The sequence below is a fragment of the Brevibacillus brevis genome, assembly GCF_022026395.1.
Classification (GTDB): Bacteria; Bacillota; Bacilli; order Brevibacillales; family Brevibacillaceae; genus Brevibacillus.
Map to the genome: position 1 here is coordinate 5,961,369 of NZ_CP041767.1, position 57,671 is coordinate 6,019,039.

Genomic DNA, 57,671 nt, shown 5'->3' on the forward strand with positions numbered 1-57,671 from the left:
CACGCATGACTGCCGGCAAAAACGTCGATGAGGAGAGCGATCACGCCCTTCTTCCTCCTGTCGACACGGGAGAAGCCATGGGCCTGCGCCCAATGAAATTGACGATCACATTTGGGCTTGGCGCTTCTTTCTTCGATGAGCGCTTTGGTCTTGCATCCAAACGCCCAGCTCCATTGGTCGATTTACCTCGCTTCAACAGCGATGAAATGCGAAAGGAATGGTCGGGTGGCGATATTGTCGTGCAGGTCTGTGCCAACGATCCACAGGTCGCCTTCCATGCCCTCCGGAACTTGGCTCGGATCGCTCGAGGAAAAGCTGTCCTCCACTGGCTGCAGGAAGGCTTCCAGCGTACCAGTGCATCCGACCCGACTGGCTCCACGCCACGGAATCTGATGGGCTTCAAGGATGGCACGAACAATCCGCAGGTGAACGATCACGCTATTGCAAATGAAGTCGTCTGGGCTAACACTGCTGAAAGTCCCGCGTGGATGGCAGGCGGAAGCTACATGGTCATGCGTCGAATCCGCATGCGGATCGAGGTCTGGGATCGCTCCTCCCTCACCGATCAGGAGAATACATTTGGTCGTCACCGTTTAACCGGGGCTCCTCTTGGCAAAGCAAATGAGTTTGACGAGCTGGAGCTGGATCGAAAGGATGCCAAGGGCAAACCCGTTATTCCTGTCGATTCCCATGTCGCCCTGGCCCATATGGACGGCAAGGTGAAAATATTGCGTCGCGGTTACTCTTATTCGAGTGGAATGGATCTCAAGACTGGTCAGCTCGATGCTGGGCTGTTGTTCATTTGCTTCAATCGTGATCCACGCAAGCAATTCATACCGATGCAACAAAAGCTCGCATCTGTCGACCTGCTCAATGAATATATCACCCATGTTGGCAGTGGTTTGTACGCCTGTCTACCTGGTGCAAGTGAGGGCGGATACATCGGGGACACGCTATTTTAACCAACTACCTGGGATGGAGTGAACACCTTGAAACGCTATCTGTTTATCCTTTGTACATGCATGCTGCTATGGACATCTGCTCTGTCTGCCGCTGTAGCCGCGCCGTTGGTGCCAGAGCAGCTCCAGCAAATGATCGCCCTCTCCAGCGATGCCTTGATTAGCAGCGGAGATAACAACTGGGAAGAAGCAGCTAAAGCACTCAGCAGCATGAAGAGCATCTGGGAGGGCAATTCGGAAGAAACCTCTGCAGATGCCCAAGCGCTGACGCAAGCAATCGCGGAAGCAGAGCAAGCCCTTGCCCAAGCGAAGGCGAATCCTGACACCGCAAAAGCAGCTATCTCCAGTCTGGCAAAAGCGACGGATCGTTACGTCTCGTCCAAAGAAGAAGGCGGTCAGCCAAAAGAACGGGCACACAAGCAAATTGCGGCATTGCTACCGCTCTTGCAAAACAGCATGACAGCCATCACGGAAGGCGATCTGCCGAAAGCCAAGCAGTCGTACAACAGCTTCGTCACCGGCTGGTATAAGGCAGAGGGTCTTGTTCGAGCGGAAAATGCCGCAGTCTACGGGGATATGGAAATCAAAATCAGCGGTGCGCGCATTGCCCTGAACACAGAACCACCCGATCCTAAAAAGAGCGCAGAGAAGGTACAGGCACTCATTACTGCGGTAAACAATTATTTGTCAGGAAAGGTAGTCCAACAGGCCGCTGCGAATCCTTCTTCCGAGCAGCCCACCATCTCGTCTCTACTGGTACTCCTTGCATCGGTAGAAACAGATATCGCCAATCAGGATGCAACTGCTGCTTCGGACAAAATGGAGACCTTTATCATCTCTTGGCCCTCTGTAGAAGGCGTAGTCATGACCAAATCGCCTGCTACCTACAGCAGCATTGAAGCCAAGATGGTCGCCATCCCGACACTCATCCTGTCCAATCCCCCGCAATGGGAAAAGGCGGCGGCTCATCTTGCGGAAATGAAGACAGAGCTTTCGCCTTTTGCGACAGCATCCTCGTACACCGCCTGGGATGCGGGACTCATCTTGTTCCGTGAAGGACTGGAGGCTATCTTGATCATCGTCTCCTTGCTTACTGTCCTGAACAAGTCAGGCAATGCCGACAAGCGCAAATGGATCTGGTCTGGGTCATTTGCCGGGATCGTGGTTTCCGCTATTCTTGCCGTCATCCTCAGTGTCGTTTTCTCCAACCTCTCCACAGGCAACTCGCGAGAAACGATTGAGGGAGTAACCGGACTGATTGCCGTCTTCTTTATGGTGACGATCGGTGCGTGGTTGCATAAGAAGTCCAATTTGCAGGCATGGAATCAGTTTGTCGAGAAATCTATCGGCTCTTCTTTGGCAAAAGGAGCTCTGTGGTCACTCTCATTCACCGCCTTTCTCGCTGTCGCCCGCGAAGGGGCAGAAACGATTATCTTTTATATGGGGATGGCCGCTACGATCTCCATGTCAGACCTGGCGATCGGCATTTTGAGCGCGCTTGTCGTCTTGGCCGTAATTGGCTTTGTCATCATCAAGCTCAGTGCACGCATACCCGTGCGTCCGTTCTTTTTTGTAGCCAGTCTATTGCTCTACTACATGGCATTTAAATTCGTCGGCGTCAGCATCCACGCTTTGCAGGTAACGGGAAGCTTATCTGCACACAGCAGCGATTACTTGTTGTACGCACCGACGCTTGGCATTTACGCGAGCTGGGAAACAACGATCCCGCAATTGATCATACTCGTGATCGTACTCTTCAATTTGTTCCTGTATTCTCGAAAAAAAGCTGCCACTCCGATTCCGCGGGTGAACTAAATAAAGAGATACCCTGAAAAACGCAGCTCCATCACGAGGGCTGCGTTTTCTTGTAACCCCCGATATTATTCTTGGCAATCATTCTTTCTCGCAAGTTCACATTTTTTCTGTTATCGTTAAATTTTTATGGGGGAAGTTGTGTTACCATATTACAGGTGTAACCTTCTTTTTACATTTTCCGTCATTAGAAGGTACGATTCGATAATAGGATAGGAGTTAGATATGGGGGCAACATCAAATTCTGTTAAAGTTGACGTCAAAACAACGCCACGCGTTCGACAAAATATGGTCTACCTATTAGTGAAGCAGCTTCGTCCACATCAATGGACGAAAAACTTGCTCGTCTTTGCTGCCTTGCTATTTTCCTTGCACAAAGTAAGTCCGGATGTCATTGGAAAGTCAGTGCTGGCCTTCCTGCTGTTTTGTTTTGTATCCGGCTGCGTCTACATCCTCAATGATTTTGTCGATATCAAAAATGACCGAAATCACCCGGAAAAACAGTTCCGGCCCATGGCTTCTGGGGCATTGCCGCCAGCGCTCGCATTAGCATTTGGTGTGTTTTTGCTTCTGGGTTCCCTGTTTAGTGCTTATTACTTTGACCGATTATTCGCGCTCGTGCTGCTGGTCTACTTTGTACTCAACGTCGCTTACTCGCTGAAGCTGAAGCATGTGGTCATTCTGGACGTCATGATTATCTCAGCCGGCTTTGTTTTGCGTGCCATCGGCGGAAGTCTGATGATCCAAACGCCGTTCACGCCGTGGTTTTTACTCTGTACGATGCTGCTCGCGCTGTTTTTGGCCATCAGCAAACGTCGCCACGAGCTGATTTTGTTACAGCAGGATAAAGGAACGCATCGCAAAGTGCTCGACAGTTATTCGTCCGAGTTATTGAATCAGTTGAATACGATTGTGACGACCATGACAATCATCAGCTATTCCTTGTTCACTTTTACCTCAGGACGCACGATTCACTTGATGTGGACCATTCCGCTCGTGATCTTTGGTATTTTCCGTTACCTGTATTTGATCACTGTCGCAGGCCAGGGCGGCAGTCCGGAAAAAGTTTTGTTGCAGGACAAGCCGATTCTCATTACGGTGTCCCTGTATGTCGTCATGGTAGCCGGGATTATTTACATGTTTGAATTTAAATAAGGAAGTTACTTGCACAGATAGGTTGTGGATCAGACTATGCCATCAATTGTTCTCATCATCGTTTCCGTGATCCTCAGTGCGTGTGGACAAGTCGCGATGAAGATGGGCGCATCCTCGCTCACCAGCAACAATGACATGCTGCTACTGAAGTTCCTGCACTATTTCACGAACCTGCCGATTATGGTGGGACTTGCGCTTTACGGACTTTCTGCGTTTATCTGGATTGCTGCGCTGGAAAAGGTGCAGCTTTCCTATGCTTATCCCATGGCAGCACTTGGATACGTGTTGGTAGCTGTGCTATCCTTCTTGATCTTCAACGAACCGTTGTCCCTTACACGCATTGCCGGTCTGGCGATTATCGTCGTGGGCGTCGTCGTCATATCTCAGTCGTAATCATCACGTAGAGGAGTTTTCTCATGTTATATGCAGCAGCGCCGTTTATCGGCTGGCTCGTGTCTGGAATAACCAAATTTTTGATCAATTACCTCCGTTTTGGGTCTCGTGCCAAAGAAATGGTCGGGAACGGCGGGTTTCCCAGCACGCACACAACCGTTATGGTGACCACTGTGTTTCTGATTGGTTTGCAGGAGGGCTTTACTCATCCGGCATTCGGGCTGGGCGTGGCTGTGACGTTTATTGTGATCATCGATGCGACTGGATTGCGCAGAGCGGTAGGAAAACATGCAGAGGCACTCAACAAGCTCGCAAAGGAACATCCGGACGTGTTTCCCACCAAGCCTTTGCGCGAAAGCATGGGACATACCAGATGGGAAATTGCCGGGGGTCTGGTACTCGGGGTACTGCTTGCTACCGTATTGCATCTGCTGGCAGCGAACCTCCCTAACCTCATTGGCTAGTAGATTCGTAGACAGGAGATTATGTTCATGAATAACCGTACAGCTACGTACTCGTTCCTGCTCGGGACGGCTTTGCTATTGTTTATGGCTACGATTGTGCTTAGCACATCGGTTTTATTTTTGTTCGGCGTATCCGTGACGGCCGCCAGCTTTTGGATTGGCCTCGTTGCCGCTTTGGCTGCATTGGGAGGAATGGTGTCGGTCTTCGTAAGTTCACGTCGCCGGGCCTGGTTTTTCTCCCTGTTGGCTGGACTGGTGATTGTTTCAGGCATCAGCTACTTCATCAGCGCCAATACGTTTGATCTCTCTTTCGACGGACAAACGTATCATCAAGAAGCAATCGTGAAGATAACCAACGGCTGGAACCCAGTTCATGACCAGCCCATCCTCAAGCCTCCTGGTTCAAAAGAAGTGGAGGAGATGGACAATAAAGAGATTCTCTCGGCCTTTCACCTGTGGATCAATCATTACGCCAAAGGTCCTTGGATGCTTGATGCGGTCATGTATAAACTTACTGGTCAGATTGAGGTTAGCAAAATATTTAACCTGTTGTTGATTGCATCGTCCTTTTTCCTGACCCTCGCTGCCATCCGAACCGCTTTCCCAGAGAGAAAAGGGGCGGCGATTGCCTTCGCGCTGCTCGCAGCGTTCAATCCTACTGTGATTACGCAATCGACTTCCTTCTATATTGACGGACAGCTTGGCTCACTCGTGCTTATCATCTGCGCTCTTGGCTATTTGCTGTATAAGCGATACCATGCCTGGACGCTACTGGCACTATGCGCAGCGCTCATGCTGCTGGCCCAGATCAAATTCACGGCATTGGGGTATGCCGGACTGCTCGGCTTGGCTATTCTCGTGCTCTTCTTTTTCTACGATCGCCGTCAGCACTTCAAAAGCATGCTCGTGTGGCTTTCAATTAGTCTGGTTATCACCGTAGGGGTTGTCGGGTACAATCCGTATGTCACCAACACGCTAACGAAGGGACATCCGTTTTATCCGTTGGCGGGCAAAGGCGCCGTTGATATCATGACCTCGAATAGCCCGCATGGCTTCAAAGACAATTCCAGCATAGAAAATCTGGCTATCTCCTTATTTTCCAAATCGGAGAACATCGCAACACCCCATAGCCCTACATGGAAAGTGCCATTTACAGTCACATGGAAAGAGCTCGCCGTGTTCTACTCTCCTGACGTGCGTGTAGCCGGATTCGGACCGCTTTTCGGAGGAGCTGTGATTGTCACATGCCTGATTCTCGTCGCCTTGCTTTTGGGGACTCATCGTAAAAAGGCGGCACCTTTCTTGTGGATCAGTCTGGTGCTCTTCGTGACCGTGCTGATTAATCCGGAAAGCTGGTGGGCGCGCTATGTTCCGCAACTTTGGCTGATTCCACTCTTGATTGCGCTGGCAGTCTGGGATATTCAGAAGGGCTTTTTCCGCTATGCGGGCAGGGTTCTGGTCGTCATTTTACTCGCCAATATGGTAATGGTAAATGCTTCTCATATCATTGGACAGTCTGGCGCCAATGCATTAGTGAAAAAGCAGCTAGAAGAAATCAAAGCAAGCAACAAAACGCTGGTCGTAGACTTCCACCATTTCAATGCGGTGAAAGTACGTCTGCAAGAAGCTGGCATTCCTTTCGTCGAGCAAAAGCTGGATAAAGGCGAAGATGTCAAAGGCTTTATGACTACGCGTGCGGTTTATCTTTTGAAATAAAAGATAGAAGGGGCGTCTCTCAGTCGGGAAATCGACTTTTGGGACAGCCCCTTTTTATTATTAGCTGTGTGCAGTGAACGAGACACCCGTTTGCATAAATGAAGAATTTTCTCAATGGTTACTGGAAAACTATGGTAGAGTTTACTTGTATTGATTATCCAGAAGGGAGTGTGCATCATGCCTGTTGAAACATTCAAAGCAACTGCACATCTACAAAAGGGAATGGTTGTGAAGGCCAGTTCGAGAAATTTCGAGATAACCATCGATGAACCGAAAAGCTTGGGAGGTACGGATACCGGCATGAACCCGGTTGAACTGGTACTCTCCGCATTAGGAGCCTGCCAATCTATCGTTGCCAGAGTATATGCCAGGAAGTTTAACGTTCAACTCGACGATTTTTGGGTGGAGGTTGAAGGCGATCTCGATACGGATGGCTTCATGAACAAATCTGATGTCCGACGCGGGTATTCCGAGATTCGATACACCTTTCATATCAAAACCGATGCTCCTAGAGAGCAGGTAGAGTCTTTTGTGGAGTTTTTGGAACAAACATGCCCCGTTGGAGATACGATCGCGAATCCTGTTACGCTTAAGTTAAACGGAATTATTATAGAAAAACCGAGTGAGATAAAGGCGAATGATTAAAATAAGGCTCCCAACTGGGAGCCTTTGTCGTCTTTTTAATTTTTACATAAATACAAAGTAAATGACCGCTGCCAGCACCAGACGGTAAATCGCAAAAGGCGTCAGCTTGATGCGGTTGATCAGCTTCAAGAAGAAACGAATCGACAGGAGCGCAAACACAAACGCGCTAATAAAACCGATGACGAAAAACGGAATGCTGTCCATTGTAATCGCATCCCAACGCTTCAACAGCGACAAAAAGCTCGCGCCCGCCATGATCGGCACCGCCATAATAAACGTGAAGTCTGCCGCCGCCCGATGGCTCATGCCCAACAGTACGCCCCCTGAGATCGTAGAACCTGAACGGGAAAAGCCAGGCCACAGGGAGAAGCATTGAATAAGTCCGACCAGAAATGCCTGCTTGTAGGTAATCTGATCAACTGACTCGATCTTTGGACGTCTTGGTCGGAACCAATCCGCAGCAAGCATGAGAAGAGCGCCTAGCACGAGTCCGATTACCACAGTCTTCGTCGAAAACAAATACTCATCGATGTAGTCGTCAAACAGAACACCCAGAATCCCCGCAGGAATCAAACCGACAATGACCGTAGCCAAATTCAGCCGAGGTCCTGCCTGAACCTCACGCTTACCAGCCAGTCTGTTGAGGCCGAGCAAGCTCATGAACCGATCCCACATCAAAACCACGACAGCCAAAATCGAGCCGAGCTGAATGACAATTTTGAAGGTGTTGGCCACTTCAGGTGAAAACAAATCTTTCGTTTGGAACAAAAAGTCATCCACGATGATCATGTGACCCGTAGAGGAAACCGGAGCAAACTCAGTCAAACCTTCTACTAGCCCCAGCACAATCGCAACAAAAGCTTCCCAGAGACCCAAAAATTCCACGCTCCTATGAATGAAGTCCAAAATCAATATGTAGCAGCCGCCCTGTAAAAGAGCAGACTACCGCTTCTAGCATTATAACGTTCATCTCCGGTACAAAGTTACATCGTGATCGAAAAACATTCTAGTAAATTCCGGATGGATGGGATGTCCCCACAGTGATAGCCATCTTGCTTTTCTTGATTTATATCAACTCTGCAAGATGTGAATCAAGAGCTGCGTAGGCCGAAGCGTAGACTGGAAATTCGCTTCTTCCCTCCACCACAGCCCCTCATCGATTCACATATTGCAACGTCCCTTCCCCCATGTCACCGAGTCGCCAAAGCGCGATTCTCTCAATACCCGCTTTCTTTGCGACCGCAACCCATTGAGACAGTGTCTCTTCATCCGCATACCAAACCGTGTGCTTTTGACCGTCCTCACCCATATAGTTGAAGTACAAACTGCCGCTCGCTTCATCTCGCTTGGGTGGCTCGATACTTGACACAGCAAGGTCATCTGCCTGTTTTTCTGTCACTGCCGTCACTTTTCCATCACTAGCCCAGTCAAACCCGCCTACAGATAGGGCCATGACCTTGTCACCCGGCACTTTTTGCATGCGATGGGCAAGCTCCTCGATAAATGCATGATCAGCTTTGGGACCTGGCTCTGTATTCGTACCGTACAAATTATAAGCCATCATGACGTAAGTAGGGCCCTTTGGCAATGCCAACTCTTCAATCGGCGCGCGCGGCTCCAATACGATGCGAAGCGACTTTCCCTCCTTCTCCATATGCTGATACAAGGTATGGATAAAAGTAAGGAAGTTGTCCCAGTCTTTCTCGTCAATTCTCTCATAATCGATTTCTAAACCATGAAAGCCATTCTGGATCACGGCATTCTTGATCTCCATAATATGCTTGGTACGGCTTGCATCTGTCGCCATGAGACGGCTGACAATCGACGGGTCCTTTTGAACCTGCGTACCATCACTGTTAAGGCGATCATTCACAATGGTCAAATCTAGGTCGACATAGCTACCCTGCTTCGATGCTTCCTTGATCTCAGGCATCGCCTTGATCATGCGGTCAGTAAAATGCAGCTTGTCATTTTCATCAAAATACGCCGCGAAAACCTGCAAACTGGACAAGCCATCCGTCATCCTGCGGAAATCCTCCAAACCGGATTCCCACTGCCAGTCTACCACCCAAGCGGACAATTCCGTCGTGTTATTAGCTGCATCTACACTCTCCAAGCTTTCGGTATCGTTCCATTTCATCATGTACCATACGAGGATGACACACACTACTATCAGAAGAGCAGTCAAAATGATCGATCGTTTCTTGATGTTTGACACCTTGCACGGAGCCCCCTTGTTTCGGATTTAAAAGGTGTCGATGACCCAGTCCATTGCGACAGAAATAGCTTTCTTGATCGAACTGACGACTCCTGCAAGTCCTGTCTGCACATTGCTGAACAGCATCTGCTGCTCATCATTTGGTTGCTCTAAGGACGCAATCTGTACGTCCGCAAACACCCCGTCATAAATGTCATCCTTTTTGTTCACTTCACTATAGGCCGCTTCCAATGCAACTCCACCGTTGCTAACGCTTGGGTCGATCTGTTGCTTGTCCAAGAGCATTGTCTTATCCACGGAAACACTGAGACGGTCCCCTTGAACAGTCATTTCAAATGAACGCGTATTTTTAATGTTGATCGGGTATTTTTCCAGCTCGGGAGCACCAGACTCACCTTGTTCTCTCGTATAAACAGAGGCACGGTCGAAGGTCAAATCCTCAGGATTCCAAATCACTTGGCTCAATTCCGTCTTGAAAAGCTCCTGTACCTCGCCTTTTTCCTTCTTCTGCTCGACGCGCAGCTCATTATCATGCAGGACGACCCGTACATAGCTGTCTTTTTCCCGATCATAGCGCAAATAAATAGATTGCTTACCGATTACATTCCCTTCCAGCTTGGCAGAAAGCTTGATATCCTTCTGGCTGTCGCTGTTTTTTAAATATAACATGCCAGAGCCAGCAGCTGGAGAGGTCAAGACGATCTGATCCTCCATAAATTGCGCAGCGCCACCGAGACGATCCCACTCTTTCGCTTGCTCTTCATCACCGCGAACGAAGCGAATCTTTTCGTCAGTGTCTTTTTGGATGCGCATCAACAAATGATTCGTGTACCAATAAGGCTCTGGCTGCACGCGAGTCAGGTTGTACAGATTGCTCTTGTTGTCGTTGTAGGCGGTTCCTTCCCGGTTAAAGTGCATCGTAAAATACTTTTTGATATTCGCGTCGTTCGCATCCGCTACCAAGCGATTCATCCCGCCATACAGGGTGTTCGCATGCATGATCATATAGGCACCCGGGACAAAGCCCAATTGATCCATATATGTATCATTCATCAGCTTGTAGTCTTCGTTGATTCTCGCTTCCATCTTGCTTCTGTCTTCCATCGGGATCATATTGCTGTCACGTATAAAGTCCATCAAGTAATGATTATAGTAGCCTACCTTTGTTTTATTCGATAATTCACTCTCATCCTTCACCCCGATGAAATTGCCCTGATCATCAAATACATTGATATACGTCAGTCGATAACCGTTGGAACCGAGCTCCCAGTAGCCGTTTTCCATCATTTTTTTCATGTCTTCCGGCTGCAGGAATTTGTTCTCGCTGTTTCCCATCTTATTGCCGTAAGACAATGCCGTTGCTTTGAAGTTGTACTTCTCCAAAAGCGGCTGGGCAAACAAGCTCGAATCGTTGCGGCCATCTTCAAAGGCTAGGAACAGGGCCTTGTCAGGAAGTGGCTTCTTTTTTTTGTAAAAATCCAAGATATCTTGTTGCGAGATCGTTTGATAGCCTTGGTCATACAACGCCTGCAGCTGCTCGTCCAATTGCTTCTTGGCTACTAATTTCGGTGTCCCCGTACGACCTACGCCAAAATAGGAGATGGCGATAAAGCCTTTGTCATTCGTCCAGCTCGCTTTATTCGGCTCCTCGTACTTCTTCCAATCAAAGGCGGCATTATATAACATGACACCCAGGACGACCAAGATAGCGACCTGGATCAGCGTTTTGATGAATTTATTGCGATCTTTTTTCCGATAGTCCAAGACATCGCTCGTCGTTTTTCCCATAAATCCTGACACCCTCACTCCCTTTGTCTTTCCCTCTTAAAATGGCAGCCCAAAGCCTTTTTTGTTCTTCTTTCGGGCTTCTTTTTTCAATCTCGCTTCGACGTCCTGCGGTGTTTCTCGCGTACCCCAAGTAGATTTCCAGAATGTCACCCAAGCCACAGGCATCTGCCACAACAGCACCAGCTCATAAAACACACAAAAGACAATCCCGAAAACCCATAGCTTGCTTCTACGGAAAAACAGATGGGCCAAACTCATTAAGAGCGCCATCAACAGCAAGCCCATTAAAAACGTGCCCGGGAAAATGTGATGAACGAGCGGGACGTATACGAGGTTGTACAGGACGATGACAGGAGCAGCGATAGGAACAATCAGACCAATGTAAAAGAAGATCGCCATAAAAGGCTCCTTGCGCCAAATAAAGCCGCTGGCACGCAAAGACTCCCTCAACCACGAACGCTTCCAGCGCATCTGCTGCTTCAAAAATACGTTCATATCTGACGGCACAATCGTCGAGCAAATCGCAGAATCCTGATAGCCCGTCCGATGTGTTCGCAAAATAAAGTTGGTCATGCTTCGGTCATCGCCAAAAGTGGCTGGCTGCCCGAGAAACTTCTGATTCAGCCATGCTTCAGAATGCTGCAAAATCAATTCCTTACGATAGCAAGACAACGGCCCAGACAAGCAAGTGACACTGTCAAACCAGGACTCAGCCGCTTTCATGATGCGAAAGGCAATGTAGTAACGAACGGTTTGCAGCTTGGTGATTGAGTTGGTGAACTTGTTTTCCACATCCGTACGCCCTGCGACACCACCCATTTTCGGGTCTTGGAAAGGCTGTACGAGGTTGCGAATCGCAGTCGGTTCCAAAAAGCTGTCTGAATCAACGAAGACAACCAAATCGTGCTTGGCCATTTCCACACCTTTTACCAAAGCGACCCGTTTCCCGCCGTTTTCCGGAAGAATGTGCATCCTCACGCGCTCGCGGGTCATATAGCGCTCGGCCTCGTTATGAATCATATCGATGACCTTTTGAATCTCTTCTGCGGATCGGTCTGTCGAGCGGTCGTCTACCACGATGACCTCCAGCTTATCAATCGGGTAGTTCTGATTGACACAACTCAAAATCGTCCGGTGAATCCACTGCTCTTCATTAAAACACGGGATAATAATGCTCACGCCCGGTGTATAGTCCGGATTGACGGGAACCCCCCGATAAAGAGCACCGAATAAATACCGTGTCAGCAAAAAGGCAGCGGCAATCAAGCTGTACAAATACAAGTACATGTTGTATTTGAAATAAATCACACTCTCCGCGCGCATGAGCACGATAAACGCCGCAGCGAAAAACAAGAAAGTACTTGCAATATAAATGGCGTATCCCCAGCGTTTTTTGCGTAAATAGTCAGTCAGCGGTTTGGAAAACTCGAAGGCGAGCATGAACTTCTGACGCCCGTCCTCCTCCTGGGTAAACGAGCGAACAACCGTTGCATCCAGCTTCACCGTTGACTCATAGCCTTCTGGCATTGTACCTGGCGGGATTGTGCAATGGATCATAAACACTTGTCCCACCTGGATGTCTACCATCTCCGAATCTAGTTCCACTAATAGACCAGTCGAAGAAATATCGACGGCTCTTGCCTTGATTCCATCCTTGATCCGCTGTTTCTTGGTCAATAGCGTCACCGGGAAATCCGCCATATAGCGCAGACTTAGCATCCGAATGCGATTCAGGTATTCCGGGTCTTCCAGATTTCCTGGCTCATTCGTATCTTTAGCACCGCGGCGATCCACTTGAACACGAATTTTCTCCGGGTCTGGCACATTCGATAATACGCGCCTCTCTGTTTTGGAAACCGTCAGTACTTCTTCGATTTTCTCTTTCTTTTTCGGCTTTATTTTCTCTACCAACCGTTTCATCACTGCCGCTCTCTCCCCTCCACTGCCTACAAGCTCCAGTAATGAAATCCACTGTTTACAAAGTCAGCTTTGGAATAAATCTCTTTTATATCGATCATGATTTTTGCTTCATTCTTACCGTACATTGCGGCAAAATCAGCGACTTCCATCTGGGCAAAGGGAGCATGCGGTACCGCTACAACCACTATGTCCAAGTCGTGGAGAGCCCCCATCTCTGACAGCTCGATGCCGTATTCCTCGTATGCCTCCCGAGGATTCACCATCGGGTCTACGACCAACGGATTTATGCCGTATTCTTTCAATTCCTCAATAATATCCGTCACCTTGGTATTTCTGATATCTGCGCAGTCTTCTTTGTATGACAGACCTAATATACCGATCCTTACATTTTGAAGATCGAGCTTTGAGCGAACAGCCATCTTAATGATTTGTTGGGCGACATATTTCCCCATGCCATCATTGATGTGTCTAGCTGCCAAAATAATGCGGGAGCGATAGCCGCTGTCTTCTGCTTTGTACGTTAAATAGTACGGGTCGATACCGATGCAATGCCCGCCAACCAAGCCCGGTGAAAAAGGGAGGAAGTTCCACTTGGTTCCTGCCGCTTTCAATACTGCTTTCGTCGGAATATCCATCTGGTTGAACAGCATCGCCAGCTCATTCATAAACGCAATATTGACATCCCGCTGAGCATTTTCAATGACTTTTGCCGCTTCCGCTACCTTGATGCTTTCTGCTCGATAAACGCCTGCCTTGATCACGAGCTCGTAGACGCTTGCTACGATTCCCAGTGTTTCTTCATCCATCCCCGATACGATCTTGACGATGTTTTCCAGACGATTTACCTTGTCTCCCGGGTTGATGCGTTCAGGTGAATAGCCGATCTTGAAGTCTATACCACAACGCAAGCCCGATTCCGCCTCCAGAATCGGCAAGCAAACATCTTCGGTTGCCCCAGGATAAACAGTCGATTCAAATACGACGATTGCCCCTTTTCTCAACTGTCTGCCCACCATGCGGGACGCGCTTTCTACAAATTTCAGGTCTGGAACATTGCCGCTTTTGACCGGAGTAGGCACGGCCACGATAAAAAATCGCGCTTCCTGCAATCTATTTTCATCTGAAGTGAATTCAATAGCAGAGTCACTCGTCAGCTCCTGTTCCACGTCCACATCATGAAAGTTTCCCTTTTGATAGGCTGCTACTTTCTCTTTGTTTACATCGAATCCAATCACAGAAGAACGTTTTGACAGTGCCATCGCAATCGGCAAGCCTACGTACCCAAGACCGACGACAGCAATTTTTTCCTTCCTCTCCACAATCCCTTCGTACAAATTCATAAGCTGGTCTCTCTCCCTGTTCTGTTTTGGGCTTTATTGGCCAAACATCTCTGTCATGGGTACAAGCGTGTATCCTTTGCTTCTAAGCTGGTCAATTACGATTGGTAGCGCCTCTACTGTGTGAATATCATCGAGCATGTGCAGCAGGATCACGCTTCCGCTCCGTGTCTGCTCCATAATGGTTTTGACGATATCGTCCGCACTCCGTTTCTTGTCGTAATCGGACGGCGTCACATCATAAATCGTAATATCCTCGTAGCCCGTTGCTGCAATCGCCTTGAGTGTCTGATCGTCGAACGCCCCAGTTGGCGGTCTGAAATACATCGTCGGCTTCTGCTGAATCGCTTCCGTAATGATCTGATGGGCTTTAACAATCTCTTTTTGTAACTCTTCCGGCGCAATTTTGGTATTCACCGGGTGAGAATAAGTGTGATTGGCTACGTCGTGTCCCGCTTCCGCAATTGCTCTCGCCAAGTTTGGATTTCGCTCTACACCATCTGCACGAAGGAAAAACGAAGCCTTTACTCCCTTTTTGTCCAGGATATCGAGAATCTTCGTAACTGTTTGATCCGTACCCCAATCATCGAAAGACAAGGCGACCATCTTCTTGTCCGTTTCTTTTCGATAGATGAGATTTGGCTTGGACTCGTAATACGCCGCATTCATTTTTGCTGCATCAAAACCCGAAATATCTTGCAGCGGCTTTCGCTCCCCTCCTTGTGCAATCAACTCGTGCAAGGGGACGAATCTGTAACCGACATCAGTAGCTGCCTCTGCCAGTAGCCGGATGTTTTCTACGACAGACTTGTTCTCCTCTGTATCCATCGCGATGATGCCGCCGCGATTCATATATTTTCTTAGGTAATGAATTTTTTGCTCCTCCGTCTCTTTTTGCCAATTGTGCAGAAACAGACTGGCGGACACGACGGCTTCTTGTCCATTGTGAGCAGCTACCAATCGGAGATCGTCGTTGTATTCACCCGACTTTGTTCTGATATACCGCGGTGTTTTGTCCGTTTCTCTATGAATGACCTCATTGGTCAACTCGATGTCTTTGTACATTTTCTCGTAAGGTTGGTTCTGCAAATCAGAATTGTTCAACGTATTGTTTTCGATCTCGTGACCTCTGGCGACAATTTCTCGCGCAATGTCAGGCTCTTCAGCTACTCTCATTCCTGGCATGAAAAAAGCTGCCTTGATGTGGTACTTGTCCAACTCATCCAGCAATCTTTTCATCTTGTCTTTATCTGCCATCCCATTAAAAGTAAGAGCAAGCTGTCTTTGCGTCGTGTAGACCATCGACACTGCCTTGCTCTTTTCCCCTTTGTAACGCTCGATTTTTTCAGGTTTGCCTGACGCAGGTCCGTTATCTGCACCGTTTTCATTCCCCTGAAACGGTGAACAGCCTGCCAATAATGCCACGATCCCTACAAGGGAGATCCATTGAAATACTCGGAACCCACTGGCCCCTTTCCAATGACTAATCATGATTGTCCCCTTTTCATGTAAGAAATGCCCTTTTCGCATAAAAAAACGACTATTTCATCTGCGCAACAAGTCAAGTGTAATCAAACACTCTTCCGCAAAAATGAACATAGTCTGCCTCCACACGCTAGACTAACATAACCATCTAAATCAAACAACTTTATGAAGCGGTTTCATATGTGACAATTTATGGAAATGGGTAAAATCGCCATCAAGACGCTATTATCAAAAAAAGACGAGCCTCATCGGGCCCGTCATTCGCTGTTACAGTTTGATCGCGATTAATTTTAGTTCCGTTAATTCCTCGACCGCATACTTGATACCTTCGCGGCCAAAACCACTGTCTTTCACACCGCCATACGGCATGTTGTCCACGCGGAACGTCGGAATGTCGTTGATCATCACGCCTCCGACCTCCAGCTCTTCCGCTGCGCGCATAGCCGCGTGAATGTCACTCGTATAGATGCCTGCTTGCAAGCCGAATCGGGAGTCATTTACCGCTTCAATCGCTTCGTCCATCGTCTCAAACGGTGTAACGACTACGATTGGACCGAATACCTCCTGGCAGGAGACGGCAACATGAGCGCCGACATTGGTCAGAATCGTAGGGGCAAAGAGGTTGTCACTGACAGGCTTCCCGCCAGTAACTACGTGTGCCCCTGCTTCTACTGCTTCCTGTACCCATGCTCCCATGCGTTCATGATCCTTGGCGGAGATCACGGAGGACATGTCTGTCGCTTCGTTCAGCGGATCACCCAGCACGAGCTTTTCTGTGCCAGCCTTAAACTTTTCCAGGAACTCTTCGTACTTGCTCTGGTGAATATAGACGCGTTGCAGCGAGATGCACACTTGACCGCTAAAGGAGAAGGCACCCGTCACGCAACGATCAATCAATGCTTGCGTAATTTCCACGTTGTGGTCAATGATCACTGCGGAGTTGGAGCCAAGCTCCAAGGTCACGCGTTTGAGTCCCGCTTTGTTTTTCATCGCGATTCCAACCGCAGGACTTCCGGTAAACGTGATCGCGGCAATTCGGCTGTCAGTGACCAGCTTTTCGCCTACGACTGCGCCTTTTCCAGGCAAAATATTGAGCGCTCCGGCAGGCAATCCCGCCTCTGCGAAAATATCGGCCAGGATCAGCGAGCTGAGCGGCGTCTGACTCGCTGGCTTCAGCACGACAGTATTTCCTGCGGCAATGGCAGGCCCGACCTTGTGCGCCACGAGATTGAATGGAAAGTTAAAAGGCGTGATCGCGCCAACTACGCCAATCGGCTTGCGTACGGTAAAAGCAAGACGTCCTTCACCGCCCGGTGCTGCATCGAGCGGCACCGTCTCTCCGTGGATACGCTTCGCTTCTTCTGCTGCAAACTTGTAGGTCTGGATCGTCCGAGCAATTTCTACACGACCCGTGCGAAGTGGCTTGGCGGCTTCCTGTGCGAGGATGATCGCCAGTTCTTCCTTGCGTGCCTCCATAATCGCAACGGCCTTCTCTAGTATCAAAGCTCGCTGACTAGCTGGCATTTTCGCCATGACTTTGGCAGCAGCTTTTGCCGCCTTGATTGCCTCGTCGACGTCATGATCGTCTGCCTGAGCGATTTCAGCCAGCAGCTCCCCAGAATACGGGGAGTGGAGCGGCGCGTATTCTTTTGCTTCTTTCCATTGTCCGTTGATGTAGAGATGCTTTTTCATGAGTATGGAGAACCCCCTCGGGCGTTTTTAGTTCGTCACGTATTGGCTTTTCAGAACATCCGTCATAATGTCCAGCGCTTCTTCCAGTTGCTCGTCTGTAATGACCAGCGGAGACAGGAAGCGCAGTACGTTGCTGTGGACGCCAGCAGAAAGCACGATGACACCAGACTCGTAGCAGCCTTTGGTCAAGCCAGCAACGAGCTCCTTCGCTGGTTGTTTGGTTGTTGGATCGATAAATTCTACGGCGCACATCGCACCTAGTCCGCGCACCTCCGCGATCACAGGGAACTCTTTTTGCAACGCGTGGAAATGCGCTTTGATCTTGTCCCCGATCGCCTGCGCGCGGCCAGCCAGGTCTTCGCGCTCCATTTTCTCAATGACTGCCAACGCCGCTACGCAACCAAGCGGGCTTCCTCCATAGGTACCGCCGATCTCGCCCGGGTTTGGCGCGTCCATGATTTCTGCGCGTCCCGTAACCGCAGAGATGGGCAAGCCTGCCGCTATGGATTTGGACATGGTGATGATATCTGGCTCGATTCCGAAATGGGTGGAGGCAAACATGGCGCCCGTACGACCGAAGCCTGTTTGAATCTCATCGGAAATAAATAGGATTTGATGCTTTTTACAAATGTTATAGACGCCTTGAACGAAAGACACAGGCGGAACGATAAAGCCGCCTTCTCCTTGAATCGGTTCCATAATCACGGCAGCCACTTCTTCCGGTGCAACCTCAGTCAAAAGGAAGTCCTCGAACTGACGCACGCAGAATTGCGCGTACTCATCATCTGTCATGGATTCCGGCTTGTTCAGTGGATACGGGAACTGCGCTTTATACGTAGCTGGAGCAAATGGACCCATCTGGAATTTGTACGGCTTCACTTTGGAAGTCAGTGACATGCCCAAAAGCGTACGACCGTGGAAGCCGCGGCTAAAGGAAATGATGCCTGGGCGTCCTGTGTATTTGCGGGCGATTTTCACCGCGTTCTCTACCGCTTCTGCCCCGCTGTTTGCGAGCATCGTCTTCTTTTCAAAGCTGCCTGGCGTGATTTGCGTCAGTTTCTCAGCCAAGGCCACATATGGCTCATACATCCCTACATGGAAGCAAGGATGAATGTATTTGTCCAGCTGCGCTTTTAGTGCCTCAACAACTTCCGGCGGGCAGTGTCCGGCATTCAGTGTACCGATTGCTCCGGCAAAATCGATATACGTATTGCCATCTACATCCGTTACCAATGCGCCTGAAGCTGACTCTACAAAAACAGGGGTATTGTTGCCGACACCTTTTGGCACGAACTGCTTTCTTTTTTCAATCAGGGCTACTCCCTTGGGACCTGGCACACCAGCAGCTACGTTTACAAATTGACGTTGTTTGGACATATCGTTTCCTCTCCTCGTTCGAGATGGTATTGGTTGGATTGCTTGCTTGTAAACTCAACTACTATATGTAGCAATACCTATGCCAAACGCCAGAGTTTGATGAAATCGCGTTTTCCGTACTACGTTTACATCAAATTATTCAAAAGTGAATCAAAACACTCGAATGTTCGATTCGTTTTTGAATAAACGATTCATTTTTGAATCACCTGGAACGAATCCGATATTTTTGCAGCTTCCGCACGACAGATGGCTGGCTAATGCCGAGAAACTCCGCGATTTCTCCCGTGGTCCGGCAGTGCTCGGATGCGTAGCGCAGCCATTTTTCCTCTACCTGCTCCAGTGCTTCCCTTAGCGACATCTTGGAAGTTGCCAGACTCGGCTCCATGGCTGTCTGCTCTTCCCCTGCCAATCTGATTTCCACGGGCAGGTGCGAAGAAGTGATCACGTCTTCGTCCGCTGTGACCACCATTCTCTCCAAAACGTTCTCCAGCTCGCGCACATTGCCGGGCCATTCGTACTGCATCAAGGCATGTGTTACGGCAGGGTCCAGTCGCTTGTCCATTCCATATCGTTCATTGAGCGAGCGCACGGCGCGCTTCAGGAGAGCCGCGATATCCTCGGGCCGATTTCGCAACGGCGGGACGTGGATCGGGACAACATTCAGGCGAAAATACAGGTCCTGCCGAAACTTCCCTTCCTTCACCATCTTCTCCAAATCGCGATTGGTGGCGGCAATCAAACGAAAATCCACGTCGCGGTACTGTGTGCTCCCAACGCGTTGCAACCGTTTTTCTTGAATCACCTTCAACAGCTTGGCCTGCAAGGTCAGTGGCAGTTCCCCCAGCTCGTCCAAGAGGAGAGTCCCTTGGTTCGCCATCTCGATAATCCCTTGCTTGCCCTGCTTGGCGGCACCTGTAAACGAACCCGCCTCATAACCAAACAGCTCGGATTCCAGCAAGCCCTCCGGGATCGAGCCACAGTTGATCTCCACGAATTGCCCACCCGCACGGCGGCTATTGCGATGAATTTCTTTTGCGATCACATTTTTCCCGACACCCGATTCCCCGAGGATCAGGACAGTCGAATCGACAGCCGCGACTTTTTTGATGAGACGATCAATGGCTTGCATCGGCTGGCTCACTGCCACGAAGCCCTCCTGATGCTTTTCTCGCAGCTCCTCAATCTCGGTTTCAAACTGCTTGAGCTGCTCTGTCAGACCTTCGTAGCGCCGTTTCAATTCCATAATTTCAGTCAGGTCATGCGAATAGCTGATAATCGAATGCATGCTGCCATCTTCGTTCCAGACGGGAAACGCCGTCACCATCAGCTTTCGACCCCCGGGTATTTCCTGCATGATCGTCTGCGGCGTCTTGGCATCCATGACTTTTCGCGTGACAGATGGAGAAAAGACCTTCCTTTTTTCCAGCTCGATGACGTTCTTGCCCAAGAGCTCTTCCTTTCCGATGCCATACACTTCATAGGACGAATCGCCAACCAGCCGGATGTAGCCCTCAGGGTCCGTGATTAACAAATGATCGCGCGACGTTTCAACAATGGCCTCCAATACGCGGCTCATCCACTTTTCCGTACTCTCTTCTCTCTTCATCTCTTCGCCGCCTTCCACACGCCGTAATGTCCGATCCGTGTTTATTTTTTCATTATAGAAAACAGCAAGAACAACGACAACACATGAAAAATATGTAAAAATAGCCATAATAACAAGCCTTGCGAGATGGAAAGGATGGTAGGAATGACGCCCACAGTCGGAGACATCTACTGTGTTTTTGTCGAGAAGCTGCAAAAGTACGCAGCTTGCCAGGTCACATCGATCAAAGAGCCTGGCACGAGTAAATCTAACCTCATCAGTATCCTCGAGCTGGACTGGAGCAGCGATACACTGCCTGATGAATCAGAGCTGTACCAGATGAAGCCCTTATATTGTGACTACTTCTTCTGGAACAATGTGCTCGAGCACAGCTATGTCGATAATGTGGTGCCTAAAGGCTACATAAAAGTAGGGAATATACCCCCTCTCGTGACAGAAGAAACAAGAAGCTACGGCAGTTGGGATGTCGGAGGGAGCCTCTATCGTCAGCATAAATGGAATCAAATTCCCGAGGAGCGTCGCCAGCTATTTAAACAAGCGGCAAAAGATGACACGATGATTTCGTTAGGCGGGGTGAACCTGAGCCGATCAATCAACGTCCTTCATGCCGACATCCTGCAACGCCTGACGGACATCTCTGAATTGGAAAAGCTCCCTTGCCTGACAAGAATCTATGCAGAGGAGCTCACTGATTCCTTGCTTGCCTTTGTCAAAAGCAATCCGTTTTTACTGGAGCTTCACTTGGAAAAAGCCAATGGCTCCTCTCTTGATCTGACAGGAAGCCATCTCAGTAAATTCTCTCTCCAAAACGCGGACGGCCTGGAGTCACTGCATCTGAACGATTGTCTTAGGGAACTCATACTGGACAAGGGCATTTCATCCAACCTGTTCATAGAAGCCGAAGAGGATGGGTATTGGCTGACCGCCTCGTTCTCGGATTCGCTGCCGTTACACCGCGGACTTGACCTTTTAGGAGCACTTCGTCTGCGTAATGTGACGGAGCTGGACTTACAGCCACTCGTCCAGCGGTATCCCTCTCTCCGGGACATCCGTCTATGGGGCAAGCCTGGTACCCTCAGCAATCTGGGTAGTATCAAGTACTTGAAGGAGCTACTGACGTTTACGACCTACGATCTGTTTGGCTTCTCCGGGGACGAGTTCCCTTCGCCAGATCAATGTCCCAAGCTCTCCACGCTCTGGATGACGAGCCTCCCAGCAGAAGCGGCCAAGACCATTAAAGCCGCCTATAAAAAAGAAGTGAAAAATGGGCTGGATTTGTCCATCACCAAGCCGCGCAAACCCGAATGGCTGGCCAATAATTTAACCAATCCATTTCGCGATTGGGATGGCAGGGAGCACATCTCAAAGGCTCACGCCAACAAAGCCGCCAGTCTCTATAAAAAAATGAACACTGCGATTAGTGCGCTCGAAAAGCAAGGCAGCGAAGACGCGACAAATGCGGGAGAAATACAAACTGCTTTGCGTGCCTTGGTCAAAGAGTACACAGAGACTTTCAACAAGATGGATCGACGAACAGGCTTTATCGAAACGGTTGAGCGGGAAGAAATTTTCGTTGTGCTCGATGAGCTGCTTCAGTCGGCAAAACGGAATTTGGCTGCTGCAGGTGTGGAAGTAGATGTAGATGAGCTTTTTGCTAATTTTGATCAGACGCGTGATTTTTGAGTGAGAAAAAGACGCCGCCTCTCCAACTGGAAGGCGGCTTCTTGTGCTTAATCATTCTTTTTGATTACCCACGTGCTCATGCAACGCTGTCCGGCTACGTTCACTGTTTTGATTGGCTCCAGGAACACACCTTGCAGTTTTTCCGTCATGCCCACCATCGTCCGTTCGTTTACGAGAAAACGGGTGCTTCCGTCCGGCAACAAATAACGTTCGTTCCCTAGTGGCTGTACAGCATCCTCAATCCCGATCGAGGATGCAAGACGCATAAATAGAATGCCTCCTGGCTTCAGTACCCGCCACAGCTCCTCTAGCATCTGGCGAAAATGCTCTTCGTTTTCAGCAAAATGTAGAACGGCATTACTGATGATGAAATCAAAGCTTTCGTTTTCAAAGCCCATGCTCTCAATCGGTTCCACACGAGCGCGCTCCGCTGACCAGTTCGGTGCCAGTTGCGATGCCATTCGCTGTACAGCTTCAATGGCTTTTGCCGATTGGTCAACCGCATACACCGAATAGCCATTTCGCAAAAAGTAGACCAAATTCCGCCCCGAACCGCAACCGGCATCAAGTACTTGCATTTCCTTCGTTACTCGCCCCTTTAACAACTGATCAAACAAATAAATATCCATATCGCCAAACTGCTCGGCCAGATTCATATCTATCACAGCCTTTATCCGATTTTTCTTCAGTGTACCAATTCGCTCGTCATCTTCCAACGACAGTCACATGGAACAGATTGACAAGAATGATAGTTGACACCTGATGACTACAAGTGTAATCTTTAAAACAGAATCAACGACTACAAATGTAGTCGAGGGAGGTTTCGTACTTGGACGAGCAACCGCGAATCTCGGATGCCGAGTGGGAGATTATGAAGGTCATCTGGGCAAAGTCACCCGCAACAGCAGCCGATGTCATCCACGCTCTGCGAGACAACAAGACGTGGAAAGACAACACAATCAAAACCTTGCTCAGCCGCCTGTTGCAAAAGGGCATTCTCACCTACGAGCAGGTCAATCGCGTCTACTATTACTCCCCTGTGCTCACAGAGGAAGATTGCAAGCGCCAAGAGCGCCAATCCTTTTTGCAGCGCGTGTACGGCGGGGCCTTAAAGCCCATGCTAGTTCACTTTTTAAAAGAAGAAAAGCTCTCCTCCCAAGAGATTGACGAGCTGAAAAAAATCCTTTCCGAAAAGGAGAAATAAGCTGGTGGATTGGCAATGGCTCACACTCACCCTCAACCAAGCATTTACGTGGACACTGTATAACTCCATCGAGGCCAGTCTTCTTGTGCTCCTGATCCTGCTCTGCCAGCAGCTCGGCAAAAAGCATTTCCCCATCCGCTGGCACCACGCCGTATGGTTCCTGCTTCTCTGGAAGCTCGCGGTTCCCTGGTCGATAGACAGCACGATCAGTTTGTATAACTGGCTGCCTACTTCGTCCTGGACATCCGTGCAGGAAGCGTACCCGCCTACGGAACCGATCGTTCTCGCTACTGAGGCTTTGCAACCGCATGAATCTGCCCTCCAATCAGATGCCTCTCTAGCAAACGAAGCGAGCTTTTCCTGGATCAGCCTGCTTTCCCTCATCTGGTTCGGCGGCATCGCTATTTTCGCTATCACCATGACTCGCAGTACATACCGATTGCTCTCTCAGCTAAAAAAGGAAGTGTTCGTACAGGATGAAGTTGTTTTGCGCGTCTTTTTCCAATGCCAAAAACTGATGGGCATCACCAAATCCATTCCCCTGCGCATGAGTCATCAGATGACAAGTCCTGCCTTGATGGGAATCTGGCGACCGCAAATCTGGCTGCCAGCAAATCTGTTGGACAAACTCAACGAGCACGAGCTGCGCCACATCTTTTTGCATGAGCTGGCGCATTGGAAAAGACGAGATATTCCTGTGAACAGCATCATGAGCGTGCTGCTGATCCTCAACTGGTTCAACCCGCTGTTATGGTACGCCGCTTCCCGCATGCGTCAGGACCAGGAAATGGCTTGTGATGCCTTGGCTTTGACCTATTTGCAGGAGACGGAGGTACCTCGCTACGGATACACCATGATCAAAATGCTCGAGCTGTATGCCCAGCCCAAACAAATCCACTTCACTGCCGGGTTCTCCAGCTCCAAAAAACAGGTGAAAAGGAGAATAGAAATGATTCGTCACTTTCAAAAACGGGCGTATACGTGGACCCTATCTGGTATCGTGGTCGTCTTGGCTTTAGGCGTCTTCACTTTGACCGATGCAACAAAAGCACTTGGGAACGAGCAGGCCTTCGTCGTCCCCGCAGAAGGTACACTCCAAAGTCCTGTTGACCAAACAATGGGCTTGAGAATCGTAAACGACCTGAATACGCCCGTTCAGGCAGCCGCCGCAGGTAAGGTACTCAAAGCTGAGTACGATACAAAAACAGGGAAAGGCAACCAGGTCATTCTGGAGCATGAAGGAGGTTATCAAACCGTTTACTCTCATTTGGAAAAGCTGGAGGTCACCGCTGGCGCTACTGTGACCCAAGGCCAGCTCATTGGGCTGTTAGGAAGTACGGGACGCAGCACAGGACCGCATCTTGCTTTCCAGGTTCTCGAAAATGGTATACCCGTTGATCCGATGAAGCTGCTTGTGAATACGAAAACACAGCAGTAACCCCATTATAAAACCCATCAGGTTAAGAACATCTGATGGGCTTTCATCGTTTTTAATCGCTTCTGCTTTTTTCTTATAACCCAAAATGCTGCTTCGCCAGCTTTTTAGATCGTTCCTCATCAATCGTCTCTTTCGTCATAACACCATCCACCCATTGCGTAAAAGAACTATTAGTCAACGTGACATTGCCTCTCTCTGTAAGCTGCGTAAGCAATGGGCTTTTGTTGAAGGGAGACTGTTCATGATCAGCGATGATCGTCTGAATCTCGTTTAATTCCGTTTCATCCGTCACCAGCTTCTGCGAATCAAACGTATAGCCGATCCTCCAGTCCGTATCCTTGTGCCGCAGCTTCATTTCGAATACATAATCGCCATATTCCGTCTGCTCTTTCTTGATCCGAAATTCACCATTGCGCGAAGAGATGGTCTCCCCTGTTAACGGAACAGGCTTTAACGGCAGGTTCGAGCCGAAGCCCGTGTCGAGCAAATACGTTTGTCCCTCATATGTAAGCAAAATCGTGGCATGCGTTCGGCCTATCGTGTAATACTCGCCAACGTCATGCCTGTAAACAACTCCACGAATCAGATGAGCGTCAAAGCCATTTTCCAACAAGAAGTAATACAGTATGGGATTGAGCTCGTAGCAAAGACCGCCTTCGTTTTTGACCAAAATCTTCTCCATGATGGACTGTCTGGAGATTACGCTCGTTCGCTCTTCCACAATGCACAGGTTTTCAAAAGGAATCGCCAATGCTGTCAGATCAAGGAGGCGATCCAATGTATCGAAGGTAATCGTTTCATTTTCAGGCATACCGATTCTTTTCCGAAATAAAACATTCAGCTCACTCATGCTTCTTCCTCCCCTATCGTTTCTCCCACAAGTTTACACCAAGCTCCTGCCGAATTCTTAAATACCGAGCAGCTTTAGCTTCCGATACAAGGTGCGGAGCCCGATCCCGAGTTCTTCTGCCACTCGCTGCTTCCCTTTCAAATCACTGCCGTGCTTTTGCAACGAAGCGCGAATGGCGTCCGCTTGTGCATCGGCGACTCTCGCTTTGATAGCTGGACCTGAATGCGAAGGAGCCACTGAAGTACGTGCACGAAGGCGCGGAGGCAAGCTGTCAGCAGTCAGAACCGTGTCTTGCTCCATGTTCATGGCGTACTCGATGGCGTTCTCCAGCTCCCGCACATTGCCCGGCCAGTGATAGTTCTTGAGCAGGTTGATCGCCTCTCGTGCTATTCCGAAGAAGGTGCGTCCAGCTTGCTCTCCGTGCTTTTCCATAAATGAAACGGCCAGGAGCTCGATATCTTCCTTGCGCTCTGCGAGTGACGGGACGTGTATCGGAATGACGTTCAACCGATAGTACAGATCGGCACGAAACACTTTTTTCTCCACGAGCTCCTCCAGGTTCTGGTTCGTCGCCGCGATGATTCGTACATTGATGGGAAATGATCGCGTGCCGCCGATGCGTTCCACGACCTTTTCCTGCAAGACACGCAGTAGCTTTGCCTGTAACGATAGCGGCATATCGCCTATTTCATCGAGAAAAAGCGTACCTCCCTCTGCCATTTCGAACCGTCCTGGCTTTCCTCCCTTTTTAGCTCCAGTAAACGCGCCGTCCTCATAACCGAACAATTCGCTTTCGAACAGATTTTCCGGAATGCTGGCGCAATTGATGGCGACAAACGGGTAGTAAGCGCGCGTGCTTGCCTCGTGAATCGCTTTTGCCAGATGCCCTTTGCCTGTCCCTGTTTCGCCGGTAATCAGTACCGTGGAGCTGCTGTTACCGATTTTCATCGCCATTTCTTTGACCTGTTTGATGGCTGGGCTGTTTCCTACGATTTGAGCAAGGCTATCCGCTTTGCCGGGCTTACCGCTCCCTTGATGATCCATCAGACGCGGAACGGTTAGCGATCCCCTCTGCACGCGAAGCACGCCGCCGATGAGCTGATTGTTAACGATGATCGGCGTGGCCTCGGTCGGAGCATCCAGCTTGTCAACGAGACAATTGGGGATCGGCAAGGAATGTGTGGTCATCCCGGATAATGACGGTAGCAGCATCCGTGAAACCTCCGCTGGCAGCAGCTCATGCTGGGACAGCAGTCTGCGCGCGCTGGCATTCGTGTGAATGACATTGCCACTTCGGTCAAAGGTGAAATACGCATCGGCGACGGTATCCAGTGCCCCCTCCAATAGCCGAATGGTGTCATTAGACGATTCGATCTGTCTCGTCTCATGGGACTGTACTATCGCCGTAATCATCTCGCTGACTTCTGTCAGGATTTGCTGGTATCTCTCTGTATGCCTGGAGAGCCGATTTTGTCCCTCTTTCGTAAAAGATGTGAGAGAAACGACCCCGATTGCATGATTGGCTACCTTAATGGAAGTGAGCAGCTCGACTTTGGCAGGGCAGCTGTCGAGAAAACGGCACCCTTTGCACATTTCCATGGAGCCGGGTTTGTCTACGACATACTGTCCTTTTGCCAACACGAATTCAATCGAGGGCACATGCACATTTTCGCCTTTTTGTTTCAAGTAGCGCTCCGTACTCACGACCAAGAGACCGCGCTCGTTAATTACCGCAGCATCCACGTTCAATATATCTGAAATGCTTGTAATGACCTTTTCGATGGCTGGTTTGCACAGATCCAACGAAACCATGGATATCCTCCCTGCTTATTGTCCTCGCTCTTCATTTTACGAAATATTTAGATAGTTCACAAACATTTTGCCACTGATGTTTGCCAATCATGACAACTCATTGCCACTTTTGTCACTGTCAGAACGATACGAAACACAGTCGGAACCTCGTTTTTTGCGGTCCAGTAAGGAGCATGTTGCCCAGCGGGATTCACTTCTCACTTGGCACAGTGTTTGCATTATAAACTTTTCATCTAGGGGGAGTGATCAACCATGGTAAACACGAACGAGGTATTCAATCTGCAAGGAAAGGTAGCCTTGGTGACAGGTGCTGCTTCCGGTATCGGACTTGCAACAGCGAAACGACTGGCCCAATTCGGAGTAAACGTTATGCTGCTTGATATCAACGAGGAGCTAGGGGAAAAGGCGGCACAAGAAATCGTAGCAGAGGGCGGATCAGCCCGTTATTTTACATGCAATGTAGTTTCCCAACAGGATTGTCGTGAAGTAACGCAAGCGATCGAGGAAGCGTACGGTCGCATCGATATTTTGTTCAACAACGCAGGCGTGATCAGAAGAAAGACGGTCGTCGAGCTGGAAGAAGACGATTGGGATCTGGTCGTCGATGTCTCCTTGAAGGGCGCTTACAACCTATCCAAATTCGTCATTCCGGTCATGGCGAAAACAGGCGGAGGCAGCATCATCAACACAGGCTCTGGCTGGGGCATCAAGGGCGGTGACAAGGCTGCGGCCTACTGCGCGGCAAAAGCAGGCGTCGTCAACCTGACGCGGGCAATGGCGATTGACCACGGTCCGGAAAACATCCGTGTGAATTGCGTGTCACCTGGCGATACCGACACACCTCTGTTGCGTGAAGAAGCGCGCCAGCTGAAAAAGGAAGAAGGAGCATTCCTCGTCTCCTCCGCCCAAGGGCGTCCGCTGGAGCGTCTCGGTTCTCCGCAAGATATTGCCAATGCTGTCCTGTTCTTTGCCAGCGATCTGTCATCCTGGGTGACGGGTTCCGTACTGGTCGTCGATGGCGGCGGTTTGGCTTAATTTTTCATTATTCCGACTGAATATTCCAACGAAGAGATGGAGGAACCTGAGATGAGCGTACAGCGTTATGCCCACCCGTATATTCCGAATTCTGCACCTGCAGTCAAAGAGAAAATGCTTGCCGAAATCGGCTTTTCCAGCATCGAGGATATCTATGCGGACATTCCCGAGGAGCTGCGCCTAAAAGAAAAAATGAACATCCCGAAAGCTTTGACCGAATACGAACTGGAACGCCACGTCAACCAGCTCATGAACAAAAACAAAACCACGAAAGAAAATATCAGCTTCCTCGGCGCAGGCTGCTGGCCCCATTTTGTTCCGGCTGTCTGTGATGAAATCAACTCCCGCGCGGAGTTTGTAACGGCGTATGCTGGTGAGCCTTATGAAGACAAAGGGCGCTTTCAGGCGTTGTTCGAGTACCAAAGCCTCGTAGCTGAGCTGGTCGATATGGATGTCGTGAACGTTCCGACCTTTGACTGGGCACAGGCTGCTTCTACTGCTCTGCGCATGGCAGCACGTATCACCAAACGCACAGAGCTACTCGTCTCGAAAAATATCCATCCCGACAAGCTTTTGATCATCAAAAACTATACGTCTCCTGATCTTACCGTCACCTTGATCGACTTTGAGAACGAAACAGGCAGACTCGACCTCAATGATCTAAAAGGAAAGCTCAGTGTAGATACAGCAGCGGTTTATTTCGAAAACCCGACCTTCCTCGGCTCCGTGGAAGTAAACGGACAGATGATTGCGGACTTGGCTCATGCAGCGGGTGCCATTTGCGTAGTCGGCGTCGATCCCATCTCTCTCGGCGTGATGGAAGCTCCGGCGAATTACGGCGCGGACATCGTGTGCGGAGATTTGCAGCCGCTTGGCGTACACATGCATTACGGCGGCGGACAATCCGGCTTTATCGCGACGCATGACGACCCGACCTACGTCATGGAATATCCGTCCCGCCTGTTCGGAATCGCTCCGACAGAGGTCGAAGGCGAATACGGCTTCGGAGATGTCGCGTATGACCGCACCTCTTTTGCCAAACGTGAAAAAGGCAAGGAGTCCGTCGGAACGCAAACCGCGCTATGGGGCATCACTGCAGGCGTGTACTTGGCGACGATGGGACCAGTGGGCATGGAAGAAGTCGGGCAAGGCATCATGCAGCGCTCCCAATACGCCGCCAAGCAGCTCTCTTCCATTCCCGGGGTCGAGGCCAAATTCGCCGCTCCTTTCTTCAAGGAGTTCGTGATCGACTTCTCGCAAACAGGCAAAACCGTCAAAGACATCAACGCTGCGCTTCTCGCCAAAGGCATTTTCGGCGGAGTTGATTTGACTGAACACTACCCGGAATTGGGTCAATGTGCACTCTACTGCGTCACGGAGGTTCATACCCAGGAGGATATTGATACGCTCGTTACTGCCATGAAAAGCATTTTGTAAAAACGAAAAAGGAGGAAACCGCCCATGAAAACATCCGAAGGAACCATCGACAAAATGAAACGGATTCCGAGAGACCATAAGGTACGCCGCTTCCACCAAGCAAAGTGGGATGAGCCTGTCATTTTCGAGCTGAGCCAGCCAGGTGAGCGTGGCGTCGAGGTACCACCCGTCGAGCCACAAATCGTAGAGACAGTAGGCGATGGCATCTCTCAGTTGCCAGACAGCCTGCGCCGGAAAAAACGGCCGAATCTTCCCGAGATCAGTCAGTATCGCGTGATCCGTCACTACTCCCGCATCTCTCAGGAGGTTCTGGGGTCGGATTTCAACGTAGAGATCGGGCAAGGCACCTGCACGATGAAATACTCCCCGAAAATCAATGAACGCTTCGTGCGCTCGCCGAAAATGGCGGAGCTGCATCCGCTGCAAGACGAGTCCACTGTCCAAGGGATGCTGGAGATGACGTACCAGCTCGATTTATATCTTCGCGAGATTTCGGGAATGGACAAATTTTCGTTCCAACCGGGCAGCGGCACACAGGCGTTGTTTACCCAAGCCTCTATCGTGCGCAAATACCACGAATCTCGCGGCGAAGGAGAGCAGCGCAACGAGTTTATTACCACCCATTTTTCCCATCCGTCCCAAGCCGCGACGGCCGCAGTCAAAGGCTTCAAAATCATTTATGTACCTGCCGATGAAAACGGCTACCCTGATCTGGAAGCGCTAAAGGGCCTCGTCTCGGAGCGAACCGCTGCCTTTGCCGTAGCGAATCCAGAGGATACTGGCATTTACAACTCCCGCATCAAGGAGTTCACAGACGTCGTCCACGCCGCAGGGGGACTGTGCTGCTACGATCAGGCAAACGCCAATGGTTTGCTCGGCATTACCCGCGCACTGGAAGCAGGCTTCGACATGTGCTTCTTCAACCTGCACAAAACCTTTTCCGTGCCACACGCTTGCGGCGGACCTGCAACAGGCGCTATCGGGGTCACTGCCGAGCTTGCGCCATTCCTGCCGGGACCGATCGTAGACTTCGACGGAGAGCGTTACTTTTATAAGCGTGACTTGAAAAACAGCATCGGAAAAGTCCGCAGCTTTTATGGGGTACCACCTGCTGTCCTGCGCTCCTACGCTTGGGTCCGTGCACTTGGAGCTGACGGCTTGAGGGAAGTCGCCGAAATTGCTTGCCTCAACAACAACTATCTCTATCACAAAATCCTGCAAATCCGCGGTGCGAGCGCTCCGTATATACAAGGCAGACGTCTGGAGCAGGTTCGCTATAGCTGGCAGCAGCTAAAAGAAGACACAGGCGTCACGACATACGATGTTCAGCGCCGCATGGTCGACTTTGCCCACCATTACTGGACCAGTCACCACCCGTACGTCGTGCCGGAGCCGTTTACACTGGAACCGACGGAGTCCTACTCCATGGCAGAGCTGGACGAATACATCGCGGCACTGACCCATATTTCACAGGAAGCCTATGAGAATCCGGAAATTGTCAAAACAGCGCCGCACAATAGTACAGGTCACCGTGTATTAGAGTCCGTGCTCGATGATCCTGATCAATGGTGCATCACATGGAGAGCTTATTTGAAAAAGACGGCACAGGGATAAAAAGAAAGAAACGCCAGCACGGATTACGATAAGTGCTGGCGTTCATTTCGTTAGAGAAGTTTCTTTTAGAACTGATTCGGGAACTGCTTAATGATGCCTGCTGTCAGTACATCCGCCAAAGAAATGATGTGATCCTCACCTTGATCAAACGCAGCAATATCCGCTTCCCAGTCTTTTCTCAATCTCGCCTGGAGATTATCAGTGAGCAGCTTCAGATGCACGTACATCATCTCTTTTAGTTCTTTCTCGTTCCAATTGGGGTTGGCACTACTCAAGAACTTGGCGATCTCATCCGCATTCCGGTGCCAGTCCTTATCCAGCTTTGCCACAGTAGCCTGATCGCCTTTTTTGGCTGCGTCAATGATTTTGCCGCCAATGGTAATATGAGCCGTCAGCAATTCGGTAAGCTTTTTACCTGCTTCTTCTCCGTAATACGGCTTGATTGCGTTCCCGATATCCACCTGGTTTTTCAAGAGTCGTGCCTGTACGGCGTCTTTGTCTTCCAGCCCTGCCAAGGCGCTTACCATATAGGTGTGATCCCACAGCAAATGATCAATCCAGAGCCTGCGCATATCGCCCTGTAGTTTTACTTCTTTCGGCTTTATACATTCTGCCTGCTTTACATTTCCTTGCGATTCCTTGGCTGCTGCCATACCCGGCACACCAAGCAATGCCACGCAAATCATCAACAATGTTACTTTCTTGAGCATTGGAGTCATCTATTCCTTCTCCTTTTTGATAAGTATTAAATCCCGCTGTTATTTTGAGCAAATTTGGCTTTTTCATGCGTCCAACATATCATCCCTGCAAATTGACACTTTTCGGAAGCATCCTTATAGTTGTCTTATCAACAGTTGCCCTGACTGCCTAACCGAGGAGGTTTCGCAATGAAATTGGATGAGTATATTGGCGTCATCGTGAAACGAACGGATTTAAAACTGAACAACTATTATCAAAAAGTATGCAATCCGTATAACATCACCATCGATCAGTGGATGATTTTTGTCGTGTTATGGGAAGAAGAAGGTCTGACCCAGAACGAATTGGCAGATCGTACCTACAAGGACAAAACAAATATCGCACGGATGCTCTTTCTCATGGAAGAAAGAGGATTCATTCATCGCGAAACAGATAAAAAGGATCGTCGCTCCCTACGTGTCTATCTGACGGAAAAAGGGCGACTTTTAAAAGACGAGGTCCTTCCTCCCTCCATTGAAGCGTACGAGAAAACCATTGCAGGATTGACCGAAGAAGAAGTGAACCAATTTCGAAGAACACTCAATATCATTTATGAGAACGTAAAAAACTTGTAAAAACAAAAACCATTGCAGGCTGTCATTTTTTGTATATAATTAGTTGTTGTAGCAACAGTATTTATAACAACTTTCAAGGCGAAATATATACAAAAAAGGAGTGAAAATGATGAGCACAGAAGGGATCTGGAGCACGCATTACCGGGCGTTGACGATTGGTATTATTCTTGTGGTGACTGCTACAGCATTTGAAGGCTTGGCTGTCACGACAATCGCCCCCGGTCTTTCCCGAGAGCTACAGGGTGAGGATCTTTATGGATGGGTATTCAGCGCTTATTTGTTGGCTCAGCTGATAGGAACCGTGGTCACAGGTCAATTCGTCGATAGAAAAGGGCCTGCCCAGCCTTTTATTGTCACTATCGTGCTCTTTGCCCTTGGCATTGTAGTTGCTGCAATTGCGCCTGATATGCTTACTTTACTGCTTGGGCGAGTGATGCAGGGATTCGGAGCCGGTGCCTTGGTCAATTGTGTGTATACCATGATTACTTTGCGCTACCCTGATTCTCTTCGCCCTCAGATTCTTGCTGTCTTCTCCAGCGCTTATATCCTTCCAGGACTGTTCGGACCTTATGTCGCCGGGATTATTGCTGAACAGTTGTCATGGAGATATGTCTTCTGGTTGATCCTTCCCTTTATCTTTCTGTCTGCACTCTTAACCACCCCCTCTTTCCTAGGCTTACAACCGCCTAAAGCAAGCGCTGCAAACAATCGTAGTCTTCTTCTGCCCTTTTTCTTGGCCATTGGGACTGGTGCCTTGCTTTTTGGACTCGGCAAAATTCCCTCGATCTTCGGTTTTTTGCTATCCATCGCGGGTTTGCTTGCCCTTAGTGTCCCGTTGTATAAGCTGATGCCTAAAGGAACCCTCGTCGCACGCCCAGGCTTACCTGCCGTCATGGCGTCTCGGGGTCTATTTGTCGCCGCCTATTACGGCACACAAACGTATCTCGTCCTTGGACTCACTTCGATTTTAGGATTAACCGCCGACAAAGCTGGTTTAGCTGTTGCCTCCGCAGCAATTAGTTGGTCGCTGGCAGCCAATGTACAGGCAAAGCTGGACAAAAGAGATCAGGGGGCTGGTCGCAAAAAGCGAATTATCATCGGTCTCGTCATTATGCTCATCGGAGTCGCTTGCACCGTACCGCTGACGTTGATTCAACAAGACCTTTTGGGTATCGTGACCGCGATTGTTAGCCAGATCATTATGGGCTTCGGAATCGGTTTGGCTCACCCGACAAGCGGTGCTATTGCGTTTTCTCTGGCAAAATCCGGTGAAGAAGGAAAAGTATCTGCTGAACTATCTATCGCTGATACATTTACGCCTGCGATTGTTATTGGGGTGGGAGGCGCCATCCTATCTGTGATGACTGCCTTTGCGTTTTCACTTTCTGTTGGAATTACGGTTTCCCTGCTCCTTCAGACGTTCATCGTCATACTGGGACTGGTATCTGCTGCCCGACTGGCGACACGATCCGTACCTGTTCAAGAAAAAAGGACACCTTGAAAAAAGGTATCCAATACTTTTTTAGCTATGCCTCCGATGCCTATTTTTCAGGAGGCATAGCTTTCTTTTTTTGTCTAGAAATATACTGCTCGCCGACTTCAATCATCTGCTCCAAGATGGGCGCTACGCTCTTACCAAAGTCTGTAAGTGAGTATTCCACTTTTGGTGGCACAGTCGGGTACACTTGTCGTACTACGATTTCGCTGTTCTCCAGTTCTCGCAGCTGCACAGTTAGCACATGTCGAGATACTTCCGGGATCAGCCGTTGTAATTCTCCAAATCTTCTCGTGTCTTTGAGCAATTCATAAATGATTCGAGGCTTCCATTTTCCACTGATCAGCTGGAGCCCCACCTCGACAGGACATCCAAACTCGCCATCTTGATACGGCATCTCAGCCTCCCAACAGTCAGCTTTTTATGACTTAGTCATTATAATGTGCGTACTTTTCGCTTACATCGTCTCGAGCTATGCTTAACACGCAACTCAACGATACCAAAAAGGAGAGTTCCCATGCCATTCTCTCATCGCAATCAACCTGTCAAAAACCCGGAAGATATGAACCCCGCCTTCGCAGAAGCATTCAACACTGGCGACATCAACAATCTTCTTGCTCTTTATGAACCGCAGGCTATCCTCATAACCCAAGACAACGAGCAGAGCCACGGAGTTGAATCCATCCGCGCAACACTGGAGCAATTACTCCAAGTGCAAGGTACGATGGTTTCCGAGAATGTATTTTGTATTCCGTTTGAAAATATCGCTTTATTGCGGGCTCACTTTATCATTCATACCACAGATGACGCAGGCAACGCCATGAAAATAGAAGGCCATACATCTGAAATCGTGCGGAAGCAGCCAGATGGCAGTTGGCTGTATGTCATAGATCATCCATTTGGCGCGAATCCGCCTGTCATTCATTCTCCTGCTTAGACACGCAGTCCTTGAAAAAAGGGTGCCCCTCCCGTAGTGATACCTACGTGGGGACACCCTGCTCTATTCTATCGTGTAACCCTTACCCAATAATCTTGGTCTTCTTCGCATTCTCCATCGACTTTTCAATGATTCCGCTCAACGGACGCTTCAGCGCGAGTGCCACAAACAGGCTGATACCGATAAAGCCAAATAGTACGAATATATCCCGAATCGCCGTTTCCCAGAGAATGCCACCCACCCCTTCACGCAACAGGCTGATCGCATACGTGAAAGGCATGTATGGGTTCAGCGCTTGGAAAAACGGCGCGGTCATGCTGATCGGGAACGTACCGCCCGAGCTGGAGAATTGGAATACCATGAAAATAATCGCTATGCCTTTGCCCACGTTGCCGAAGACGGACACCAGCGTGTACGTAATCGTGACGAACACCAGGCTGACCAGCATACCGAATAACACAAACGGAGCTTTATCCGCTACATAGGCCCCGAGGATGTAAATATCACCAAGTGTGACGAACAACGCTTGAAATAACCCGATTGTCACAAATGTCCCCAAGCGACCGAGGTACAACTGATACGGCTTGTATACGCCGCCTGGATTTTCCGCATTCGGCTTCAGCAGGGAAATCAACAAGGTCGCGCCTACCCAGAGAGACAGCACACCGTAAAACGGCGACATGGCCGAACCATAATTCGGAATCGGGTATAGGCGGTTTTCCTTGATCTGCACGGGACTTGAGAGGAATTCGCTCTCTTTTTTAATGTCGCCGCGCAATAGCTTGGCAAGATCGGCGAAGTTGTTGTTCGCCTCGACTTCTCTCAGCTTGTCAGCCGCATGCCCAATGGCACTCTCCAGCTTAGGCAGATCGTCTCTAACCAATGCAGCAACTCTATGGACTCCTGTCTCCACTTCCGGGAGCTTGTAGCGCACAAAATCAGCCAGCTTGGTCAAATCTGCCTCCGCTTTGGGCAAATCGTTCTGGACAAATGCCGCTGCCTCGTTGAGCTTTTTCCCGATGGCAGGAAGATTGCTCTTCAGGAATGGCGCTGCTACGCGAATCGCATTTGCAAAAGCATCCGACTTGCTTCTGAGCGTTTGTGCTAGCTCGTGGACGTGCGCCCGTATTTGCGGCATCTCCTGTTGGATTCGCTTCAATTCTGCCAATCCCAGCTCCAAGCCCGTCTTTGTCTCTTGGAGAATCGCTTCGATATCCGGAAGTTTTTCTTGAGCCTTATGCAGTAGATCAGCAGATTCTCCTGTGATCACCTTTAGCCTGTCAATGCCCTCGGATATTTTCGGGACGATTTCGCTATCGTAACGGGACAGGATGTCTCCCAATTCCGCGCTAGTGTTTTTCGAGAGCTGATTCAGGCTCTCTACCAAATCTTTCGCAGGCTGTTTGCCGTTTTCCAGCGCGCTTGCAATCATGCCGAGAATCTCGATTTGCCGGTTCATTCTGTTCTCAATCGTACGCAGCCGCTCTGCGAAATGACTCAGTGGCTGTCCTGGAATATAACTGTTTACTTTCTCTACAATCGATGCGGTATGCCCCAAAACATTCGCAGCCCTGGATAACCTGTCTTTCACGGCATTTACCTCACTGGCAGTAGGCAGGCGATCCGGATTGATTTGCAGCAGCCTGTCCGTAAGCTGTGTGAGGGCATCCGCGGCTTGCTGGGCTAAGATGAGATTTTGCTTGATCAGCGGTGCAATCGTTTCAAAGGCACCGTCATGCTTCGCAAAAAAGTCATTGAGCTGATCGGCAACAGACGCGCCCTTATCAGTCAGATCAGCGATACGCGGCAACGCATCTTGAGCAGCCGAAACGATCTCAATGGCCTGACTCGCTTTTTCTGTGGCTGTAGTCACTGCGTTTGCCACTTTATCAAAATTTCGATCCAGCTCTTCAATTCGTCCAACGGCTTGCTCAATCACCGGCAGCTTGTCTTCCATCCCGATAATGACAGACGCGGCCTCATTGATTTTCGGCCAGTTTTGCTGAATTTTGAGGACGGCCTGCCCTGCTTGATTGATCTCGGGGATTCTTTTTTCCACTTCCAGAATGATCTGCGCTTTCTCGTGAATCTCGGGAAGTTTCTTCTCAATCTCCAGTACTTTTTGCCCTGCGGCATGAATCTCAGGCAGGCTTTTTTCCAATTGGAAAACGCCACTCTCGATTTTGCGGATGGTCGGCAATTGCTCTTCAATTTTAATGCCGATCTCTGTAAGCTTCGTGAGCAAGGCTTCACTGACGCTTTCCGTAAAACTCTCGTTGATCTGCTTGGCAATCGCCGAAACACCTGATGAGGTGATTTTGGGTGCGACGGCGTTCACTTTTTCATTGACCGTATAGATCACTTCGGGCTTGGTCAGGTTGCCATGAACAATTCCCGTGATTCTTGTGGAAAAGTCAGCTGGGATCAGGATGCTGGCATAATAATCGCCCCGCTCCACGCCTCGTCTGGCCTCTTCTTTGTCCACGAAGGTCCATCCTAGTTTCTGGTTGTTATGCAAGCTCTTTATGAGCTCGTCTCCGATGTTGACCTTTTTATCGTCAACCATAGCTCCCTGATCCTCGCTCGTCACTGCCACCTTGACCCCTTGCGTATTGGCGTAAGGGTCCCATACTGATTTGATGTTGATCCAATCGTATAAACAAGGAATGAGAATGATGGCGATGATCAGAAAAATCCCGGTCGGGACCTTGAAAATGTTAATCCAGTCCGTTTTGTAAATCTTCCATATAGACCGCATGTATGTACCACCTAGTAGGAAAGAATGAGTGAAGCATGACACTTACATGACAGTTTACCATGAAAGGAAATGGTCGGGAATGAGTCTGCCACTAGTAGCATGAGCCGCTGTACGCTAAATTATGATGAAAAAAGCCCAACCATCACTGGTCAGACTCTTCCTAGTAAATCGGTCTTTCTATTTTCTCACTTTCAATGTGTACTCGCTTGTATGACCATCGTTTTCGGCGACAATCGTCACTTCAGTTTTGTCCGGTGTATCTTCATGGACGGTTACCAAGCCATCCTCGCTGATCTCAGCATATTCGGCTTCCACGACAGTGTAAGTGGTTCCTGTGCTTTCTTTGGTCATGTCTCGTTTGCTGCGGTCCGTCATGGTAGCCGATACGCTCATTTGAACCGTACTACCAGGCTTTACTGTACTCTTTTTGGCGGACAGGCTGATACTCTTGACCTCTGCAATCGTGAACGTCACTTTGGTCGATTTTTCTCCGTTGCTCACCTTGATGGTAACTTTTTTGCCAGTTCGCGCATCCTCGGAAACCTCGATCAAGCCGTTTTCATCAACCGTGACGCCACTGTTGTCAGATTCATAGACGGTACCGCTCTCTCCATCAGTCAAATCCTGCTCGGTGCGGTTCGAAAACCATCCGGTTACCTCGAGCTGGAGACTCTCACCCGGCAACAGGGATGCCCGGCTTGGTGTCACGTTCACTCTTTGCAGACCCGTATTTGCTACCATATAGATACCCGGCTTCTCGATTTCGAAGCTTGCCCGGTCACCCGTTTTGATCACATCTACTGTTTTGCCTTTGGAGGTCTTGAGGACGTTCCATACTCGCTTCGATTCATCATAGTACTGAGGCGTCAAATATTTTTCCTTGTGCTCGTACGGCAGAATCATGCGGACAGTCTCGCTGTCAAAGCGCTTTAATTCCTTGTTGTCTGCTTCCAGACGAACCTCGTACATATCGCTGGCATTGCCTGATTTCGAAGGCTTTTTGATGTTTTCCGGCTTCGAGAGCTCGACGCGGATATCCGCACCGTCATTCTCTTTAAGAAGCTCTGTGGACAGCCACACACCTGCGTCTTCCTTGTTCACTAGGGCCACATTGATTTGCTTTTGTCCCAAAGCATCTACCAGATCACCACTTAGTGTCATGGAGGATTTTTCTTCTTCCTCCGATTTTTTCGCTGCACGAACTTCATGGCGAGCGCGATCCATGCGAATCTCGATTGTCTTCTCCAAGCCAAACAGCGATGCTTGCTTGTCCAATGCTGTCTCGATGTCCTCTACCGCTTGGGCAAAACGTTCGATCTGAGCGACTATCTCCTCTGTGTTTTCGGTATCGTCTGCTTCAATTGTGCTGACCTGTGCCAAAAGTTCAGTGATGGGTTCTTTCAGCTTTTTCACCCATTTTTCAGAGAGATCGTCTTTATCCAGCTTGGCAAGCGTCGTCTCTGCTACATGAGCCATGACTTTGACTGCTTGCTCCCATTGTTCTTGATCGTTTTTCTCGATCTCATCTACAACTGGCAAGAAAGCGTCCTTCAACAGCGAGTAGGTCTGTTCTAACACTTGATCCTCATCGACGATATCCTCTTTCCACTTGGAAACCATCGCTGCCAAAACGGTATCTGTTGAATCGGAAACCAATGCAAGATGCGTAGAATCACTGAGCTGGTCGTCCTTGATCAGCTTGGACAATTGCTTGATCGCATTCTCTGCTTGCTCCTCTACTACATCCTCATCTGTCGCGTTCTTCATCACCTCTGCAGCAGCACGATTCGCTTGGCGCAACTGCTCATCTGGCGTGAGTACAGGCGGATCTACCGGTGGTGTGACTGGTGGTACTTCGGTAAACGCATCCTTCAATGCTGTTTGGGCAAAGTCCGCTGACTCTGTGTCCTTTTGCTTGGAAAAAGCGAGAATTTTCGTCGCGCCATTCGGGATCGCCGTACCATTCGGGATCGCATAGATGACCTTTTCGCCTGTCTTGGCTACAGATGCGATTGCAGATTGCCCGGACAGCTTGCCTTCTTCGTTCCCCCAGTAAAGTACATACTCGTCAATGTTCGCTTCATTTGCCGCCGGAGTGATCGTGACGTCCCCGCCAATCACACCTTTATTCTTGTCCGCATCGGTAAAGGATACTGCCTGTGGTCCTTGCGCCTGCGTCTCATCGACAATCGTAAAGGTAACTCGACCGAGTTCAATATTGTCGTTATCTGAGCGATATTCAGCTTCCCCGACATAAATCGCATCGTATTTGCCCGGAGCGAGCTTCAAATCCTTGAATGAGACCGTTCCATTCGGTTGCTTCACGCCGCTCGTCTTTTGCTGCGCGATTGCTTTTATATTTTTGCCCAACTTCGTGCCTGTAGGGAAAATTCCAATCCAGTCTTCTCTTACCGAGTTCGTGTAACCCACCTCAATCGCTTCTGACGACAGGTACTTCTCTTTCGCCATCTGAACCGTAGGATTACTCAGGGTCAAATCTGGATCGGAAGAAGGGTCTACCACTGGAATTTTCTCGAATAGATCGATTTCATATTGGGCGTTGGCGATCCATGTGTCGTTTTTAAAATCTCTGCCTTTTACCCGGACTTTATCTCCGTAAACTTCCACGAAAAAGCCTTGGCTTCCGTCCTTGCCTGTATTGGCGTCTGTCCACAAATAAGAGGTAGCGCCCGCATTAAACATCGTGGCGTATTTGGCGTTGTACATCGTATCCTTCGCACCCAACTCCCAGTGTGTATGTCCACTGAACAGGAAAGCGCCAGGATGCTTCGCCAGGATCGTTTTCAATTCCGTATCTTGTCTGACACCGTACCAGTAATTGCTTTTGAGATAGCCATCATTGGCACCGGCTACCGTGTTCTTCAACGGCTGGTGATGGAAAATGAACGTGGGCTTGCCTTGGGAATCAGCCAGCTTCTCGTCGAGCCATTTCAACTGCGTTTCCGACAGGTAGGAGAAGTCCTTCAGCCCTTTTTCTGTCCCAAGGAAAATGAATTGGTAGCCGTTAATCCACACATTGTAGTAGCTAGACTTCATGTTGGTGTACTTGTGGAACAGCTCCGAAAATTGTGTCCAGTCCCCCCAGCGAACATCGTGGTTCCCTTGGACAAAATACGTTTCTGGGAGTTGGTCCTTGTACATGTTAAAAATCCGGGCCAGCTCCATATATTGCGCTTCGGTTCCGTTCTCGGTATTGTCCCCGATGGTCATGAGTCCGTCACTGTCCGGATTCAGCGCAATCATATCTTTGAAGGCATCTTCGAGGTTTTTATTATGAACGTGATCCTTGCTGGTTTGCACATGCATGTCTGTGATGACTTCAAAACTGACCAATGGCTTCTCTTTCACCATTCCAGGGATTGTAATCTCAGCGCTCGCAGTCGTTTCACCCGCAGTTGAATCCGAGTAAGCAAGGAGCTTCGTCGCGCCCTTCGGAATGACCGTGTTCGCTGGGATTGTATAGGTCGCATACGTTTCACCTGGTGTAGTTGGAGGCTCCACTTGTGCGATGATTGGCTCTCCTGGCAGCTTTCCTACATCATTTCCCCAGTAAAGATTGTAGTGAGTCACATTCGCAGGATCGGCAGGAATTTTGATTTTCACATCGCCCGCGATCTGGTCTGTATCGTCATCTGTATCGACAAAAGTAATGCCCGCAGGAGGATTCAAGGTAATGATCGAAAAAGGAGCACGCTGAAAAATGTTGTAGCCATCATTTTGCATATACAACGCTTCGTACTTACCTGCTGGCAATGACTTCGTAAAGTTCATCGTACCGTTTGGCTGACCGGCTGCACTCGTGTATTGCCAAGTAAGAGAGGGGTTGCTGCCCTGTGGAATGGCACCTGCATTATACAGTCCAATCCAATCCTTTAGAGAAGCTCCTGTATACGACAAGGAAATCGGTTGACCATACAAATAGGTTTGCTTGTCCATCGTGACGGTTTGCTCTCCTGCTGCCTGAACGCCCTGGATCATAAAAGGTTGAGTCATTCCCATAAAGGCAACCGTAACACCCAGTACCATCGACATCGTTTTGTTTATCACTTTCATAATAAACGCGCACCTCATTTCGATCAGATTGATAGAGTCCGACTGATGATTTTTACACGACCTTGCTGCTGACTTTCAGACCATTGACACCAATCACAATGAGTGACTTCCCTCATTCATGCCGTGATGCCTCTACCTTCAGCTGCGCGTAGGAGGAAATCACCGCTTCTGCTTCCTCCAGGATTTGTATCCGGTCAGAAGAGTCTTCCTTGCTTACAATGCCAATGGTCACAAAGACCCCTGCACTTTTCCCCATGCGTATGTCGCCGCTCGTATCACCGATGACAGCGACTTCTCTCGGCTTCAAGCCCAGTTGAGTACAGGCTTTTACCACCATGTCCGGATAAGGCTTGCCACGCTCTACCTGATCATTCCCGATAATGACCGGAAAATAAGAGCGAATGCCCATCCATTCCATGTGCTTGATCGCTTCCTCTGTTTCATCTGCGGTTACAATCCCCATAAACATTCCGTGGCTGCGACATTGTTCGAGAAACGGGATCAGCCCCGGAATCGGATAGGCAGGACGAATCTGGTCCATATCCTGATAGGCTCGTTCCTTGCACTTTCGGGCAAGTTGTATTGATTCTCCCCACGATAGTCCCTGGCGATATCCCTGCCATGCCAGGATCGCAAGCAAATCACCTGTCGAGCCCATCGCTAACGGACCATTGATGCTGTAGTCGCATACGTGCCCATCTTCGTCGTTTACAGTCCCCCACAGTTCTGCAAGAGGGGCGATCTCGGTCGGCCGTGGAAGCTGGTTGGCAAAATGACGATAGACGGATTCACTCCAGTACCCCCAGAGCCTCACAAACTCCAGCAAAGTACCATCCTTATCGAACAAAATCGCTTTGACCGTATATCTCTTGTTGTTAACAAGCAAGTCGGGCATCTTATCCACCTGCATTCCATTTATCATCGGATATGGCTTTACTCTTTCGTCCTGACGAGAAGCGCATCCGTTCTTTTCTGAATCTTGCCTGAAACCCACATGATCGCGGTACGTACCAACAGATTCGCCACGATGATTAACGTAGACATCGCAGCAGCTTGCGCGATATCGCCCGAGTCCTCCTTGTTCACTATCGCAACCGCAGCCGGTTTCAGGTCCGGTGCATACAAGAAAATAATGGCCGAGACCGTCACCATGCTGTTGATGAAATAGTAGAGGAACACTTCAAAAATCGTCGGCAATGACAGCGGAACTGTGACCCGCAGCAATGTCCGATACCAAGGCACATTCATTGATTCCGATGCAGCCTCGAACTCACTATCCAGCTTCTTGAGACCGGACGTCATCGTCAGGAAGGAAACCGAGTAGAAGTGAACGATGTTGCACAAAATGACGATCCAAATCGTGCCGTAAATGCCGTGCAGCGGTTGATTCGGATTGTTGAAAAAGAATACGTAGATCAAACCGAGCACGAGTCCTGGCAGCGCGAGCGGCAGCATAGACAGAAAATACGCTGACTGACGCAGCAAACGATGCCCGCGTGACTTCTCGATGAGATACGCGAACAAAAAAGTAGCGACTGTGCCGATCAAAGCCGTAGCCGAGGCAATAAGCAAGCTCGTCACAAACGGTCCTTCTCCATCCAAAAAGTCTTCATAGTGCGCAAAGGAAATGGATAGATTGTACGGCCACACTTTTACAAGAGAGCCGTAAACAGCAACCAGGATGATTCCGATGATCACAGCGGAAACGGCGGAGCAAAGCGTGTAGAACAACCCATCCCGCAGTTTGTTGCGCTCAATTCGGTAAGGGGTAGACTTCGCACTCAACCAGCCGCTCTGTTTGCGCTGGGAGATGCGATCGATCACAAATGAAATGACGGCTGGTATCAGCAGCAGCACCCCAACGGCCGCACCCAGTTGCATGTTCTGTTGCCCGATCACCTGCTTGTACAAATCTGTCGCTAGCACGTTGTACTGCCCTCCGACCACTTTGGGAGCCCCGAAGTCGGTAAAGGTCAAAACGAAGCAGACAAAAATGGCACTGATCAGCGCAAACCTCGTACCCGGTACCGTGACCGTCCAAAATCTGCGCCACTTGGACGCTCCAAGCGTCTCTGCTGCTTCATACATCCGGTAATCTGCACTTGCGAGTGCCACTGACAGCATCAGAAACGCCTGTGGAAACGTATAGAGCACTTCCGCCATTACAATCCCGATAGGCCCGTAGAGCTCAATGCGGAATTCCGGCAAGAGCCCAAAAAATCCGGTAGAAATCAGCCCTTGATTGCCAAACAGGTAGGTCAGCGCCAAGCCGTGCAGCATAGAGGGCGCGAATAGCGGCAAGAGCCCAACAGATCGATAAAACCATTTGCCGCGGATCGCACTTCTCTCCAGTGCGTAAGCAAATCCGAAGCCTAACGTAACGGAGATGATCGTCGTGACCGTCGACACCTTGATGGAATTCCACAATGACATCACGAGGGCCGGCGTCGAGAAGTAATTCGCAAAGTGCATGAACCCGATGAAGTTTCCGTTTTGATCGGTAACTGCCTTGATCACCAGCTCACCAAGCGGCAACAGGATGGCGAACAACAGCGCAATGGTCATACAGATGATAATTGCGTTTTGGCTCCATTGGTTGGCGTCCGGTCGTATTCGTTTTAACCAGGTGTCCATATTCTGTGCGCTCCTTAGCCAACAGCCAGGTCTGCCGTATCATCAAAACGGATGACATGCTCTGGCGGCAGGGTGAAGGCAATTTTTTGATCAGGCCAAACATGATGAGACACCATTGCATGTGCCGGGACATCAATCGTGACAAACTGTTGCAACAAAGTACCTTGTGGGCCGATCAACTCTGCCACAATGCGGTAATGCGTACCGCGATATTCCAGCTCGCGCACGATTCCTTGTCTGCCTTTTTCATGACCGTCACGCAGCAGCTGAACATGCTCCGGACGGATGGCGAGCATAGCCTGATCCGAGTGCTTATCCGACTGGATAAAACTAATGACTCCGATAAAATCAGCGACAAATGGTGTTTTGGGACGCTCGTACACTTCTTTTGGCGTACCGACCTGAATGATGCGCGACTGGTTCATAACCACGATGCGATCCGCCATCGTCAACGCTTCCTCCTGATCGTGCGTCACCATGATCGTCGTCATCCCGAATTGATGATGGAGTCGACGAATTTCGTTTCGAAGTTTGGCACGAACCTTGGCGTCCAGCGCAGATAATGGCTCGTCCAAGAGCAAGCAGTCCGGCGAAAAGGCCAAGGCCCTCGCCAGTGCTACCCGCTGCTGCTGCCCTCCTGATAATTGAGCCGGGACTTTGTTGCGGTGTTCTCCCAGCTCCACCAGATGAAGCATTTCCTCTACCCGATCAGCAATTTGTGCCTTGGAGAAGCGATTACGCAATCCGTAAGCAATGTTTTCACTGACCGTCAAATTCGGAAACAAAGCGTATGATTGAAACATCATGCCAAAATTCCGTTTCCCTGCTGGCAACGAGGTAATGTCTTTCCCGGCAATGACGACGCTCCCTTGATCCGTTTTTTCCAGTCCTGCAAGGATGCGCAACAACGTTGTTTTACCGCAGCCGCTCGGTCCGAGCAGACAGATGAATTCATTCTTGGCAATGTCCAGTTGAATGTCCTGAAGCGCCGTGTGCTTTCCAAATCGCTTAGCGAGATTGCGTAATGACAAATAGCCTTGCTCCATCACAAATGCCCCTTTATTCTTTACTTTTTCGGTTCAGCCTTGGAGCCGTACTTCTGCTCCCACTCTCTCAAAATGCCTTCGCGGTCTCTTGCTGCTTGGTACAAGTCCAGCTTGGTCAGCTGCGATACAGGATCTTGTTTGTAGCCTTCCGGAATTTGACTTCCTTCTTGCTTGATGCTCAAAATCGCGTAGTTTTTGTTGTATTCCTTCATCGGCTCATCACTGATCGCCCAGTCGAGGAACAATTTTGCTTCCGGCTTGATGTCTTTTTTATTTACGAGCGCGCTTGCTTCCATATCCCAGCCCGAGCCTTCTTTCGGGAACACGACTTCGACTGGCGCTCCTTTTTTCTGTTGGTTAATGCCGCTGTATCCATAAGAGATACCGATTGGCGCTTCACCAGAGGACGCCATCTTCGCCGGCTTGGAGCCAGAGTGCGTGTATACCATCATGTTTTCATGCAGCTTGTCCATGTATGCCCAAGCCTTGTCCTTGCCGTACAACTGATGCAGGGCGTTGACGGTCAAGTAGCCCGTTCCAGAAGAAGCAGGGTGAGGCATGACGATCAAGCCTTTGTATTCTGGTTTGACCAAATCTTCGTACGACTGTGGGATCGCCAGATTGCGTTTTTCCATCTCTGCTTTGTTGACAATAATGGCTGTCTCCCAAATATCCATGCCTACCCATTTTGGCGGGTTGGCCTTGTCTTTGAATTCAGGCAGTACACGATCTACGCCTTTGGGAGCATATGGCGCAAGCATTTGCCTATCATCCATCACCAAGAGACTCGTGGCAGCCAGTCCCCAGATCACATCAGCCTGCGGGTTGTCCTTCTCGGCAATCAGCTTGGCTGTCATAATGCCAGTGGAGTCACGAACGATGTTTACTTTGATATCCGGATACTGCTCTTTAAAAGAAGTCAGGTACGTCTTGATCTGTTCATCTTCAATTGCCGTGTACACATTGATTTCTCCAGATGCGTTAGACACAGCAGCCTCCGAACCGGTTTGCCCACTGCTCGATGCTGTTCCCTCTGTCTTCGGTGCTCCGCAGCCTGCCAACAAACTCGTAACGACCAACGTTGTTGCCATCACATTCCACTTGATTTTCACGATGATTCTCCTCTTCTGAAAGAAAGTATCGGATAAAAACATCCTGCGTTCAAAAATTATTGTACATTCGCATTGTGTTCCGCCCATGAAACCACTGTTAATTGAGCATTAAGATTACGTAAATACTCCTAACAATAGCTTTATCACTGTGTAGGAAAACTTTTTGCTATAATAGAAGCAACATACAAAAAGAATTGAACGAAAATGATGATGACGGTGGCACGAGAGGGAAGTGAATATTGCATGTCTTTGAACGAGGAAAATGTACTTGAAGAAAAACGCCTTCATATTCGTAAACAAATGATCGAAGCCATTGCAGAAACAATGGACTTGTATGGGGCTACTCATTCTTCGGGTCAGCTGTACGGTGTCATGTTCTTCGAGAATCGTCCGATGACGCTCGACGAGATGAAAACACAGATGAACATGAGCAAAAGCAATATGAGTTATGCGGTGAGATCCTTAATGGAATCCCGTATGGTCAAAAAGCTCGAGGAAAAGCAGGAACGAAAAGAGCTGTATGCGGCGGAGACCAATTTCTTCACAGCGTTCCAAAACTTTTTCACATATAAGCTGCAACGAGAAGTCGATGTGATGACCGGTGCCATCGATCAGGCACTACCTGAATTAACCGAGCTGATCCTTCAGGAAAGTATCTCTGATGAGGAACGAAAGCTCGCTCTCCAAGATTTGCATAAGCTCAGACATGCAAAAAAGTATTACGAGTGGTTGCAAAATTTTGTGTATGCCTTGGAACAAGGTGCTTTTTTCGAAGAGGAGCCCGAATAAAAAAATGCCATCTTTCTCTCCAAAAGCTAGAGGAAAAGATGGCTTTTCTTTTTACTTTCTCTTCTCTTGACGCACCAAATACAAGAAGTACGGAACACCGATGACCGCAGTCACGATACCCGCGGGAATCTCGATCGGAGGATTCAGTCCCCTCCCCAATGCATCTGCAATGACGAGAATCAACGCGCCCAAAACCGCCGCACCCGGCAATAGATAACGATGCTGATGACCGAACAGCTTTCTCGCCATATGTGGCGCAATTAATCCCACAAAGCCAATCGAGCCAATTGCCGCTACACATGCGCCTGCCAAGGCAACCGCGAGCAGCAAGAGCATATAGCGTGTTCGCACGACATTCAATCCGAGCCCCGTAGAGCTTCCTTCATCCAGACTGATAATGTCCAGCTTACGATGCAGGGCAAAGCTAATAGGAATGAATACGAGCAGCCACGGCAGCAAAGCGTAAATTTCATCCCAGCCTTTCCCCCACAAGCTCCCTGCCAGCCAGACAAGAGAATCATTGGCTTGCATCGGATACTTCACCATAATGAATTCCGTCAACGCTTGGCAGATTGCCCCTACTCCCATGCCGACCAAGGCAAACGTAGTTGGCTGTGCACCGCTTTTCCGAGCGAAATAGATGAGGGCAATTGCTACCGCTAATGCTCCCAAAAACGCGACAATCGGGAGAAGAAGTGGTGAAGCGGTCGGAAACAAAATGATGACCACAACCGCGAACAAGCCCGCCCCTTTGGTTACCCCTACGACATCCGGAGATGCCAACGGATTGCGGATCATTCCTTGCAAAATCACACCAGCGATCGCGAAGCCCGCTCCGGCAAGAATCGCGAGCAGCGCCCGCGGCAATCGATAGTTTTCAATCATAAATGTAAGCGACGAAGGTTCGCCCATGATCACTCGGATCATTTGATCAGGGCCGATAAAAATCGGGCCGATCCCCATGCTAAGCAACGCTGCCACTATGACCAGGGCCCCGAGGCCAACCAGGAGCAGGGTGTTTTTTCGCGAACTCATATCATTTCCCTCCCCTTTTTTCTCGCCAAGTAAAGGAAGAACGGGGTTCCCAGGAGAGCCGTTACAATTCCTACAGGAGACTCAAACGGATAGGAAATCAATCGAGCCAGTACATCGGAGATTGTCACCAGGACAGCACCACCAAGCGCAGACACAGGGATAACGACCCGATAGTCCGAACCCACGAGCCTCCTTGCGATATGCGGAACCATCAGTCCGACGAAACCAACAGCTCCGGCGACAGCAACAGAGGCGCCTGCCAAAATAACGACCACAACATAAGACAGCAGTCGGACGCGGGCGATTTTTTGTCCCAACCCCATCGCGACTTCCTCCCCCAGTCGAAACACTGACAATGAGCCGGACAGCCAGATCGCCAGCAGGAGTCCCGCTATCGACCATGGCAAAATCAATTGCACATCCGTCCAAGCCACTCCGCTAATAGAGCCAGACAACCAGTACAATACATTCGAGATATGTTCGTTAAAAATGATAATTCCCTTCGTAATGGAGGTGAGCAGCAGGTGGATGGCCATTCCTACCAAAGCAATCTTGAGATTGGTCATCCCGCTGGAAGCTGCGAATCCAAAGACAACAAGTCCCCCGACTATCGCTCCAGCAAAGGCAAAATAGATGAGATTGGCTTTCCCGATATCCGGTAAAAACACAATCGCGAGTACAACCACCAAACAAGCCCCCGCATTCACGCCAAATACTTGCGGGGATGCCAGTGGATTGCGGGTAACGGCCTGCATCACGGCTCCTGCCACAGCCAAATTCGCCCCAATGATAGCTCCCAGCACAGCTCTCGGAACGCGGATGGTCTGGAAAATCAAGAGCTCTTTGGAGTATTCACCCGATAACCAATGCGTCACTAATGATCGAATTTGCAGCGAAGCTACTCCGGTAAACAAGCTCAGCAACAAACCAATGAACAAGAGGATTGCCAAGCCGATCGCAATGAGGACGAAAGTACTTTTTCGTTGTCGTGTCGTTGTTTTCTGCAATACAAGCCACCTCGATCAACTACGACGTGCAGGAACACGGAAAAGACCAGATCAGCGATCGGTCTCTTCCAGGATTTGCATCGTATGTTATTTTTCTTTGCTATATAAGAGATTCACTGCCTCTTCTACAATGCGTTCCGCAGATTTCAGCCCACGATAGCGCGTCCAGAGGTCACGATTTACTTTGTGTACTTCCTGATTTTTGACTGCGGTGATATTGTTCCAGAGCGGATTTTGCTTCCATTCGTTCAACAGCGCGTCGTCGGCTTCCGCCAGGAAAATCACATCTGGGTCCCACTGCACCATTTGCTCCAGGCTGATTTTTACTGTTGGTTCTGGCGCATCTTGAATGGCATTTTTGATTCCAATCATTTCGAGCAACTCGCCATCAAACGATTTCGCTCCATGTGCAGACAGCGAATCCGCGCGGAATACTCCCAGCATGACTTTGCGGGAATCTTCAGCCGGTACTTTCTTTTTAAACTCTGCGATGATCTCCTTGTGCTTGATCAGGCGCTGTTCTGCTTCTTTTTGCTTGTTCAGTGCTTCCCCAATCGTGGCAAACGAGCTCAGGTTTTCCTGATACGTCGAGTTGCGGCTTTTCAAAATGATCGTCGGTGCGATTTTTTGCAAATCCTTGTAAATGTCCTTGTGGCGATTCAAATCACCGATAATCAAATCTGGCTGCAACGAGCTGATGACTTCCAGACTCGGCTGCTGGCGTGTCCCCACAGGGGTATACTCGATTTTTTTACCGATCAATCCTTCTACGTCCTTATCCTTTTCCTGCGCGATTCCTACAGGCGTCACTCCCAGCTCCCATAACCCGTCTACAAAGGAGTACTCCAACGCGACGACTCTTTTCGGGTCTCCGGTAATTTCTGTTTCGCCCAGTTCGTGTTTCACGATGCGCTTTTGTGCGGTTTGCGCACTATCTTGACCTGCTGCTGGCTGTTTTTGCTCTGCGCTGCCACACCCGGTCAGTAATACTGTACCTGCCAGTGCAAGCGTCCAAAACATATAGCCGAGACGCTTCATTCCGTTTGTTTGCTTCATTTTTTGTCCCTCACCCGATGTAATTGATAATGATTATTATTACCGATAAAGTGCGTTTTTTATTGTAACAATCCGCTGCCGCAAATGAAACATTATGTTTATTAAACCTTTTACCGCAATAAAAGTGATTAACGTCATTTTGTTCATGCTCTGCCATTACGAAAAAAAGCCGTTACGCCTGAACCATCGACGTAAACGGCTTTTCGCCACGATGCTATTTGTTGTTTAGCGTATGACTTACTTCCGTCTTCAAGCTCAGCTTCTCTAATGCTTCCTTGGCAGGCGCATGATTCTCCGCCATAGCCAGCGCCATCCGATAAGCAGCCATAGCCTCTTCCACTTGACCCAATCCTTCGTAGCAAAGCCCTTTGTAATACCAGGCGTGAAAACTTCCCGATCCCTTCAAGGTCAGATGCCGAATGTTGCTCTCACCTAGCTCCAGGCAGTGATCGAACGTCATCAATGCTCGTTTGTAGTCCTTTTTCAAATATTGAATGATCCCTTTGTACAAATGTAAATCAACGTAGTCAGGATAAATCTCGATTGCCTTTTCAATTCCTGGCCACGCCCCCTCAGCACTGCCCATCGAGATCAATGTAGAGTATTTGAGCTTATAAAGGAGCGAAGGAGGCATCATATGATTTTCGAGAAACCCGATAATAGACAGATTCACGAACTTGAACGTTTTCTCATGCTCCTGGATACGTGAGAATTCACTGGCAAGATGATACTCAATCCATGGAGAGTGGTCTTCTTTTTCCAATTCCTTCATGAGTAGTTGAATATTGCGCTCGAATTTGTTCTTTCTGCCAGTACATTCATTCAGGTAGCCGTAATGGTATATCCGTACAGGCAAGATTGGAATGTGGAAATCCTCGGTCAGATTGGGAAGAACCTCTTCTACGTTGAGCGTTTCGTGGATCGGAAAATGGAAGCGAAAACCGATGCCATTGCGAAACAAACGTGAGTGAGCGATATGAAAAGCATCGTCTTCATTTATTTCATCTCCAATGTAATTGATTAGATGGATATAAAAAAGAGAACCTTCTTGACCGCGAAGCAGCTCCTTCAAGTTCTTGCTGTCTTCCTGATTCATTTCCTCATCGGCATCCATCCACAAGATCCAGTCGCCTGTTGCTTTTTCCAGTCCAAAGTTTCGCGCTTCTGCGAAGTTATCCTGCCACTCATACAAGTGCACGACCGCTCCGAATGACTTGCCTATCTCTACCGTTTTGTCGGTACTCCCCGTGTCTACGATAATCATTTCATCCACAAGATCTTTCACGCTTTCCAAGCACTTGTGAAGGCACTTTTCTTCGTTTTTTACAATCATACATAAGGAAATTTTGGGCGCCTCAGACATGATGCTCATCTCCTTTTACACACATCACTGAGATCGTAGTCTATCCCCCCTTTACTCTATGAGTGGACTGCTTTTTTCAGAACGGTGCCATTTCCTTGGCTTTCGAACCTTTTCCTGGAGCAGCGCATAGGTAGTTGTAGGCAGATATCACAAAGAAAGCAGGGATCGTATCCATGCATGACTCATGTCCTTTGTGCAACAGTACTCAGGTGGCGCTTTTCCACCAGTACTCTACCTTCTCACTCCTAACGTGCAAAGATTGTGATCTCGTTTTTCAACCTCACCTCGACCAAGTCAACGTGACACAGCTGGTTGCAGACATTTATGACGCGAGTTGGGTCTCCATGCGGGATCAATACGCCAAGAATACATTTACGGAACACGCGATCTTCCATACATTGCTGCTCGATATGTGGTTTGCGGAAAAAGGGAAGCTGCTCGAAATTGGTCCAGGAACAGGAGAGTTGTTATTCCTTGCTCGTGAGGCTGGGTGGGAGGTTGTTGGGGTAGAACCGTCACAACAATCATGCGCATACGCCCAAGACAGGTATGGGTTACAACTGGTTCATTCGTTGTGGAACTCCGCCGTGCTCGCCCCCGAACACATTGGTACATTTGATGCCATCGTTTTTTGTCACGTCTTTGAGCATATTTCGCATCCGAAGCAATACCTTGAAGAATTGAAAGGGTTTCTTAAACCAGGAGGAAAAATCATTTTTAGCGTGCCGAACAAAAACTCGTTCACCAATAAATTGTTTGGAGTGTATTCCCCGCTGTATACCGAGAACGACCACCTCTTTCATTACTCCCGTGACAATCTAATCTCACTCCTTCATCAGGGTGGCTGGGAGGTTCTCTCCATCTTTTCTCGAGAAGAAACGAACCGATTGGAAAACCATCTGCGCAAGACCACGCAAACAACTTTGCCGATTCAGGACATCATGAAGCTAGCCGTGAATCTTCAGTCGAACTTCCAGGGCCATGAAATCTTCTGCATTGCAACACGACAAGCGCAGGAGGTGCAGCACATAGATGACCAGAGCCAAACTAACTCTTTCCATGATTGTGAAAAATGAAGGCAATCGCTATTTGAGACGAGCACTGGAAGCACATAAAGACTTTATTGACGCAGCCGTCATCATCGACGATGGCAGTATGGATCATACCGTGGATCTCTGTAGAGAGGTTCTCAAGGGCATTCCTCTTCATCTGGTTCAAAACGCTACCTCTCAGTTTTCCAACGAGGTCGCCTTGCGCAAACAACAATGGCAAGAAACGATTCAGACTGATCCGGGATGGATCTTGAATCTGGACGCCGATGAACTCATGGATAGCTCCTTCCCCTCGAAAGTCTCCGAGATTTTGGAACAGCAGACATACGAGGTGATCTACTTTCGTTTGTACGATATGTGGAGTGACACGCATTATCGCGAAGATGAGTATTGGAAAGCCCATCATTACTATCGTCCTTTTATGGTCAAGTACCGCCCTGACTTCCCATATTTATGGAGGGAAACCCCTCAGCATTGCGGCAGATTCCCTCTCTCGATCCACCAGTTCCCTTACCTGTGCCATCCGTCACGCGTGAAACATTTTGGCTGGGCCCGACTCGAAGACAGACAAAGCAAATACAACCGTTATCAACTCCTCGACCCCGACGCCAGATATGGCTGGAAGGAACAGTATGAATCCATCTTGGATCAACATCCCAATCTGCTGGAATGGGTGGAATGAAGATGATGATTCGCGAGATCGAAAAGGCTTTGCAGCAGTCCAATTGTAATCAATGGCGATACAACTCTCTCTCGTTGAGCAAACAGGCCCTCGTACATGTATGCCGTCATATCAACAAAGAACGTGAGGAGTGTCAGGTGCTTCAGTTGGGTGGAGGTGACTCCGCTCTGTTTTGGAAATCACTTGGCGATCTTGAACTGCTCCGGGTCCAAGCAACCATTGTGGAACATCATCCGATTCGTGCAAAGGAAATCAAGGAGAGTCTAGGGGATGTACCGCATGTCGATTTGGTGACCAGCTCTTTGAAGCAACTATCCGAAGAGGAATGGAACAAGGTCTTCGACAATCCAGCAGAGAGTAAGAGCTTGTGGCCTGCCATCGGACAGAATGTTCCCGAGAATCAATTTGATCATTTTTCTATACAAAATACCTTTTACGCCGATTTGGACCAACTACTGCTTTCGCTATCCGGCCATTCGGTAGATGTCATGGTTGTGGACGGTCCGCATGGCAACGGTCGCTCTCTTGCCTACCCACTATTTGTTGACACACTCAAACCCGATGCACTTATTCTCGTAGATGATTTTGATCACTATCCCTTTCTGGCATATCTCGGAAAAATCTATCACTACGAAGAGCTTTTTCGAGAGATAGCCGGAAATCGTCGCTGGGTCTTGGTAAGGCTCCAGGGAACCAAAAATTAAGTCCATGAGGTGATGAGTATGTCTCAAGCAACCATTCCAAATATTACACTGTTAGCATTATCCCGAGCACCTCTACCTCGTTATCCAATCAATACGATTAAGTTGTCATATTAAGATCGCGGATACATAACATGTACTGCGAGGAAGTTTCCATTTCTTCACTATCAATCACGCGATCCTATGACGATCCTATCGTTTTTGTTGCAAGAAACTTGGCCGAAGGCGTTCTGTGCAAATAAAGGGAAGCAGATCGCCTTCTTCATTGGGCCAGTCTTATTTTGTAGGTATACAAAGCCATACAAACAAAGGATGTGGATAACGATGTCAATGCCCACGGTCCCCAATATAACACCGGAAATCATATTGAAACGAAACGAAGTATTAAATCTGCTTCTCACCTCCATTGCGCTGGAGGAAATCGGACTTTCTCACATTATTAATACAGAGGGGGAAAAGATTCAAAGGATCGTGAAGGAGCAATCGCTCTCGCTCAATGATGCGCTTGCCTTAAACAACAGCGTAGAACGAATGCTGCGCAATGTCATCAAGACCGAGATGCTCCTACAATTCAGGCTGGAGGATATTATCAAGCTGGAGCAGATGCATAATCATGAGCATCATCACGATGACTTGCCTGACGCCCCTAACATCCCCGACCTTTCTTGCTTCAAAGAATAACCCTTACTACTTACACTGCTTTTCATGGGATCCTAATTTTACTGAAGAGGGATGATGATGACCTTACAAGATAAAGTTCCTTCATATGATGTGCCTACGCGCGAAGAAGCTCTGAGTCATTTGCTGCAATCGATTGCCCTAGAGGAAGAAGCCTTGTCCAGATTGCTAAACGCCGAAGCTGACAAAGCCCTTGCTTTCGTTGGCAAAAATCTGGACTTCCCTAACAACCCCTCCAATGATGAAATCATCACCTTTAATCGTACAGTCATTTCGATTCTGGATTCGGTGCTGATGGCTGAGTGGCTTTTGTTAAAAAAGTTGGATGCAGCCATTCACATGTACCCTGTGGCGCTTAAATCAAATTTTGAGATGGAAGCATCCAATTTCGGGGATGAATTGGATGACGACTTCACCATCGACTATTAACGATTGATCATTTCAGGAATTCGAGGTCAATTGCCATGAAGAACAAAGGTATCGATGACCAAACCGTTCTAAAGCTGACCTATTCCATCGTCCAGTTGGTCAAAGGATTGGAATCTCGCTTTCATCATGCCAAAGATTATGAGCTCATGCTGTTTGGCTACCAAATATCGACGATGATCAATCTGCTCGTCAGACTGCATACCCACATACATAATAAGCAGATTGCTCACAGCTTCCTTTTTGAATCGCATCCCACTAGTGAAATGCACACTCCTGTCCTTGCTGCGATAGCTCAGTTATCGGAATTGGTAAAGACATGGAGGTTTCCACATAAGCAAACCACCACCTTGATAGAAAATCATTTCCGGCAATTACAAGCTTTCTACTCGATAGAAATAGAACCAGAAGAGGATTCCCCCTGCGACGAACCGATGCAATTGGAGCTGGAAGGAGATATTCCAGATCACGAACCTGTACAGCTAGATCCAGGTGAGCAACCGAAAACCACTGACGTCCCACCTATGCCTGCCCCAACCCCTCCATTGCTCGCAAACAACGCACGCATCGATACAGCCAACAACCGGAAATCAGTACGTCCAAAACCCCCATTATTAGCACAGGCTGCCTCCGTCCCTACTCCCGATAAAAACAAACGCAAATCCAAGCGTCCCAAGCCTGTAACAAACATGGTAAAAGTGCGTGGCCAGAAAAAAATGCTCGCAAAGCAAGAGTCTGCACCTAAAAAACCTCCCTTTGTACCCAACTCCGTAAAGGTACGTATCGGCAATGTCACCAAGGTCATCCACATATGAACCTGAATTTAATGAAGGAGTAAGGGATATGGATCGTTTGGAATTGATCGAAGTGGCCGGCAACAGTTATGTGGTCTCCGGTAAATACGGGATCGGAGTATATTTGGATAGATCCAGCAAAACTGCTGTTTTCATGGATAGCGGACCGAATGCCACGGTCATCGAGAAAGTATGCACGAGAATCAGCGAACGAGGGTATCAAATCCTTGCCGTTGTTCATACACATGGTCACGCTGTTAACCACGGTGGCAATCCCTATTTGAAAAAAAGGTTCCCCAACCTCCGCATCTATGCGACACATCTGGCATCCTATCTCATTGAAAATCCACATCTCGAGCCTTTGGCTTTCGACGCAGGTGGAGATTCTGATACGAAGCCTGATGAAAACAATGAGAATACTCGTGCACTCGTAACGGATTATCTGCCATCCACCGATGGTATCTTTCACGTCCATACCATTCCATTTAAAATCGTCTCCTTGCCTGGGCATTCGCCGGGAATGGTCGGCATTATTACCCCTGATCATGTCCTGTACTGCGGCGATGCCTTGTTTGGCGCCAAAACATTGAACAAGCAGGAGCTCCTTTTTTTTAACGATCTGAGGGCTGCCAGAAGAAGCTTCAAGAAGCTCTCGATGATGAAATTGAACGCTTATGTGCTGTACCATGGCGGACCCTATAAGACAGTCACGGGGTTAATTAACAAGCATCTCACCCTACTAAAAGACACCTCTGCTTTTCTTGAAGCATGGATTCATGAGCAGCCAAGCACTCTTGAACAAGTAGTCCAAAAAGTCATGCAAAAGTATGGGTTTGAAGATGACTTGCACCGCTACGGTTTGACTACCTCGATTATCCGCTCTTATTTAAAAGAACTACAGCAAGAGAAGCGAATTGTCGCAAAAGTGGACAATGGTTTACTGCTATTCAGCAAACCTGCGGCAACCACTTGAACAAAGGCTATGTATGGGGGTGTACCATGGGTAAAAAACGTATTTTAATCGGTAGTCCCATCCAGCAATTCCCGATCATTTTGGAGGAATTCCTTCTATCCCTCAC

At 49.0% G+C, this 57,671-nt stretch carries 49 protein-coding genes (2 of these 49 cut by a window edge); 25 read left to right on the forward strand and 24 right to left on the reverse strand.

Translation table 11 applies throughout. The annotated features are described in order from the left end of the window. The 7 genes from efeB to FO446_RS28035 form a co-directional block, all read left to right on the forward strand. Window positions 1–962, forward strand: the 3' portion of a protein-coding gene (gene efeB, locus FO446_RS28005) for an iron uptake transporter deferrochelatase/peroxidase subunit (protein ID WP_237899641.1). Its footprint begins 316 nt before the window's first position; 962 of the gene's 1,278 nt are visible here — the last part of the coding sequence; its start codon lies beyond the left edge, outside the window; its stop codon occupies window positions 960–962. Window positions 963–989: 27 nt separating this feature from the next. Further along, a complete protein-coding gene (locus tag FO446_RS28010) occupies window positions 990–2,774 on the forward strand; it encodes an FTR1 family iron permease (RefSeq protein ID WP_330873229.1) in 1,785 nt (594 codons plus the stop codon). Between the two features lie 222 nt (window positions 2,775–2,996). Then, window positions 2,997–3,926: a decaprenyl-phosphate phosphoribosyltransferase gene (locus tag FO446_RS28015; protein WP_173611777.1), complete on the forward strand. Its 930-nt coding sequence runs from the start codon at window positions 2,997–2,999 to the stop codon at window positions 3,924–3,926. A gap of 36 nt (window positions 3,927–3,962) precedes the next feature. Beyond that, window positions 3,963–4,319 carry an SMR family transporter gene (locus FO446_RS28020; RefSeq protein ID WP_173611776.1) on the forward strand — a complete coding sequence of 119 codons (357 nt, stop codon included), beginning with the start codon at window positions 3,963–3,965 and terminating at the stop codon, window positions 4,317–4,319. 23 nt (window positions 4,320–4,342) lie between these two features. Beyond that, a complete protein-coding gene (locus FO446_RS28025) occupies window positions 4,343–4,783 on the forward strand; it encodes a divergent PAP2 family protein (protein WP_173611775.1) in 441 nt (146 codons plus the stop codon). 27 nt (window positions 4,784–4,810) lie between these two features. After that, on the forward strand, window positions 4,811–6,499 hold the full coding sequence (locus tag FO446_RS28030; RefSeq protein ID WP_237899643.1) for a hypothetical protein: 1,689 nt from the start codon (window positions 4,811–4,813) through the stop codon (window positions 6,497–6,499). A gap of 177 nt (window positions 6,500–6,676) precedes the next feature. After that, window positions 6,677–7,144 carry an OsmC family protein gene (locus tag FO446_RS28035; RefSeq protein ID WP_232773661.1) on the forward strand — a complete coding sequence of 156 codons (468 nt, stop codon included), beginning with the start codon at window positions 6,677–6,679 and terminating at the stop codon, window positions 7,142–7,144. Window positions 7,145–7,186: 42 nt separating this feature from the next. On the opposite strand, the gene FO446_RS28040 is transcribed toward FO446_RS28035, so the two are convergent. From FO446_RS28040 to FO446_RS28080, 9 genes are all read right to left on the reverse strand, one after another. After that, complete coding sequence (locus FO446_RS28040; RefSeq protein WP_232773662.1) at window positions 7,187–8,020, reverse strand: undecaprenyl-diphosphate phosphatase; 834 nt, start codon at window positions 8,018–8,020, stop codon at window positions 7,187–7,189. A gap of 277 nt (window positions 8,021–8,297) precedes the next feature. Continuing rightward, on the reverse strand, window positions 8,298–9,362 hold the full coding sequence (locus FO446_RS28045) for a glycosyl hydrolase family 18 protein (RefSeq protein WP_173611769.1): 1,065 nt from the start codon (window positions 9,360–9,362) through the stop codon (window positions 8,298–8,300). A gap of 27 nt (window positions 9,363–9,389) precedes the next feature. Further along, window positions 9,390–11,150, reverse strand: coding sequence for a polysaccharide deacetylase family protein (locus FO446_RS28050; protein WP_237899644.1), 1,761 nt, complete (start codon window positions 11,148–11,150; stop codon window positions 9,390–9,392). 36 nt (window positions 11,151–11,186) lie between these two features. After that, window positions 11,187–13,070, reverse strand: a complete 1,884-nt coding sequence (locus tag FO446_RS28055) for a glycosyltransferase (RefSeq protein WP_232773743.1) — start codon at window positions 13,068–13,070, stop codon at window positions 11,187–11,189. A gap of 26 nt (window positions 13,071–13,096) precedes the next feature. Further along, window positions 13,097–14,410 carry a nucleotide sugar dehydrogenase gene (locus FO446_RS28060; RefSeq protein ID WP_221868726.1) on the reverse strand — a complete coding sequence of 438 codons (1,314 nt, stop codon included), beginning with the start codon at window positions 14,408–14,410 and terminating at the stop codon, window positions 13,097–13,099. Window positions 14,411–14,443: 33 nt separating this feature from the next. Further along, window positions 14,444–15,898, reverse strand: coding sequence for a polysaccharide deacetylase family protein (locus FO446_RS28065; RefSeq protein WP_237899645.1), 1,455 nt, complete (start codon window positions 15,896–15,898; stop codon window positions 14,444–14,446). A 261-nt stretch (window positions 15,899–16,159) separates the two neighbouring features. Further along, complete coding sequence (locus FO446_RS28070) at window positions 16,160–17,584, reverse strand: aldehyde dehydrogenase family protein (protein WP_173611764.1); 1,425 nt, start codon at window positions 17,582–17,584, stop codon at window positions 16,160–16,162. A gap of 27 nt (window positions 17,585–17,611) precedes the next feature. Next, window positions 17,612–18,961: a 4-aminobutyrate--2-oxoglutarate transaminase gene (gabT, locus tag FO446_RS28075; RefSeq protein ID WP_221868724.1), complete on the reverse strand. Its 1,350-nt coding sequence runs from the start codon at window positions 18,959–18,961 to the stop codon at window positions 17,612–17,614. A gap of 202 nt (window positions 18,962–19,163) precedes the next feature. Then, entirely contained in the window at window positions 19,164–20,567 is a 1,404-nt protein-coding gene (locus tag FO446_RS28080; protein ID WP_237899646.1) for a sigma-54 interaction domain-containing protein, read from the reverse strand. 144 nt (window positions 20,568–20,711) lie between these two features. On the opposite strand from FO446_RS28080, the gene FO446_RS28085 reads away from it, so the two are divergent. Further along, a complete protein-coding gene (locus FO446_RS28085; RefSeq protein ID WP_237899647.1) occupies window positions 20,712–22,250 on the forward strand; it encodes a hypothetical protein in 1,539 nt (512 codons plus the stop codon). 47 nt (window positions 22,251–22,297) lie between these two features. On the opposite strand, the gene FO446_RS28090 is transcribed toward FO446_RS28085, so the two are convergent. Then, window positions 22,298–22,966, reverse strand: coding sequence for a class I SAM-dependent methyltransferase (locus FO446_RS28090; protein WP_221868722.1), 669 nt, complete (start codon window positions 22,964–22,966; stop codon window positions 22,298–22,300). 113 nt (window positions 22,967–23,079) lie between these two features. Between FO446_RS28090 and FO446_RS28095 the strand changes: the two genes are divergently transcribed. Both FO446_RS28095 and FO446_RS28100 read left to right on the forward strand, forming a co-directional pair. Continuing rightward, a complete protein-coding gene (locus FO446_RS28095; RefSeq protein ID WP_173611761.1) occupies window positions 23,080–23,454 on the forward strand; it encodes a BlaI/MecI/CopY family transcriptional regulator in 375 nt (124 codons plus the stop codon). A 4-nt stretch (window positions 23,455–23,458) separates the two neighbouring features. Then, complete coding sequence (locus FO446_RS28100) at window positions 23,459–24,892, forward strand: M56 family metallopeptidase (protein WP_221868720.1); 1,434 nt, start codon at window positions 23,459–23,461, stop codon at window positions 24,890–24,892. A gap of 73 nt (window positions 24,893–24,965) precedes the next feature. Here FO446_RS28100 and FO446_RS28105 read toward each other — a convergent pair whose 3' ends face one another. Together FO446_RS28105 and FO446_RS28110 are read right to left on the reverse strand one after the other, a co-directional pair. Next, entirely contained in the window at window positions 24,966–25,742 is a 777-nt protein-coding gene (locus FO446_RS28105; RefSeq protein ID WP_237899649.1) for an arylamine N-acetyltransferase family protein, read from the reverse strand. Between the two features lie 57 nt (window positions 25,743–25,799). After that, window positions 25,800–27,554, reverse strand: a complete 1,755-nt coding sequence (locus tag FO446_RS28110; RefSeq protein ID WP_237899650.1) for a sigma-54 interaction domain-containing protein — start codon at window positions 27,552–27,554, stop codon at window positions 25,800–25,802. Between the two features lie 252 nt (window positions 27,555–27,806). On the opposite strand from FO446_RS28110, the gene FO446_RS28115 reads away from it, so the two are divergent. From FO446_RS28115 to gcvPB, 3 genes are read left to right on the forward strand one after another with little or no spacing between them, the layout of a single operon-like run. Next, window positions 27,807–28,589, forward strand: a complete 783-nt coding sequence (locus FO446_RS28115) for an SDR family NAD(P)-dependent oxidoreductase (protein ID WP_237899652.1) — start codon at window positions 27,807–27,809, stop codon at window positions 28,587–28,589. A gap of 51 nt (window positions 28,590–28,640) precedes the next feature. After that, on the forward strand, window positions 28,641–30,026 hold the full coding sequence (gcvPA, locus tag FO446_RS28120) for an aminomethyl-transferring glycine dehydrogenase subunit GcvPA (RefSeq protein ID WP_232773666.1): 1,386 nt from the start codon (window positions 28,641–28,643) through the stop codon (window positions 30,024–30,026). A 24-nt stretch (window positions 30,027–30,050) separates the two neighbouring features. Further along, window positions 30,051–31,640 carry an aminomethyl-transferring glycine dehydrogenase subunit GcvPB gene (gene gcvPB, locus FO446_RS28125; RefSeq protein WP_173611755.1) on the forward strand — a complete coding sequence of 530 codons (1,590 nt, stop codon included), beginning with the start codon at window positions 30,051–30,053 and terminating at the stop codon, window positions 31,638–31,640. 65 nt (window positions 31,641–31,705) lie between these two features. On the opposite strand, the gene FO446_RS28130 is transcribed toward gcvPB, so the two are convergent. Further along, window positions 31,706–32,359 carry a glycosyltransferase gene (locus FO446_RS28130; protein WP_173611754.1) on the reverse strand — a complete coding sequence of 218 codons (654 nt, stop codon included), beginning with the start codon at window positions 32,357–32,359 and terminating at the stop codon, window positions 31,706–31,708. Between the two features lie 168 nt (window positions 32,360–32,527). Here FO446_RS28130 and FO446_RS28135 point away from each other — a divergent pair, with 168 nt between their 5' ends. After that, on the forward strand, window positions 32,528–32,953 hold the full coding sequence (locus FO446_RS28135; RefSeq protein ID WP_048035355.1) for a MarR family winged helix-turn-helix transcriptional regulator: 426 nt from the start codon (window positions 32,528–32,530) through the stop codon (window positions 32,951–32,953). A 109-nt stretch (window positions 32,954–33,062) separates the two neighbouring features. Next, window positions 33,063–34,454 (forward strand): MFS transporter, encoded by a 1,392-nt coding sequence (locus tag FO446_RS28140; protein WP_237901099.1) that lies wholly within the window; start codon window positions 33,063–33,065, stop codon window positions 34,452–34,454. Window positions 34,455–34,494: 40 nt separating this feature from the next. Here the strand turns inward: FO446_RS28140 and FO446_RS28145 are convergent, their stop codons facing one another. Beyond that, on the reverse strand, window positions 34,495–34,845 hold the full coding sequence (locus tag FO446_RS28145) for a winged helix-turn-helix transcriptional regulator (protein ID WP_173611753.1): 351 nt from the start codon (window positions 34,843–34,845) through the stop codon (window positions 34,495–34,497). A gap of 120 nt (window positions 34,846–34,965) precedes the next feature. On the opposite strand from FO446_RS28145, the gene FO446_RS28150 reads away from it, so the two are divergent. Next, complete coding sequence (locus FO446_RS28150) at window positions 34,966–35,385, forward strand: YybH family protein (protein WP_173611752.1); 420 nt, start codon at window positions 34,966–34,968, stop codon at window positions 35,383–35,385. 82 nt (window positions 35,386–35,467) lie between these two features. Here FO446_RS28150 and FO446_RS28155 read toward each other — a convergent pair whose 3' ends face one another. The 6 genes from FO446_RS28155 to FO446_RS28180 form a co-directional block, all read right to left on the reverse strand. Beyond that, entirely contained in the window at window positions 35,468–38,143 is a 2,676-nt protein-coding gene (locus tag FO446_RS28155) for a YhgE/Pip domain-containing protein (RefSeq protein ID WP_173611751.1), read from the reverse strand. A gap of 177 nt (window positions 38,144–38,320) precedes the next feature. After that, on the reverse strand, window positions 38,321–42,217 hold the full coding sequence (locus FO446_RS28160) for a metallophosphoesterase (RefSeq protein ID WP_237899653.1): 3,897 nt from the start codon (window positions 42,215–42,217) through the stop codon (window positions 38,321–38,323). A gap of 112 nt (window positions 42,218–42,329) precedes the next feature. Further along, window positions 42,330–43,112: an HAD family hydrolase gene (locus FO446_RS28165; RefSeq protein ID WP_173611749.1), complete on the reverse strand. Its 783-nt coding sequence runs from the start codon at window positions 43,110–43,112 to the stop codon at window positions 42,330–42,332. Between the two features lie 38 nt (window positions 43,113–43,150). Continuing rightward, a complete protein-coding gene (locus tag FO446_RS28170; protein ID WP_237899654.1) occupies window positions 43,151–44,851 on the reverse strand; it encodes a putative 2-aminoethylphosphonate ABC transporter permease subunit in 1,701 nt (566 codons plus the stop codon). 14 nt (window positions 44,852–44,865) lie between these two features. Continuing rightward, on the reverse strand, window positions 44,866–45,897 hold the full coding sequence (locus FO446_RS28175; RefSeq protein WP_173611747.1) for an ABC transporter ATP-binding protein: 1,032 nt from the start codon (window positions 45,895–45,897) through the stop codon (window positions 44,866–44,868). 20 nt (window positions 45,898–45,917) lie between these two features. Then, window positions 45,918–47,009 carry a putative 2-aminoethylphosphonate ABC transporter substrate-binding protein gene (locus FO446_RS28180; RefSeq protein WP_221868710.1) on the reverse strand — a complete coding sequence of 364 codons (1,092 nt, stop codon included), beginning with the start codon at window positions 47,007–47,009 and terminating at the stop codon, window positions 45,918–45,920. 243 nt (window positions 47,010–47,252) lie between these two features. Between FO446_RS28180 and FO446_RS28185 the strand changes: the two genes are divergently transcribed. Beyond that, window positions 47,253–47,798, forward strand: coding sequence for a GbsR/MarR family transcriptional regulator (locus FO446_RS28185; protein ID WP_173611745.1), 546 nt, complete (start codon window positions 47,253–47,255; stop codon window positions 47,796–47,798). A gap of 51 nt (window positions 47,799–47,849) precedes the next feature. Here the strand turns inward: FO446_RS28185 and FO446_RS28190 are convergent, their stop codons facing one another. From FO446_RS28190 to FO446_RS28205, 4 genes are all read right to left on the reverse strand, one after another. Further along, window positions 47,850–48,833 (reverse strand): FecCD family ABC transporter permease, encoded by a 984-nt coding sequence (locus tag FO446_RS28190; RefSeq protein ID WP_237899655.1) that lies wholly within the window; start codon window positions 48,831–48,833, stop codon window positions 47,850–47,852. Next, window positions 48,830–49,840: a FecCD family ABC transporter permease gene (locus FO446_RS28195; RefSeq protein WP_237899656.1), complete on the reverse strand. Its 1,011-nt coding sequence runs from the start codon at window positions 49,838–49,840 to the stop codon at window positions 48,830–48,832. Before FO446_RS28195 ends, FO446_RS28190 begins: the two co-directional genes overlap by 4 nt. 87 nt (window positions 49,841–49,927) lie before the next feature. Further along, window positions 49,928–50,896, reverse strand: a complete 969-nt coding sequence (locus tag FO446_RS28200) for an ABC transporter substrate-binding protein (protein WP_173611742.1) — start codon at window positions 50,894–50,896, stop codon at window positions 49,928–49,930. Between the two features lie 214 nt (window positions 50,897–51,110). After that, window positions 51,111–52,259 (reverse strand): glycosyltransferase family 2 protein, encoded by a 1,149-nt coding sequence (locus tag FO446_RS28205; protein ID WP_237899657.1) that lies wholly within the window; start codon window positions 52,257–52,259, stop codon window positions 51,111–51,113. A 173-nt stretch (window positions 52,260–52,432) separates the two neighbouring features. On the opposite strand from FO446_RS28205, the gene FO446_RS28210 reads away from it, so the two are divergent. From FO446_RS28210 to FO446_RS28245, 8 genes are all read left to right on the forward strand, one after another. Beyond that, window positions 52,433–53,335 (forward strand): class I SAM-dependent methyltransferase, encoded by a 903-nt coding sequence (locus tag FO446_RS28210; RefSeq protein ID WP_173611740.1) that lies wholly within the window; start codon window positions 52,433–52,435, stop codon window positions 53,333–53,335. Beyond that, on the forward strand, window positions 53,292–53,993 hold the full coding sequence (locus FO446_RS28215; protein ID WP_173611739.1) for a glycosyltransferase: 702 nt from the start codon (window positions 53,292–53,294) through the stop codon (window positions 53,991–53,993). Before FO446_RS28210 ends, FO446_RS28215 begins: the two co-directional genes overlap by 44 nt. Before the next feature lie 2 nt (window positions 53,994–53,995). Continuing rightward, window positions 53,996–54,697, forward strand: a complete 702-nt coding sequence (locus FO446_RS28220; protein ID WP_232773675.1) for a hypothetical protein — start codon at window positions 53,996–53,998, stop codon at window positions 54,695–54,697. A gap of 321 nt (window positions 54,698–55,018) precedes the next feature. Then, on the forward strand, window positions 55,019–55,375 hold the full coding sequence (locus FO446_RS28225; RefSeq protein ID WP_173611737.1) for an alpha-helical endospore appendage domain-containing protein: 357 nt from the start codon (window positions 55,019–55,021) through the stop codon (window positions 55,373–55,375). 57 nt (window positions 55,376–55,432) lie between these two features. Beyond that, window positions 55,433–55,801 carry an alpha-helical endospore appendage domain-containing protein gene (locus tag FO446_RS28230; RefSeq protein ID WP_232773676.1) on the forward strand — a complete coding sequence of 123 codons (369 nt, stop codon included), beginning with the start codon at window positions 55,433–55,435 and terminating at the stop codon, window positions 55,799–55,801. Between the two features lie 35 nt (window positions 55,802–55,836). After that, window positions 55,837–56,613 (forward strand): hypothetical protein, encoded by a 777-nt coding sequence (locus tag FO446_RS28235; protein ID WP_232773677.1) that lies wholly within the window; start codon window positions 55,837–55,839, stop codon window positions 56,611–56,613. A 28-nt stretch (window positions 56,614–56,641) separates the two neighbouring features. Beyond that, the gene (locus FO446_RS28240; protein ID WP_232773678.1) at window positions 56,642–57,565 is read left to right on the forward strand and encodes an MBL fold metallo-hydrolase; all 924 of its coding nucleotides are present in this window, start codon (window positions 56,642–56,644) and stop codon (window positions 57,563–57,565) included. 26 nt (window positions 57,566–57,591) lie between these two features. Further along, window positions 57,592–57,671, forward strand: partial view of a glycosyltransferase gene (locus tag FO446_RS28245; RefSeq protein WP_237899658.1) — the beginning only. 1,792 nt of this gene lie beyond the right edge of the window; 80 of the gene's 1,872 nt are visible here — the first part of the coding sequence; its start codon is at window positions 57,592–57,594; its stop codon lies off the right edge, out of view.

Coding starts and splice junctions, on each gene's coding strand:
- FO446_RS28020 (WP_173611776.1), top strand. CDS start 3,963: ATGCCATCAATTGTTCTCATCATCGTTTCCGTGATCCTCAGTGCGTGT.
- FO446_RS28200 (WP_173611742.1), bottom strand. CDS start 50,896: ATGAAGCAAACAAACGGAATGAAGCGTCTCGGCTATATGTTTTGGACG.
- FO446_RS28130 (WP_173611754.1), bottom strand. CDS start 32,359: ATGACTCCAATGCTCAAGAAAGTAACATTGTTGATGATTTGCGTGGCA.
- FO446_RS28035 (WP_232773661.1), top strand. CDS start 6,677: ATGCCTGTTGAAACATTCAAAGCAACTGCACATCTACAAAAGGGAATG.
- FO446_RS28165 (WP_173611749.1), bottom strand. CDS start 43,112: ATGCCCGACTTGCTTGTTAACAACAAGAGATATACGGTCAAAGCGATT.
- FO446_RS28135 (WP_048035355.1), top strand. CDS start 32,528: ATGAAATTGGATGAGTATATTGGCGTCATCGTGAAACGAACGGATTTA.
- FO446_RS28175 (WP_173611747.1), bottom strand. CDS start 45,897: ATGGAGCAAGGCTATTTGTCATTACGCAATCTCGCTAAGCGATTTGGA.
- FO446_RS28025 (WP_173611775.1), top strand. CDS start 4,343: ATGTTATATGCAGCAGCGCCGTTTATCGGCTGGCTCGTGTCTGGAATA.
- FO446_RS28170 (WP_237899654.1), bottom strand. CDS start 44,851: ATGGACACCTGGTTAAAACGAATACGACCGGACGCCAACCAATGGAGC.
- FO446_RS28185 (WP_173611745.1), top strand. CDS start 47,253: ATGTCTTTGAACGAGGAAAATGTACTTGAAGAAAAACGCCTTCATATT.
- FO446_RS28225 (WP_173611737.1), top strand. CDS start 55,019: ATGTCAATGCCCACGGTCCCCAATATAACACCGGAAATCATATTGAAA.
- FO446_RS28105 (WP_237899649.1), bottom strand. CDS start 25,742: ATGAGTGAGCTGAATGTTTTATTTCGGAAAAGAATCGGTATGCCTGAA.
- gcvPB (WP_173611755.1), top strand. CDS start 30,051: ATGAAAACATCCGAAGGAACCATCGACAAAATGAAACGGATTCCGAGA.
- gcvPA (WP_232773666.1), top strand. CDS start 28,641: ATGAGCGTACAGCGTTATGCCCACCCGTATATTCCGAATTCTGCACCT.
- FO446_RS28215 (WP_173611739.1), top strand. CDS start 53,292: ATGACCAGAGCCAAACTAACTCTTTCCATGATTGTGAAAAATGAAGGC.
- FO446_RS28160 (WP_237899653.1), bottom strand. CDS start 42,217: ATGAAAGTGATAAACAAAACGATGTCGATGGTACTGGGTGTTACGGTT.
- FO446_RS28085 (WP_237899647.1), top strand. CDS start 20,712: ATGACGCCCACAGTCGGAGACATCTACTGTGTTTTTGTCGAGAAGCTG.
- FO446_RS28080 (WP_237899646.1), bottom strand. CDS start 20,567: ATGAAGAGAGAAGAGAGTACGGAAAAGTGGATGAGCCGCGTATTGGAG.
- FO446_RS28060 (WP_221868726.1), bottom strand. CDS start 14,410: ATGAATTTGTACGAAGGGATTGTGGAGAGGAAGGAAAAAATTGCTGTC.
- FO446_RS28065 (WP_237899645.1), bottom strand. CDS start 15,898: ATGATTAGTCATTGGAAAGGGGCCAGTGGGTTCCGAGTATTTCAATGG.
- FO446_RS28055 (WP_232773743.1), bottom strand. CDS start 13,070: ATGAAACGGTTGGTAGAGAAAATAAAGCCGAAAAAGAAAGAGAAAATC.
- FO446_RS28190 (WP_237899655.1), bottom strand. CDS start 48,833: ATGAGTTCGCGAAAAAACACCCTGCTCCTGGTTGGCCTCGGGGCCCTG.
- FO446_RS28145 (WP_173611753.1), bottom strand. CDS start 34,845: ATGCCGTATCAAGATGGCGAGTTTGGATGTCCTGTCGAGGTGGGGCTC.
- gabT (WP_221868724.1), bottom strand. CDS start 18,961: ATGTCCAAACAACGTCAATTTGTAAACGTAGCTGCTGGTGTGCCAGGT.
- FO446_RS28210 (WP_173611740.1), top strand. CDS start 52,433: ATGCATGACTCATGTCCTTTGTGCAACAGTACTCAGGTGGCGCTTTTC.
- FO446_RS28230 (WP_232773676.1), top strand. CDS start 55,433: ATGACCTTACAAGATAAAGTTCCTTCATATGATGTGCCTACGCGCGAA.
- FO446_RS28235 (WP_232773677.1), top strand. CDS start 55,837: ATGAAGAACAAAGGTATCGATGACCAAACCGTTCTAAAGCTGACCTAT.
- FO446_RS28205 (WP_237899657.1), bottom strand. CDS start 52,259: ATGTCTGAGGCGCCCAAAATTTCCTTATGTATGATTGTAAAAAACGAA.
- FO446_RS28240 (WP_232773678.1), top strand. CDS start 56,642: ATGGATCGTTTGGAATTGATCGAAGTGGCCGGCAACAGTTATGTGGTC.
- FO446_RS28030 (WP_237899643.1), top strand. CDS start 4,811: ATGAATAACCGTACAGCTACGTACTCGTTCCTGCTCGGGACGGCTTTG.
- FO446_RS28155 (WP_173611751.1), bottom strand. CDS start 38,143: ATGCGGTCTATATGGAAGATTTACAAAACGGACTGGATTAACATTTTC.
- FO446_RS28110 (WP_237899650.1), bottom strand. CDS start 27,554: ATGGTTTCGTTGGATCTGTGCAAACCAGCCATCGAAAAGGTCATTACA.
- FO446_RS28015 (WP_173611777.1), top strand. CDS start 2,997: ATGGGGGCAACATCAAATTCTGTTAAAGTTGACGTCAAAACAACGCCA.
- FO446_RS28140 (WP_237901099.1), top strand. CDS start 33,063: ATGAGCACAGAAGGGATCTGGAGCACGCATTACCGGGCGTTGACGATT.
- FO446_RS28050 (WP_237899644.1), bottom strand. CDS start 11,150: ATGGGAAAAACGACGAGCGATGTCTTGGACTATCGGAAAAAAGATCGC.
- FO446_RS28070 (WP_173611764.1), bottom strand. CDS start 17,584: ATGAAAAAGCATCTCTACATCAACGGACAATGGAAAGAAGCAAAAGAA.
- FO446_RS28115 (WP_237899652.1), top strand. CDS start 27,807: ATGGTAAACACGAACGAGGTATTCAATCTGCAAGGAAAGGTAGCCTTG.
- FO446_RS28220 (WP_232773675.1), top strand. CDS start 53,996: ATGATGATTCGCGAGATCGAAAAGGCTTTGCAGCAGTCCAATTGTAAT.
- FO446_RS28150 (WP_173611752.1), top strand. CDS start 34,966: ATGCCATTCTCTCATCGCAATCAACCTGTCAAAAACCCGGAAGATATG.